General features: G+C 69.8%; 47 protein-coding genes (1 of these 47 running past the window's edge). 23 read left to right on the forward strand and 24 right to left on the reverse strand.

The features are described from left to right. Positions 1–194: 194 nt before the first annotated feature. On the reverse strand, positions 195–818 hold the full coding sequence (locus ACPEH8_RS12140) for a DUF938 domain-containing protein (protein WP_312711851.1): 624 nt from the start codon (positions 816–818) through the stop codon (positions 195–197). A gap of 142 nt (positions 819–960) precedes the next feature. Between ACPEH8_RS12140 and ACPEH8_RS12145 the strand changes: the two genes are divergently transcribed. Genes ACPEH8_RS12145 through ACPEH8_RS12190 form a run of 10 tightly spaced genes read left to right on the forward strand, consistent with a single transcriptional unit; the run spans position 961 to position 13,816 of the window. Next, positions 961–2,589, forward strand: coding sequence for a TldD/PmbA family protein (locus ACPEH8_RS12145; RefSeq protein ID WP_017355472.1), 1,629 nt, complete (start codon positions 961–963; stop codon positions 2,587–2,589). A gap of 57 nt (positions 2,590–2,646) precedes the next feature. Beyond that, a complete protein-coding gene (locus ACPEH8_RS12150) occupies positions 2,647–4,281 on the forward strand; it encodes a TldD/PmbA family protein (RefSeq protein ID WP_262071522.1) in 1,635 nt (544 codons plus the stop codon). Between the two features lie 21 nt (positions 4,282–4,302). Next, the gene (locus ACPEH8_RS12155; RefSeq protein WP_017355470.1) at positions 4,303–5,637 is read left to right on the forward strand and encodes a TldD/PmbA family protein; all 1,335 of its coding nucleotides are present in this window, start codon (positions 4,303–4,305) and stop codon (positions 5,635–5,637) included. Between the two features lie 43 nt (positions 5,638–5,680). Further along, on the forward strand, positions 5,681–6,382 hold the full coding sequence (locus tag ACPEH8_RS12160) for a DUF4159 domain-containing protein (protein ID WP_017355469.1): 702 nt from the start codon (positions 5,681–5,683) through the stop codon (positions 6,380–6,382). 59 nt (positions 6,383–6,441) lie between these two features. After that, positions 6,442–7,425: an AAA family ATPase gene (locus ACPEH8_RS12165; RefSeq protein WP_017355468.1), complete on the forward strand. Its 984-nt coding sequence runs from the start codon at positions 6,442–6,444 to the stop codon at positions 7,423–7,425. Positions 7,426–7,433: 8 nt separating this feature from the next. After that, on the forward strand, positions 7,434–8,330 hold the full coding sequence (locus ACPEH8_RS12170; RefSeq protein WP_136005663.1) for a DUF58 domain-containing protein: 897 nt from the start codon (positions 7,434–7,436) through the stop codon (positions 8,328–8,330). 2 nt (positions 8,331–8,332) lie between these two features. Beyond that, the gene (locus tag ACPEH8_RS12175) at positions 8,333–9,466 is read left to right on the forward strand and encodes a BatA domain-containing protein (RefSeq protein WP_423667014.1); all 1,134 of its coding nucleotides are present in this window, start codon (positions 8,333–8,335) and stop codon (positions 9,464–9,466) included. Further along, entirely contained in the window at positions 9,463–11,631 is a 2,169-nt protein-coding gene (locus ACPEH8_RS12180; protein WP_423666879.1) for a hypothetical protein, read from the forward strand. The genes ACPEH8_RS12175 and ACPEH8_RS12180 overlap by 4 nt, the downstream gene beginning before the upstream one ends. Beyond that, positions 11,628–13,457: a hypothetical protein gene (locus ACPEH8_RS12185; protein ID WP_423666882.1), complete on the forward strand. Its 1,830-nt coding sequence runs from the start codon at positions 11,628–11,630 to the stop codon at positions 13,455–13,457. Before ACPEH8_RS12180 ends, ACPEH8_RS12185 begins: the two co-directional genes overlap by 4 nt. A 56-nt stretch (positions 13,458–13,513) precedes the next feature. After that, a complete protein-coding gene (locus tag ACPEH8_RS12190) occupies positions 13,514–13,816 on the forward strand; it encodes a hypothetical protein (RefSeq protein WP_136005672.1) in 303 nt (100 codons plus the stop codon). A 21-nt stretch (positions 13,817–13,837) separates the two neighbouring features. Here the strand turns inward: ACPEH8_RS12190 and ACPEH8_RS12195 are convergent, their stop codons facing one another. Continuing rightward, complete coding sequence (locus ACPEH8_RS12195) at positions 13,838–14,314, reverse strand: hypothetical protein (protein ID WP_423666885.1); 477 nt, start codon at positions 14,312–14,314, stop codon at positions 13,838–13,840. Positions 14,315–14,436: 122 nt separating this feature from the next. On the opposite strand from ACPEH8_RS12195, the gene ACPEH8_RS12200 reads away from it, so the two are divergent. Genes ACPEH8_RS12200 through ACPEH8_RS12210 form a run of 3 tightly spaced genes read left to right on the forward strand, consistent with a single transcriptional unit; the run spans position 14,437 to position 18,405 of the window. Further along, positions 14,437–16,917: a DEAD/DEAH box helicase gene (locus ACPEH8_RS12200; protein WP_136005676.1), complete on the forward strand. Its 2,481-nt coding sequence runs from the start codon at positions 14,437–14,439 to the stop codon at positions 16,915–16,917. Continuing rightward, positions 16,914–18,002, forward strand: a complete 1,089-nt coding sequence (locus ACPEH8_RS12205; protein ID WP_136005679.1) for a ribonuclease H-like domain-containing protein — start codon at positions 16,914–16,916, stop codon at positions 18,000–18,002. Before ACPEH8_RS12200 ends, ACPEH8_RS12205 begins: the two co-directional genes overlap by 4 nt. A gap of 58 nt (positions 18,003–18,060) precedes the next feature. After that, complete coding sequence (locus ACPEH8_RS12210; RefSeq protein ID WP_136005681.1) at positions 18,061–18,405, forward strand: I78 family peptidase inhibitor; 345 nt, start codon at positions 18,061–18,063, stop codon at positions 18,403–18,405. Between the two features lie 52 nt (positions 18,406–18,457). On the opposite strand, the gene ACPEH8_RS12215 is transcribed toward ACPEH8_RS12210, so the two are convergent. Then, positions 18,458–20,263, reverse strand: a complete 1,806-nt coding sequence (locus tag ACPEH8_RS12215) for a M56 family metallopeptidase (RefSeq protein WP_313274292.1) — start codon at positions 20,261–20,263, stop codon at positions 18,458–18,460. Positions 20,264–20,266: 3 nt separating this feature from the next. After that, positions 20,267–20,653 (reverse strand): BlaI/MecI/CopY family transcriptional regulator, encoded by a 387-nt coding sequence (locus tag ACPEH8_RS12220; RefSeq protein ID WP_136005687.1) that lies wholly within the window; start codon positions 20,651–20,653, stop codon positions 20,267–20,269. A 166-nt stretch (positions 20,654–20,819) separates the two neighbouring features. On the opposite strand from ACPEH8_RS12220, the gene ACPEH8_RS12225 reads away from it, so the two are divergent. Beyond that, positions 20,820–21,971 (forward strand): serine hydrolase domain-containing protein, encoded by a 1,152-nt coding sequence (locus tag ACPEH8_RS12225; RefSeq protein ID WP_153165469.1) that lies wholly within the window; start codon positions 20,820–20,822, stop codon positions 21,969–21,971. On the opposite strand, the gene ACPEH8_RS12230 is transcribed toward ACPEH8_RS12225, so the two are convergent. Further along, positions 21,928–23,073 (reverse strand): SDR family oxidoreductase, encoded by a 1,146-nt coding sequence (locus ACPEH8_RS12230; RefSeq protein WP_423666888.1) that lies wholly within the window; start codon positions 23,071–23,073, stop codon positions 21,928–21,930. The two genes, ACPEH8_RS12225 and ACPEH8_RS12230, sit on opposite strands and share 44 nt — an antisense overlap. A 160-nt stretch (positions 23,074–23,233) precedes the next feature. On the opposite strand from ACPEH8_RS12230, the gene ACPEH8_RS12235 reads away from it, so the two are divergent. Continuing rightward, a complete protein-coding gene (locus tag ACPEH8_RS12235) occupies positions 23,234–23,575 on the forward strand; it encodes a hypothetical protein (RefSeq protein ID WP_017355655.1) in 342 nt (113 codons plus the stop codon). A 10-nt stretch (positions 23,576–23,585) separates the two neighbouring features. Here ACPEH8_RS12235 and ACPEH8_RS12240 read toward each other — a convergent pair whose 3' ends face one another. Next, entirely contained in the window at positions 23,586–24,653 is a 1,068-nt protein-coding gene (locus ACPEH8_RS12240) for a DNA topoisomerase IB (protein WP_017355654.1), read from the reverse strand. Between the two features lie 133 nt (positions 24,654–24,786). Between ACPEH8_RS12240 and ACPEH8_RS12245 the strand changes: the two genes are divergently transcribed. The 3 genes from ACPEH8_RS12245 to ACPEH8_RS12255 all read left to right on the forward strand — a co-directional run bounded on the left by ACPEH8_RS12245 (position 24,787) and on the right by ACPEH8_RS12255 (position 31,333). Further along, the gene (locus tag ACPEH8_RS12245; protein WP_017355653.1) at positions 24,787–25,200 is read left to right on the forward strand and encodes an I78 family peptidase inhibitor; all 414 of its coding nucleotides are present in this window, start codon (positions 24,787–24,789) and stop codon (positions 25,198–25,200) included. A 165-nt stretch (positions 25,201–25,365) separates the two neighbouring features. Further along, complete coding sequence (gltB, locus tag ACPEH8_RS12250; RefSeq protein WP_423666891.1) at positions 25,366–29,820, forward strand: glutamate synthase large subunit; 4,455 nt, start codon at positions 25,366–25,368, stop codon at positions 29,818–29,820. A gap of 67 nt (positions 29,821–29,887) precedes the next feature. Next, on the forward strand, positions 29,888–31,333 hold the full coding sequence (locus tag ACPEH8_RS12255) for an FAD-dependent oxidoreductase (protein WP_423666894.1): 1,446 nt from the start codon (positions 29,888–29,890) through the stop codon (positions 31,331–31,333). 12 nt (positions 31,334–31,345) lie between these two features. On the opposite strand, the gene ACPEH8_RS12260 is transcribed toward ACPEH8_RS12255, so the two are convergent. Continuing rightward, a complete protein-coding gene (locus ACPEH8_RS12260) occupies positions 31,346–31,627 on the reverse strand; it encodes a hypothetical protein (protein ID WP_206147395.1) in 282 nt (93 codons plus the stop codon). 70 nt (positions 31,628–31,697) lie between these two features. Continuing rightward, positions 31,698–33,857, reverse strand: a complete 2,160-nt coding sequence (locus ACPEH8_RS12265) for an ATP-binding protein (protein ID WP_423666897.1) — start codon at positions 33,855–33,857, stop codon at positions 31,698–31,700. Between the two features lie 326 nt (positions 33,858–34,183). Between ACPEH8_RS12265 and ACPEH8_RS12270 the strand changes: the two genes are divergently transcribed. Continuing rightward, positions 34,184–35,056: a methylglyoxal synthase gene (locus ACPEH8_RS12270; RefSeq protein ID WP_136005699.1), complete on the forward strand. Its 873-nt coding sequence runs from the start codon at positions 34,184–34,186 to the stop codon at positions 35,054–35,056. Between the two features lie 10 nt (positions 35,057–35,066). On the opposite strand, the gene ACPEH8_RS12275 is transcribed toward ACPEH8_RS12270, so the two are convergent. From ACPEH8_RS12275 to ttcA, 3 genes are all read right to left on the reverse strand, one after another. Further along, positions 35,067–35,843 (reverse strand): M48 family metallopeptidase, encoded by a 777-nt coding sequence (locus ACPEH8_RS12275; protein ID WP_017355647.1) that lies wholly within the window; start codon positions 35,841–35,843, stop codon positions 35,067–35,069. Positions 35,844–35,936: 93 nt separating this feature from the next. Then, positions 35,937–36,842: a recombination-associated protein RdgC gene (locus ACPEH8_RS12280; RefSeq protein WP_017355646.1), complete on the reverse strand. Its 906-nt coding sequence runs from the start codon at positions 36,840–36,842 to the stop codon at positions 35,937–35,939. Between the two features lie 49 nt (positions 36,843–36,891). Then, positions 36,892–37,797 carry a tRNA 2-thiocytidine(32) synthetase TtcA gene (ttcA, locus tag ACPEH8_RS12285; protein WP_192813862.1) on the reverse strand — a complete coding sequence of 302 codons (906 nt, stop codon included), beginning with the start codon at positions 37,795–37,797 and terminating at the stop codon, positions 36,892–36,894. 91 nt (positions 37,798–37,888) lie between these two features. On the opposite strand from ttcA, the gene ACPEH8_RS12290 reads away from it, so the two are divergent. Then, positions 37,889–38,098, forward strand: coding sequence for a YdcH family protein (locus tag ACPEH8_RS12290; protein ID WP_017355303.1), 210 nt, complete (start codon positions 37,889–37,891; stop codon positions 38,096–38,098). 53 nt (positions 38,099–38,151) lie between these two features. Here ACPEH8_RS12290 and plsB read toward each other — a convergent pair whose 3' ends face one another. The 5 genes from plsB to ACPEH8_RS12315 all read right to left on the reverse strand — a co-directional run bounded on the left by plsB (position 38,152) and on the right by ACPEH8_RS12315 (position 44,684). Beyond that, positions 38,152–40,842 carry a glycerol-3-phosphate 1-O-acyltransferase PlsB gene (gene plsB / locus ACPEH8_RS12295; protein ID WP_017355302.1) on the reverse strand — a complete coding sequence of 897 codons (2,691 nt, stop codon included), beginning with the start codon at positions 40,840–40,842 and terminating at the stop codon, positions 38,152–38,154. After that, the gene (locus ACPEH8_RS12300; RefSeq protein ID WP_229296578.1) at positions 40,842–41,810 is read right to left on the reverse strand and encodes a hypothetical protein; all 969 of its coding nucleotides are present in this window, start codon (positions 41,808–41,810) and stop codon (positions 40,842–40,844) included. Before ACPEH8_RS12300 ends, plsB begins: the two co-directional genes overlap by 1 nt. A gap of 162 nt (positions 41,811–41,972) precedes the next feature. After that, complete coding sequence (locus tag ACPEH8_RS12305; RefSeq protein WP_229296579.1) at positions 41,973–42,797, reverse strand: S1 family peptidase; 825 nt, start codon at positions 42,795–42,797, stop codon at positions 41,973–41,975. A gap of 244 nt (positions 42,798–43,041) precedes the next feature. Further along, positions 43,042–43,761, reverse strand: coding sequence for an orotidine-5'-phosphate decarboxylase (gene pyrF, locus ACPEH8_RS12310; RefSeq protein ID WP_017355299.1), 720 nt, complete (start codon positions 43,759–43,761; stop codon positions 43,042–43,044). Then, a complete protein-coding gene (locus ACPEH8_RS12315; protein ID WP_026070654.1) occupies positions 43,758–44,684 on the reverse strand; it encodes a 5'-nucleotidase, lipoprotein e(P4) family in 927 nt (308 codons plus the stop codon). Before ACPEH8_RS12315 ends, pyrF begins: the two co-directional genes overlap by 4 nt. A 111-nt stretch (positions 44,685–44,795) precedes the next feature. Here ACPEH8_RS12315 and ACPEH8_RS12320 point away from each other — a divergent pair, with 111 nt between their 5' ends. Beyond that, a complete protein-coding gene (locus ACPEH8_RS12320; RefSeq protein ID WP_017355297.1) occupies positions 44,796–45,458 on the forward strand; it encodes a YceH family protein in 663 nt (220 codons plus the stop codon). Between the two features lie 269 nt (positions 45,459–45,727). Here ACPEH8_RS12320 and ACPEH8_RS12325 read toward each other — a convergent pair whose 3' ends face one another. Together ACPEH8_RS12325 and ACPEH8_RS12330 are read right to left on the reverse strand one after the other, a co-directional pair. Beyond that, positions 45,728–46,270 carry a GNAT family N-acetyltransferase gene (locus ACPEH8_RS12325; RefSeq protein ID WP_017355296.1) on the reverse strand — a complete coding sequence of 181 codons (543 nt, stop codon included), beginning with the start codon at positions 46,268–46,270 and terminating at the stop codon, positions 45,728–45,730. A gap of 135 nt (positions 46,271–46,405) precedes the next feature. After that, on the reverse strand, positions 46,406–48,382 hold the full coding sequence (locus ACPEH8_RS12330) for a UvrD-helicase domain-containing protein (RefSeq protein ID WP_017355295.1): 1,977 nt from the start codon (positions 48,380–48,382) through the stop codon (positions 46,406–46,408). Positions 48,383–48,508: 126 nt separating this feature from the next. Between ACPEH8_RS12330 and ACPEH8_RS12335 the strand changes: the two genes are divergently transcribed. Continuing rightward, entirely contained in the window at positions 48,509–49,240 is a 732-nt protein-coding gene (locus ACPEH8_RS12335; protein WP_037590935.1) for a sel1 repeat family protein, read from the forward strand. Positions 49,241–49,280: 40 nt separating this feature from the next. Beyond that, a complete protein-coding gene (locus ACPEH8_RS12340; RefSeq protein ID WP_017355293.1) occupies positions 49,281–49,901 on the forward strand; it encodes a thymidine kinase in 621 nt (206 codons plus the stop codon). Between the two features lie 32 nt (positions 49,902–49,933). Here ACPEH8_RS12340 and ACPEH8_RS12345 read toward each other — a convergent pair whose 3' ends face one another. From ACPEH8_RS12345 to ACPEH8_RS12370, 6 genes are all read right to left on the reverse strand, one after another. Continuing rightward, positions 49,934–51,535, reverse strand: coding sequence for a glucan biosynthesis protein (locus tag ACPEH8_RS12345; protein WP_136005714.1), 1,602 nt, complete (start codon positions 51,533–51,535; stop codon positions 49,934–49,936). Positions 51,536–51,583: 48 nt separating this feature from the next. Then, positions 51,584–54,436, reverse strand: coding sequence for a serine/threonine-protein kinase (locus ACPEH8_RS12350; protein WP_153165473.1), 2,853 nt, complete (start codon positions 54,434–54,436; stop codon positions 51,584–51,586). A 63-nt stretch (positions 54,437–54,499) separates the two neighbouring features. After that, the gene (locus ACPEH8_RS12355; RefSeq protein ID WP_017357607.1) at positions 54,500–55,066 is read right to left on the reverse strand and encodes an ECF-type sigma factor; all 567 of its coding nucleotides are present in this window, start codon (positions 55,064–55,066) and stop codon (positions 54,500–54,502) included. A gap of 80 nt (positions 55,067–55,146) precedes the next feature. Then, the gene (gene mutM, locus ACPEH8_RS12360) at positions 55,147–55,959 is read right to left on the reverse strand and encodes a bifunctional DNA-formamidopyrimidine glycosylase/DNA-(apurinic or apyrimidinic site) lyase (RefSeq protein WP_017357606.1); all 813 of its coding nucleotides are present in this window, start codon (positions 55,957–55,959) and stop codon (positions 55,147–55,149) included. 43 nt (positions 55,960–56,002) lie between these two features. Beyond that, positions 56,003–56,329, reverse strand: a complete 327-nt coding sequence (locus tag ACPEH8_RS12365; protein ID WP_017357605.1) for an EF-hand domain-containing protein — start codon at positions 56,327–56,329, stop codon at positions 56,003–56,005. Positions 56,330–56,371: 42 nt separating this feature from the next. Continuing rightward, positions 56,372–57,181: the 3' portion of a DesA family fatty acid desaturase gene (locus tag ACPEH8_RS12370; RefSeq protein ID WP_136005718.1), read on the reverse strand. The gene runs 393 nt beyond the window's last position; the window shows 810 of its 1,203 coding nt (coding positions 394–1,203); its start codon lies beyond the right edge, outside the window; it ends in the stop codon at positions 56,372–56,374.

Genomic DNA, 57,181 nt, shown 5'->3' on the forward strand with positions numbered 1-57,181 from the left:
GAACGGAAGGCAGCCGGGCAGAGCCCGGCTCTACGGGCGTCGTGCGCGGTGGGTGGCCGCCGACGTAGAGCCGACTTCTAGTCGGCTTCGCGCGCAGCGCGCAGGGTTCGATGCCGGAACGGAAGGCAGCCGGGCAGAGCCCGGCTCTACGGGCGCAGCGCGCGGGTTTCGATGCCGGCGCGCTGCGCGCGCGGTTACGCAAAGCGGTGCCATACCCGCAGGCGGTTGTTGGCCGGCATGGCCACGTCGTCGATCAGCCGCAGGCCCTGGGCGGCGGCCAGTGCGTCCACCGCGTCGGCATCGCGGATGCCCGCCGCGGGGTCGCGCTGCTTCAGCCAGGCATCGAATACCCGGTTGCTGTCGCTGCTGTACTGGCCGCCCTGGTTGAACGGCCCGTAGATGCACAGCAGCGCGTCGTCGGCCATCACCGCCGGCAGTCCGGCGAACAACGCCTCCACGTGCGCCCAGCTCATGATATGCAGGGTGTTGGCGCTGAACACCGCATCGAAGCCCAACGGTGCTTCCGGCAGCGGTGCCAGGCCAGGCACGGGCGACAGCACGGCCTGCAACGGCCACGGGGGCGGAGCATTGGGCAGGGCGGCCTCGGCCAGGCGCTCGGCAATGCCGGGCAGATGGTCCGGGTGGTCGCTGGCCTGCCAGTGCAGGTGCGGCAGCTGCGCGGCGAAGTGCGCCGCATGCTGGCCGGTACCGCTGCCGATCTCCAGGACGCGGTGGCGGTCCTGCAGGTACCGGCGCAGGACTGTCAGGATCGGCTCGCGGTTGCGCTCGCAGGCGTCGGACCAACGCTGTTGGCTCATGGCAGGCTCAAGATGAATTCGGATGACCGCCATCCAACCATGACCGCAGTCACTTGTGCCACTGCCCGCCGCCATCGAAAGTCAAGAACTTGTCCACTGCGACCGGTCTGATGCCGATCGCACCGTCGGGGGATGGATCGCTGTGCAACGCCGTGAGTTTCTTGCGCTGTCTGGAATGGGCCTGGCTGGCCTGGTACTGCCGCACGGTCGGCTGATTGCCGCCGAGCAACTGCTCGAGCCCGGCGACCCCGTCCGCAACAGGGTGCTGGCCGAGGCGGCGCTGGGCGCGGCCAAACGCGCCGGCGCCACCTACTGCGACGTACGTATCGGGCGCTACCTCAACCAGGCGGTGATCACCCGCGAGCGCACCGTCCAGAACGTCACCAACAGCGAATCGGCCGGCATCGGCATCCGGGTGATCGTCAACGGCGCCTGGGGCTTTGCGGCCACCCACCAGCGCACGCCGGCGGCGGTGCTGGCCACGGTTGGGCAGGCCGCCGCCATCGCGCGCGCCAACGCCGGCATCCAGACCCGTCCGGTACAGCTGGCGCCGGTAACCGGTGTTGGCGAGGTCAGCTGGAAGACGCCGATCCGCAGGAACGCAATGGCGGTACCGATCCAGGACAAGGTCGAGATGCTGCTGGCGGTCAATGCCGCCGCCCTCGACGCCGGCGCCGATTTCATCAATTCCACATTGTTCCTGGTCAACGAGCAGAAGTACTTCGCCTCCAGCGACGGCTCGTTCATCGACCAGGACGTGCACCGGATCTGGCTGCCGTTCACCGCCACCGCCATCGACAAGGCCACCGGCAAATTCCGCACCCGCGCGGGACTGTCCTCGCCGATGGGCATGGGCTACGAGTTTCTCGATGGCGACGCCAGCGGCAAGATCGCGCTGCCAGGCGGCGTCACCGCCTACCGCGATTCCTACGATCCGATCGAGGATGCAGTGGCCGCCGCCCGTCAGGCGCGCGAGAAGCTCAAGGCACCGTCGGTCAAGCCAGGCAAGTACGACCTGGTGCTGGACCCGTCCAACCTGTTCCTGACCATCCACGAGAATGTCGGCCACCCGCTGGAACTGGACCGCGTGCTCGGCTACGAAGCCAACTACGCCGGCACCAGCTTCGCCACGCTGGACAAGCGCGAGGCGGGCTTCCGCTGGGGCAGCGACATTGTCAACTTCCATGCCGACAAAACCGCGCCGGGCAGCCTGGGCGCGGTGGGCTACGACGATGAAGGGGTCAAGACCCGGCGCTGGGACCTGGTCAAGGACGGCATCCTGGTCAACTACCAGGCCACGCGCGATGAAGTGCACCTGCTGGGCGAAACCGCCTCGCACGGCTGCAGCTACGCCGATTCCTGGTCCAGCGTGCAGTTCCAGCGCATGGCCAACGTGTCGCTGGCGCCGGGCAGGACGCCGCTCAGCGTGGCCGACATGATCAAGGACGTGGAGAACGGCATCTACATCCACGGCCGCGGCTCGTATTCGATCGACCAGCAGCGCTACAACGCGCAGTTCGGCGGCCAGCTCTACTACCAGATCCGGAACGGCCAGATCGCCGGCATGGTCGAGGATGCGGCCTACCAGATCCGTACGCCGGAGTTCTGGAACGCGTGCAGCGCGATCTGCGATGAACGCGACTTCCGCTTCGGTGGCTCGTTCTTCGACGGCAAGGGCCAGCCGGGCCAGGTCTCGGCGGTCTCGCACGGCTCGTCGACCACCCGCTTCAACGGGGTGAACATCATCAATACCGCGCGCAGCCTGGGATGAGCCCGCCGCGCCCGCCGTTCGTTTCCCTGCCACACCACCCTGACGTGGAGCGCCGCCTTGCAAAGACGTGACTTCCTCGCCCTGACCGGGCTTACCGCAGGCGGCCTGATCGTGCCGTCCTTCTTCGGCAAGGTCATTGCCGCCGAACACCTGCACAGCACGCTGGACCCTGCGCTGAAGAAGCGCCTGGCCGATGCGGCGCTGGCTGCCGCGCGCCAGGCCGGCGCCACCTACTGCGATGTGCGCATCGGCCGCTACCTGCGCCAGTTCGTGATCACCCGCGAGGACAAGGTGCAGAACGTGGTCAACACCGAGTCCACCGGTGTGGGCATCCGCGTGATCGTCAACGGGGCATGGGGCTTTGCCGCCACCAACCAGCTCGGGCCGGGCGACGTGGCGCGCGCCGCACAGCAGGCCGCCGCCATCGCCAAGGCCAACGCGGCAGTGCAGACCGCACCGGTGCAGTTGGCCGCCGCGGCGGGGGTGGGCGAGGTCTCCTGGCGCACGCCGATCCGCAAGAATGCGATGGACGTGCCGATCAAGGAGAAGGTGGAGCTGCTGCTGGACGTCAATGCCGCCGCGATGGGCGCCGGCGCCAGCTTCGTCAACTCGATGCTGTTCCTGGTCAACGAGCAGAAGTACTTCGCCTCCACCGACGGTTCCTACATCGACCAGGACGTGCACCGCATCTGGGCGCCGATGACGATCACCGCCATCGACAAGGCAAGCGGCAAGTTCCGCACCCGCGAAGGCCTGTCCTCGCCGATGGGCATGGGCTACGAGTATCTCGATGGCGCGGCGGCGGGCAAGGTGCCGACCCCCAACGGAGTGGTCAACTACAGCACGTCCTACGACATGCGGGAGGACGCCATCGCCGCGGCCAAGCAGGCCCAGGAGAAGCTCAAGGCGCCGTCGGTGAAGCCGGGCAAGTACGACCTGATCCTGGACCCCTCGCACACCTGGCTCACCATCCACGAATCGATCGGCCATCCGCTCGAGCTGGACCGCGTGCTGGGCTACGAGGCCAACTATGCCGGCACCAGCTTCGCCACCCTGGACAAGCGCGAGCAGCAGTTCCAGTACGGCAGCGACAAGGTGAACATCTTCGCCGACAAGACCCAGCCGGGCAGCCTCGGCGCGGTCGCCTACGACGATGAAGGCGTCAAGACCAAGCGCTGGGACCTGATCAGCAACGGCAGGCTGGTGGACTACCAGACCATCCGCGACCAGGCCCATATTCTCGGCAAGACCGAGTCCGACGGTTGCTGCTATGCCGATTCCTGGTCCAGCGTGCAGTTCCAGCGCATGGCCAATGTCTCGATGGCCCCCGGCAAGACGCCGCTGAGCGTGAGCGACATGATCAAGGACGTCGAGAATGGCATCTACATCATCGGCGACGGTTCGTTCTCGATCGACCAGCAGCGCTACAACGCGCAGTTCGGCGGCCAGCTGTTCTATGAGATCAAGAACGGCAGGATCACCCGCATGCTCGAGGACGTGGCTTACCAGATCCGCACACCGGAGTTCTGGAACGCCTGCAGCGCCGTGGCCGATGAGCGTGACTACCGCCTCGGCGGCTCGTTCTTCGACGGCAAGGGCCAGCCGGGCCAGGTCTCGGCGGTCTCGCACGGCTCGTCCACCGCGCGCTTCAACGGCATCAACGTCATCAACACCGCACGCAGCCTCGGCTGACCGGTCAGGAGCCCAATCGCAATGAGTATCTTCACCGAAGCCCAGGCCAAGGCCATCCTCGACAAGGTCATCGCGCTGTCCAAGGCCGACGAATGCACGGCCGTCCTGGCCGGCTCGATCGATGGCAACATCCGTTTCGCGCTCAACAACGTGTCCACCAGCGGCATCGTCGACAACACCGAACTGGCCGTCACCGTGGCCTTCGGCAAGCGCGTGGGCACCGCCTCGATCAACGAGTTCGACGATGCCGCGCTGGAACGCGTGGTCCGTCGTGCCGAAGACCTGGCGCGTCTGGCACCGGAGAATCCGGAGTTCATGCCCGCCATCGGCAGGCAGACCTACACCGCCAGCCCCACGTTCAGCGCCTCCACCGCCGCCATCGACCCGGCGTTCCGCGCCAAGGTTGCCGCCGATTCGATCGCACCGTGCCGCGGCAACGGGCTGATCGCCGCCGGCTTCCTGGAAGACGGGCAGAGCTTCTACGCCACTGCCAACAGCAACGGCAACTTCGGTTACCAGCGCAGCACCAATTTCGACTACACCTGCACCGTGCGCACCGAAGACGGCCGCGGCTCGGGCTGGGTCGGCCGCAACCTGAAGGACGCCGCCGACTTCAAGGCCGACCAGGACATCCGCATCGCCATGCGCAAGGCCACCGAATCGGCAGAAGCCAAAGCGCTGGAGCCGGGCAAGTACACCGTGATCCTGGAGCCGGCCGCCGCCGCGGGCCTGATCAGCTTCATGATGAACTTCTTCGACGCGCGCGCGGCTGATGAAGGCCGCAGCTTCCTGTCCAGGAAGGGCGGCGGCAACAAGCTGGGCGAGCAGGTCTACGATCCGCGCGTGAACTTCAGCGCCGACCCGTGGAATCCCGAGGCTCCGGTGCTGCCGTGGGATGGCGAAGGCCAGCCGCGCCAGAAGCTGGCCATCGTCGAGAACGGCCGCATCGCCAACCTGAACTACTCGCGGTACTGGGCGCAGAAGCAGGGCAAGACCGCCAACGCGCGGGCGGGCAACCTGCTGATGGCCGGTGGCGACAAGAGCACCGCCGAGCTGGTGCGCGGCACCCAGAAGGGCATTCTGGTGACCCGGACCTGGTACATCCGCATGGTCGATCCGCAGACTGTGCTGCTGACCGGCCTCACCCGCGATGGCACGTTCTACATCGAGAACGGACAGATCAAGTACCCGGTCAAGAACTTCCGCTTCAACGAATCGCCGGTGATCATGCTCAACAACATCGAAGAGCTCGGCAAGCCGGTGCGCGTGGCTGGCGACGAGTCCAGCCTGGTGATGATGATCCCGCCGATGAAGCTGCGCGATTTCACCTTCACCTCGCTGTCCGACGCGGTCTGATGCAGCCCTGTCGTCCCCGAGGGTGGCGGAGCGGCGCGCGGCGATGAACCGCGCGCAGTTTCTTCGGGCACTGCTGGGCGGCGCCGCGCTTGCGGCGCTGCCGTCGTGGGCCGGCGCGCAGGCCGGCCGCTACGATTTCTGGTTCACCCGGCTCAAGTACGACTCCGGCGACTGGGACGTGGATGCGCGCATGCCGTCCAACGTGATCACCTCGCTGATCGACTACACCTCGCTGCGCGTGGACCCGCAGGAGCACGTGATCGCGCTCGCCGACCCCCGCATGCTGCAGGCCCCGTTCTGCTACCTGGCCGGGCACAAGCTGGTCGAGTTCAACGCGGCTGAGCGACAGAACTTCGTGCGCTACGTGCGCAACGGCGGCTTCGTGTTCGTGGATGACTGCAACCACGATATCGACGGCCTGTTCGCCACCTCGTTCGAAGCGCAGATGGCTGCATTGTTCGGCCCCCGCGCGCTGAAGAAGCTGCCCAACACGCATGCGCTGTACCGCAGCTTCTTCCGTTTTCCGGACGGGCCGCCGGCGACCGGTTTCGAGCTCAACGGCTGGGGCGACGACCTGGTCCACGACTACCTCAAGGGCATCGAGATCGACGGCCGGCTGGGCGTGCTCTACAGCAACAAGGACTATGGCTGCGAGTGGGATTACGACTGGCGCAACAAGCGCTTCCTCGCCGAAGACAACACCCGTTTCGCGGTCAACATCGTCATGTACGCCCTCAACAGTTGATCCTCCCGCCAACGGCCCACCCAGCCTCTGCGCCACGCCTCCTTCCTACAGGTTCCGCCATGACCACCGCCGACATCGACACCCTCCTGCCGAAACTGCACCAGCTGCGCGAGGCGCTCGGCCAGGCGGTGGTGGGCCAGCATGCGGTGGTGGAGCAGTTGCTGATCGGCCTGCTGGCCGGCGGCCACTGCCTGCTCGAAGGCGCGCCGGGACTGGGCAAGACACTGCTGGTGCGCTCGCTCGGGCAGGCGCTGGAACTGCAGTTCCGCCGCGTGCAGTTCACCCCCGACCTGATGCCCAGCGACATCCTGGGCACGGAGCTGCTGGAAGAAGACCACGGCACCGGCCACCGTCACTTCCGTTTCCAGAAGGGACCGATCTTCACCCACCTGCTGCTCGCCGACGAGCTCAACCGCACCCCGCCCAAGACCCAGGCCGCGCTGCTGGAAGCGATGCAGGAACGCACGGTCAGCTACGCCGGCACCACCTACATGCTGCCGGCGCCGTTCTTCGTGCTGGCCACGCAGAACCCGATCGAGCAGGCGGGCACGTACCCGCTGCCCGAAGCGCAGCTGGACCGCTTCCTGCTGCATGTCCGGGTGGACTACCCCACCGAGCAGGAAGAACGCGACATCCTGCTGCAGACCACCGGCAGTGCGGCCGGCACGGTGCCGCAGGTGATGCATGCCGAGGACGTGCTGGCGCTGCAGGCTGCCGTCCGCCAGGTGCATGTCAGCGACGATGTGCTGACCTGGATCACCCGCGTGGTGCGGGCCAGCCGGCCCGGTAGCGGTGCGCCGGACGCGGTCAACCACTGGATCAAGTGGGGGGCCGGCCCGCGCGCCGGGCAGTCGCTGGTGCTCGCCGCCAAGGCCCGGGCGCTGCTGCAGGGTCGCTTTGCCGCCACCCGTGAGGATGTGCAGGCGCTGGTGGGGCCGGTGATGCGTCATCGCCTGCTGCTCTCCTTTGCCGCCGAGGCCGAACAGAAAAGCGCCGACGATGTGATCCACGCGCTGCTGCAGGCCGTGCCGTTCCCGGCCTGAGCGCTGCCGTGACGCCGCACGCGCCGATCCTCCTGCCCGCCGATGTGCGCAGCCGTCTGAAGACGCTGCGCCTGCTGCCTCGCCGTGCGCGCGGTACGCACGCGATCGGCCAGCACGCCAGCCGCAGTCGCGGGGCCGGTCTGGAGTTCGCCCAGTATCGGGCCTACGAGCCGGGCGACGCGCTGCGCCAGATCGACTGGAAGCTGTACGCCCGCTCGGACCGTTTTTTCGTGCGCGAATCCGAGCGCGAGAGCCCGGTCACGGTGTGGGTACTGGTGGATGCCAGCGCGTCGGCCACACAGGCCGACCGCGCGCGCCCGGACTGGTCGCGGCTGGACCACGCCTGCGCCACTGCGGCCTGTCTGGTGGAGCTGGCGCTGCAGCAGGGCGACCGGTTCGGCCTGATTGCCGTGGGTGGCGACGGTGTGCGGCTGGTGCCGGCCGGCAGCGGACCGCGCCAGCGCGACCGCGTGCACCTGCTGCTGCGCCAGCTGCATGCACACGGTGGCTGGCCGGCCGCCACGGCGCTGCGCCCGGTGTGGGAACGCGTGCAGGCTGGGGACATGCTGATCGCCCTGGGCGACGGGTTCGATGACGCCGGCGTCGCGCTGCTGGAGCGGCTGGCGGCGGCGCGGCGCGAAGTACTGCATCTCCAGCTGCTCAGCGCCGAAGAGCGTGATTTCCCGTTCACCGACGGCCATCGTTTCCACGACCCGGAAACCGGCGAGGAACTGCTCGGCGACGGCCGTGCGATCCGCGAGGGCTATCTGGCCCGGTTCGCGGCGGCGCAGCGCGCGCTTCACGCGCGCCTTCAGGCGGCGGGCATCGTCACGGCAACGGGGTACCTGGACCAGCCGCTGGATGTGCCCCTGCGCACACTGTTCGCACCGGGCAGTGCTGCATGAGCCTGACTCTGCTGTTCCCGCTCGGGTTGCTGGCGCTGGCCGCGCTGCTGGTGCCGCTGCTGATCCACCTGGCGCGGCGCCATCAGTACGCCCCGCTGTCGTTCGCCGCCCTGCGCTGGCTGCGTGCCAAGGCGCGCCCGCGCCAGCGCATCCGGTTCGATGAATGGCCGCTGCTGCTGGTGCGCCTGCTGCTGCTGGCTGTCCTTGCACTGCTGCTGGCCCGTCCGCTGCTGCACGGTACCGCCGCCGACACCCACGCGGTCACCGCGGTCGCGCCCGGCCTGGAGGGTGCCGCGCTGCGCGGCACGGACACGGCCGGCGACTGGCGCTGGCTGGCGCCGGGCTTCCCACCGCTGCACGCCGCCGCCCCGGCCGCGCCTCAACCGCTGGCCAGCCTGCTGCGTGAACTGGACCAGCTGCTGCCGGCCGGCACGCCGCTCACCGTCTACGTGCCCGATCCGCTGCCCGGCCTGGATGCGCAACGCCCGCGTCTGTCGCGCAGCGTACGTTGGCAGCCAGTGCCGGCACCGCCCCCCCGCGCAGACGACGCACGGCCACGCCTGCCCACGCTGCAGCCCGGCGGCCACCCGGCCGACGCGGGCAGCGTACCGGTGCTGGAGGCCCTGCAACGCGCGTGGAACGGGCAGGCGCTCGCGGCACCGCTCGCAGCGGACAGCGCGCCCGACGTGGGTCAGATCGGGGTATGGCTGTCGCCCGCCGCGCTGCCGGAGCGCTGGCAGGCGTGGGTGCGGCAGGGCGGCACGGTACTGCTCGCCACGCCGGGCGCCGCACCCGGGGAAGGCTGGTCGACCGCCCTGCGCGATGCCGAGGGCAGACCGCTGCTCCAGCAGCGCGCGGTCGAGCGGGGCAGGCTGCTGCGCTTCACGGGGGCGATGTCGCCCAGCGCATTGCCCGCGTTGCGCGAGGCCGATCTGCCACGTCGCCTGCTCTCCGTGCTCGCGCCCCCGGCGGCGCCGCAGCTCGCCGTGGCCGCGACGCAGGTACCGCTGACCGGCGCGCCCGCGCCGCGTGCGACCCCGCGCGATCCCGTCCCGTGGCTGCTGGCGTTGATCGTGCTGCTGTTCGCGCTGGAACGCGCCCTGGCCACCGCGCCGCGCCGCGAGGCCGGCGCATGAGCGCGCGCGTGCAGCAGGCCTGGCACCGTGCCCGCCGGCGCCGGTGGTGGAGCAGCGCGCTGATCGGCCTGCCGCTCGCCGTGGCCGCCACCGCGCTCGCCCTGCGCGTGGCCGGCTTCAACCCGGCCACGGTGGTGCTGCTGCTGGCCCTGCTGGCAACAACAGGCATCGCCACCTGGCGCGCGCGGCGGCTGGACCGTCGCTGGCTGGTCCGGCAGCTCGACCGGCATCCCGTCGCGCAGGACAGTGCCGACCTGCTGTTCGCTGCGCCCGACACCCTCAACCCCCTGCAGCAGCGCCAGCGCCAGCATGTCGCCACGGCGCTGCAGTCCGCCCCGCCGGACCTGCGTCCGCGCTGGCCCGCGCGCGCGCTGTGGCCGGCCTGGATCGGCGCGCTGCTGGTGATCGCCCTGGCGTTGGGGTGGCCGCGCAGCCGTGACACCGCCGTTGCACCGGACCCTGGGCCGGTTGCGAACAGTACCCAGGCGCCGCCGCCGCAGCTGCAGTCCACCCGACTGCAGATCCGCGCACCGGCCTACACCGGTCAGCCCGTGCGCGTGCAGGCCGTGCTGGATGCGAAGGTCGCCCAGGGCAGCCAGCTGCAGTGGGCGTTGCGCTTCTCCGCACCGCCGACAAGCGCGGCACTCCAGTTCCACGACGGCCAGCGCCTGCCGCTGCAGCGCCACGGCGACACATGGACCACGCAATCCACTGCTTCACGGCCGCGGCTGTACCGCGTGGTCACCACGCCGGCACTGCACGATAACCGGCTGTACCGCCTCGACGTAGTGCCCGACCGTGCGCCGGGCGTGCGCGTGATCGCCCCGGACCGCAGTCTGGTGCTCGGCGCACCCGGCCAACGCCAGTGGGCCCTGCAGTTCGAGGCGAGCGACGACTACGGCGTCGCCGCCACTGCCGAGCTCAAGGTGACCCTCGCCCAGGGCAGTGGCGAGAACATCACTTTCCGCGAGCAGCGCATCCCCCTGACCGGCAGCGGGCCCGCCACCCAGCGCCGCTTCGCGCGCACGCTCGATCTGGCCGCACTCGGCGCGGCGCCGGGCAATGATGTGATCGCGCAGCTGCAGGTGCGCGACAACCGCGCGCCCATCGCCCAGACCGGCCAAAGCACCAGCGTGATCCTGCGCCTGCCCAGCACCGAGCAGATACAGACCGCCGACCTGGAAGGCATGGTCAAGAAGACCCTGCCAGCCTATTTCCGCAGCCAGCGCCAGATCATCATCGATGCCGAAGCGCTGATCCGGTTGCGCGGGCAGTTGCCGCCCGGGGAGTTCGTCCGGCGCGCCGATGCGATCGGCGTGGACCAGCGCATCCTGCGCCTGCGCTATGGCCAGTTCCTGGGGGAGGAAAGCGAAGGCGCAGCGAAGCCGCCGCCGACCAGCGATGCCCTGCCGACCAGCGACGCTCCTGCGACGCAGGACCAGGAGCACGATCACGACACGGCCGACGCGGCCGGCCACGCGCAGGCCGGCCACGACGACCACGACCACAGCGGCGCGACGGCGGGCGGCCCGCCGGTGTTCGGCAGCGCCACCGATGTGCTGTCCGAGTACGGCCACACCCACGACCACGCCGAAGCCGCCACGCTGCTCGATCCGCAGACCCGCGCCACGCTGAAGGCCGCACTCGACCAGATGTGGTCCTCCGAGGGCGAGCTGCGCCAGGGCCGTCCCGACGCGGCGCTGCCGTACGCCTACAAGGCGCTGGCCTTCATCAAACAGGTGCAGCAGGCCGAGCGCATCTACCTGGCGCGGGTCGGGCCGGAACTGCCGCCGATCGATGAGAGCCGCCGCCTCGGCGGCGACCGCACCGACCTCGGCAACCGCACCCTGCCGTTGCAGGCCGTGCCCGCCCCCGATCCGGCCATCGTCGCGGTCTGGCAGCAGCTGGCCGACACCGACGGCGCACCGGACCTGGACGCGGTGAGCGGCTGGCTGCGCGCCAATGAGACGCGCCTGTCCGATCCGCTCAGCCTGGCGGCGGCCATTGAAGCGCTGCGCATGGCACCGGAATGCAGCGAGTGCCGGACTACGCTGCGCGCCCAACTGTGGCGGGCGCTGCTGCGGCCGCCGCCGCAGGTCTCGCGACGCACCGCGCCGGATCGGATGGGCCAGACCTGGCTGGATGCCCTGGAGAACGTCCGATGAGCGATGCCCGCTGGATTGCCGTCGCACTGGCCGTCATCGTGCTGCTCGGCAGCGCACGCCTGCTCTGGCACCAGCGGCAGGGTCCACGTCGCAGCGCAGGGCGACTGCTGTGCCTGCTCGTGCTGCAGGCAGCCAGTGGCGTGCTGCTGTTCCGGTGCCTGGTGCCTCCGCAGACCAGCGCACCCGCCGGCCAGCTGACCGTGCTCACCGCCGCCGCCGACACCGTGCGCTGGACGCGCTCCCCCGGCGACACCGTGATCGCCCTGCCCGAGGCACCGGCCCATGCCGACAGCCGCCCCGCGCCCGATCTCGCCACCGCGCTGCGACAGCATCCGGGTACGCGGTCGCTGCGCGTGATCGGCGATGGCCTGTCCGCACGTGACCGCGATACGCCGCTGCCGGCACAGGTGAGCGCGCGTGCCTCCCCACCGCCGGTCGGATGGGTGGCGCTGCAGCCGCCTTCCGCTGCCGCCCCTGGCGCGGTGTTTGTCCTGCGCGCACGTGCGCAGGGCGTGGCCACGGCAAGCGCCGAGCTGCTGGACCCGGCCGGCAGGGTGGTCGATCGCGCCCGCATCGGCGACGACGGCCGCGTGCAGCTGCAGGGCGTGGCCCGCGCCAGCGGCCGCAGCGAGTTCCGTCTGCGCCTGCTCGACGCCGATCAGCACGCGGTGGACAGCATCGTCGTCCCGCTGCAGACCATCGCCCAGCCGGTGCCACGTGTGGTGATCGTCGCCGGCGCGCCGGGGCCGGAACTCAAGTACCTGCGCCGTTGGGCCACCGACACCGGCCTGGCGGTCCAGACGCAGGCCAGCGCGGGAGGCGGGGTCCTGCTCGGCGACGGCCCGGTCGCGCTCAGCGCCGCGCGCCTGGCCGCCACCGATGTCCTGATCCTCGACGAACGCAGCCTGGCCGCCCTCGATGGCGCGCAGCGCGGCGCTGTGCAGCAGGCACTGCGCAACGGACTGGGGGTGCTGGTGCGCACCTCTGGGCCGCTTCCCGACGGCGCCCGCCAGACCCTGCGCAACTGGGGCTTGGCCGTCACCGGCAGCAGCCAGACCCTGCCGTTGACCCTGCCGGCCGATCCCGACCCGGCACTGCTGCAGGCGCGGCGCGGGCCGCCACGCCCGTCAGGTCAACCTACCGTCCATGCCGACGAGGCCGACGCCGCATCACGCAGTGCCGCTGCTCCTGTACTGGAACAGTTCACCCTGCGCACAGCCGATGCCAGCGCGCTGCTGCACGACGCGAAGGGCGCGGCCATCGGTGGCTGGCGCGGCATCGGCCAGGGCCGGCTGGCGCTGCTGCCGGTTACCGACACCTATCGGCTGGTGCTGGCCGGCCGCGATGACCGGCATGCCGAGCTGTGGAGCGGCATGCTGACCACGCTGGCACGCGCGCTGCCGGCCACCGCCACGGTCCGTCCCGGCAGCGCCACGCCCTGGGCCGGCGAGCGCCTCGCGCTGTGCAATCTGCAGGGACCCACGCAGGTCCGTGCGCCGGACGGCAGCGACACCGCCCTGGTCATCGATCCATCCAGCGGCACCGATGCCTGCGCCGGCTACTGGCCGCAGCAGCCGGGGTGGCACCAGTTGCGCCACGGCGATACAACGCAGGCCGTGTACGTTTTCGACCCAGCTGGCGCGCAGGCGCTGTACCGCCAGCAACTGCGCGAGGCCAACGCCGTGCGCGTGGGCCGCGCCGACCGCGCCACAGCCACCACCCACGCGGTGCCAGGCCCGCGCTGGCCGTGGCTGCTGGCGTTCGTGCTGGTGAGTGGCCTGCTCTGGTGGCTGGAGAGACGGCGCCCGCGGGCAGCGACGGCCTGATCGACGTGCGCGCTGTCGCACATGCCTATACTGCGTCTCCACAGGGAGGATCATGCATGTCGCGAGTTGCAACGATGATGGCCATGACGCTGGCAGCCGGTGCAGCGGTGTTGAACGCCGGCACGGCCGGGGCAGCGGTGATCGGCCCCAGCAACATGACCGCCAGCCGCTACCCCGAACCGCGCTGCCAGCCGCCGCGCAGGGCCACGGGCAACAGCCCGTCCGAGCTGAGCCGCTACCAGAGCGACGTCAAGGAACATTTCCGCTGCGTGGAAAAGTACGTGGAAGCGGCGCAGAACGACATCCGGCGCATCCAGGAATCGATGGACGACGCCGTCAGGGGCGCCAGGCGCTACTGAGCACCCGGCCTGCGGCGGCGGTCACCCGCCCGGTGGCGCGCCGCAGCCGTCCTGCGCGCACAGCAGCAGCGCACGGCGCTGCTGCGCCTCGTCAAGCGCCGGCGACGGCCGTGCGGTGGCCGCCTGGATCGGGTCCGGGGCGCGGGTCAGGGTGTGCAGCCCCTGCGCGGTTTTGCCGATGACGTAATTGATTCCCATCATCACGTAGCCGCCGCTCATGCCCACCTGCTCCAGCGACGGCGCCTCGCGCCAGGCGCGGTTGAAGGTGTTGGGCTCGATCTGGACCGGACTCCGGTACCCGTACAGGTCCAGCGGCACGTCCTCATCGGGTTTGAGCGCACGCACTTCGCCCAGTGTGGTCACGTCCCCGCGCGCCGCGGGCGGCGGCGTGCCCGTCTCCGGCGGCGGAGCGGAAGGGTGCTGGGCCTGTGCCAGGCCGGCCAGCATCATGCCGGCGACTGCGGTGATGCGATGTCCCCCCTTTGCCACACTCACCATCCTGGTCCGTTGCGTGCGTCGGCAGATGATACGCAGGCGACCTTCAGATTTCGTTGCGCGCGTGTCTCAATCGATGAGACACGGCTGTGGTTTCATGGCGTCCTTTGCAGACCGTTGTACTCATGGCTTACGAACTCGCCAAGCGCACCGAGGACGCCGAGCGCCGCCTCGCCACCACCGATGGCCTGCCCTCGCGCAACGGCGCGCTGCTGACCGCGCGGCTGCAGCGCCGCTATGCCGACCGCATCACCGGCAGCTTCACCCTGCCCGGCCGCGAAGGCTGCTATGCGCCGCTTCCCGCCGATGTGCCGGCCGCCCTGGCTGCCGCATTGAAGGCGCGTGGCATCGAACAGCTCTACAGCCACCAGGCCGAGGCCTGGGCGGCCACCCAGCGCGGCGAGCACGTGGCCATCGTCACCCCCACCGCCAGCGGCAAATCGCTGTGCTACACCCTGCCGGTGGTCAGCGCGGCCATGCAGGGCAAGGCCAAGGCGCTGTACCTGTTCCCCACCAAAGCGCTGGCCCAGGACCAGGTGGCCGAACTGCTGGAGCTCAACCGCGCCGGTGACCTGGGGGTCAAGGCCTTCACCTTCGATGGTGATACCCCCGGCGACGCACGCCAGGCGATCCGCCTGCACGGCGACATCGTGGTGTCCAACCCGGACATGCTGCACCAGGCGATCCTGCCCCATCACACCAAGTGGGCGCAGTTCTTCGAGAACCTGCGGTATGTGGTGATCGATGAAGTGCACACCTACCGGGGCGTGTTCGGCAGCCACGTCACCAACGTGCTGCGCCGGCTCAAGCGTATCTGCGCCTTCTACGGGGTGGAGCCGCAGTTCATCCTGTGCTCGGCCACCATCGGCAACCCGCAGGCGCATGCCGAAGCGCTGATCGAAGCACCGGTCACCGCCATCACCGAATCCGGCGCGCCCAGCGGGCCCAAGCACGTGCTGCTGTGGAACCCGCCCGTGGTCAATGCCGACCTCGGCCTGCGCGCCTCGGCGCGCTCGCAGAGCAACCGCATCGCGCGCATCGCGATCAAGTCCGGGCTGAAGACGCTGATCTTCGCGCAGAGCCGGCTGATGGTCGAAGTGCTGACCAAATACCTCAAGGACATCTTCGACCACGATCCGCGCAAGCCGGCGCGCATCCGCGCGTATCGCGGCGGCTACCTGCCCACCGAGCGCCGGGAGACCGAACGCGCCATGCGCGCCGGCACCATCGACGGCATCGTCAGCACCTCGGCGCTGGAGCTGGGCGTGGATATCGGCAGCCTGGACGTGGTGATCCTCAATGGCTATCCGGGCAGCGTCGCGGCCACCTGGCAGCGCTTTGGCCGCGCCGGCCGCCGCCAGCAGCCCGCCCTGGGGGTGATGGTGGCCAGCTCGCAGCCGCTGGACCAGTACGTGGTGCGGCACCCGGACTTCTTCGCCGATGCCTCGCCCGAACATGCGCGCATTGCCCCGGACCAGCCGCTGATCCTGTTCGACCACATCCGCTGCGCCGCCTTCGAACTGCCGTTCCTGGCCGGCGACCCGTTCGGCCCGATCGACCCGCTGGTGTTCCTTGAAGCACTGGCCGAAACAGAGGTCGTGCATCGCGAGGGCGATCGGTGGGAGTGGATCGCCGACAGCTACCCGGCCAACGCGGTGAGCCTGCGCTCGGTGGCCGATGGCAACTTCGTGGTGGTCGACCGCAGCGACGGCAAGCAGCAGATCATCGCCGAGGTGGACTATTCCGCCGCCGCGCTCACCCTGTATGAAGGCGCCATCCACATGGTGCAGTCCACGCCGTACCAGGTGGAGCGGCTGGACTGGGAGGGCCGCAAGGCCTACGTCACCCGCACCCACGTGGACTACTACACCGACAGCATCGACTTCACCAAGCTCAAGGTGCTGGACCGGTTCGACGGCTGCCAGGCCGGGCGCGGCGACTCGCATCACGGTGAAGTTCACGTGGTGCGCCGCGTGGCCGGCTACAAGAAGATCCGTTACTACACCCACGAGAACATCGGCTACGGCCCGGTCAACCTGCCCGACCAGGAACTGCACACCACCGCAGTGTGGTGGCAGCTGCCGCAGGCGCTGCTGCTGACCGCCTTCGACAGCAAGCAGGAGGCGCTGGACGGCTTCCTGGGTGCGGCGTATGCGCTGCATATCGTCGCCACCGTGGCGGTGATGGCCGATGCCCGCGACCTGCAGAAGGCAGTCGGCAATGGCGACGGTGCATGGTTTGCGGTGGCCGACCAGAGCGGCCGCGGCCAGCTGCGCGGTGCCGAGTTCGATGCCAGCGCGATCGAGCTGCAGCAGCAGTTCGTGCCTACCGTCTACCTGTACGACAACTTCCCCGGTGGCGTCGGCTTGAGTGAGCCGCTGTGGCTGCGCCAGGCCGAACTGCTGCAGCGCGCCCGAGAACTGGTGCAGCGCTGCGACTGCAAAGCCGGGTGCCCGGCCTGCGTGGGACCGGTGCTGGCCGGCCAGGAAGACGATGCCACCACACCCAGGGCGCTGGCACTGCACGTGCTGGACCTGTTCGACGCGCATGCGCTGCCCAGCGCCGCCGAGCGCGAGCGCGCCGCCGCCGAGGTGGTGCCGCAGTGAGCCTGAGCCTGGACAAGCTGCGCCTGTTGCGGCGGCAGGCCGGGGACGCCACCCCGGCGCCGGCGGCGTCGGCAGGTCCCGACCGTGGACCGGTCCCCCGCGACGCGCCGTCTGGCGCGCTCCCGTCCGCTGCCAATGATGCGCAGGCGCGCCCCTCTGCACCGGCCTCGGTGTTCGCCTGGGTCGAACAGGAGATCCGTCACAAGCCCACCGGTGACGCGGCCCCGGTCCCGGTAGTGGCAGCCCCCGCGCCCGCCCTGCGCACGCCCGAGGTTGGCAGCCTGCATCGCCTGCTCGGCCTGCGCGCACGCGGCGCTGCGCCGGCCGCCCTGCCCCGCGCCAACGCGCAGGACCGCCACGTCCCCGGTGAGGAGATCGCGCCGGGCCTGTTCCTGATTGAATCGTTCCTGCCGCAGCCCGTGCCGACCCAGCCGCTCTCGCTGGCGTTTGCCAGGCGCGAGGGCGAGCAGGTCCAGCCGCAGGACCTGCTGTTCTTCGATACCGAAACCACCGGCCTGGCCGGCGGCACCGGCACCCGCGCCTTCATGATCGGCGCGGCCGACTGGTACGCCCATCCCGACCAGGGCGACGGCCTGCGCATCCGCCAGCTGGTGATCACCACCCTCGGCGCGGAAACGGCGATGCTGCGTACGTTTGCCGGGTGGCTGCGGCCGGGCCTGGTGTTCTGCAGCTACAACGGCCGCTGCTACGACGCGCCGCTGTTGAAGACGCGTTTCCGGCTGGCCCGTCACGGTGACCCGATCAGCGCGCACGACCATGTGGATCTGCTGTTCCCCACCCGCCGCCGCTACCGTGGCACCTGGGAGAACTGCCGGCTGGCCACCATCGAGCGCCAGCTGCTGCAGATCGTGCGCGAGGACGACCTGCCCGGTTCGGAGGCCCCGGCCGCATGGCTGAACTACCTGCGCGGGGGCAGCGCGCTGAACCTGCGCCGGGTGGCCGACCACAACCACCAGGATGTGGTGACGCTGTCGATGCTGATGTTGCGGCTGGTGGCCGAGGAACAGCAGGAGCGCGAAACGCTGGCCCTGCAGGCCGTTGAACCCCCGCAGCGGCCGCGTTGACGCCGCGTAACGGCCCGCCCACGGACACTGCCGGTACCTACCGTGGGAGGAGTACCGCATGCGTTGGAATCTGATGTTCGCCGTGGCGTGCGCGTTGCCGCTGGCAGCCTGCAGCCATCCGGCCAGAACCGCCTCCGGCCCGTCGGCGGCGGCCGACGCCCCACCGGCCGCCACCGAACCTGCCGTGGCCGGCAGCGCGGCACGCTGCGATCCGGAGAAGGTGGCCAGCCTGGTCGGAAAGACCGCCACCGAAGCGGTGGTGCAGCAGGCCGTGAAGGCCAGCGGCGCGCGGCATGCGCGTGTGCTCAAGCCGGGGATGGCGATGACGATGGACTTCCGCGAGGATCGCCTCAGCCTGGAAGTTGACGCGCAGAACAGGATCGTGCGCGCCAACTGCGGGTGACCCCGTCGTGCTGCCTGCGCGCGGCGCAGGCAGCACATGGAACACGCCGGCCTCAGTCGCGCAGGCGCTCGGCCTTGCCACTGGACAGGGCCTGATCGATCGCCGCACGCACGTCGCGCGAGGCGCGGGCCGACGCCACGCTCTGCTGCCGGGCCAGACGCGCCTGCTCGCGGCCCATCTCGGCCTGCTCACGCGCGACCCGCGCGATCTGCTCGGTATCCACCGCCTTGCGTGCGGCGATGCGGGCCTGCCGCGCCGCCTGCGCCGCCTCGGACGCCGCCGACGCGCCGGACTGGCGAGCGGCCAGGTTGGCCACCGCGGCCACATCCACCGACGCCATCGCATCGGCGGTGACCTGCATCGATACGTCGGCCAGGTGCTGGCCCAGCTCGGACTGGAGAGTGCCCAATGCGGCCTGCGCACTGCCCAGTGCCGCGACGTCGGCCTGGCTGCGGGCCAGCTGCCGGAGCACGGCCGGATCGCGGATCAGATAACGCTCCTGGCCCCGTCGTACCCACAGGGCCGGCTCGTCGCCGTGGGCATCATGCTTGGCCTGCTTGAGATCGGCCAGCGAGGCGTCCACAAAGTTGCTGTCCCCGCCCATCAGCACGAAGGCCTGTGCGGGTTGCCGGGAGAGGTCGAGCTTGCCGTGGGTGACCAACGCCATGCCATCGCCCAGCGCCTTGGGCGGTTCCGGCGCGCGCGGTGCCGCGGGGGGAGCCGGTGCGATCGGCGCCGCCACCGGCTGCGGTGCGACCTGCGGAGCCGGTGCCGCGAGCGGCGCAGCGGCAGGCAGCGGCGTCGGCGTCGGCGGCACGCGCGGCGCGGCCGGTGCCGGCGGTGCGGGCGGCGGCGGGGTCACCGCCGCCACCAGGCGCATCGGCGCAACGCCGACCAGCACCACCATCGCGGTGATCGCCAACGCGGCCACGCGCGGGAAGCGACGGGTCTGCTGCAGGGTCAGCAGCCGTCGCTTGAGGCTGCGGAAGTTCGGCGACGCGCTGGCCACGCCCACCGCCGGTCGCGGTGCCACGCCCAGCTGCACCAGCAGCCGACCATAGTCGTGGCGACAATGGCCCTGCCCGGCCACCACGGCACCGTCGCAGGCCTCTTCGCGGGCCACGGCATATTCGCGCGCGGCCAGGTGTACCAGCGGATGGAAGAAGAACAGGTGCTGGGCCAGGGCGGGCAGCAGCCCCCACCACAGGTCGCGGCGCTGCAGGTGCACCAGTTCATGGGTCAGCGCCATGTCCAGATCATCGGCGCTCATCGCCTGCAGTTCGCGTGCCGGCAGCAGCAGTACCGGACGCCACGGCCCGATCAGCTGCGGCGAGCGGATCTGCGCGGACACCTTCAGGGTCGGCGCGCGGCGCAGACCGTGTGCTTCAGCGGCCAGATGCAGCGCCTGCTGCAGGGTCGCGTCGGTGCAGTCGGCCGCACCACGCACCAGCGCGCGGCTGTGCCGGTAGCCACGCAGGCTGTGCACCAGCATCACCAGCACGCCGGCCACCCATGCGGCCAGCAGCAGCGCCGGCCACGACCACAACGCCTGCGGAGCCGCCATCGCCACCGCGCCGGTCATGTCGGGCGCGCTCGCCAGTGCGGTCTCCACGGCCGGCAGCGCAACCAGCTGCGTGGCGGGCGCTGCGGGCGCCGGCAGCACCGCCAGCTCCAGCGGGCTGCTCCAGACCAGGCCCAGCACCGCCTGCGCGGCCACCAGCCACCACAGCCGGCAGCGCGTGGCGGTGGGCAGCGCCGGCAGCAGCCGGCACACGCCCCATACCAGGGCCACCAGCAGCACGCTCTGCAGGCTGGTCCAGCCCAGCCGCGTCAGCAGTTCGATCATCAGGGTGTCCATGTCTCAGCTCTCCCGCTTGCGTGACTGCAACTGCGCGACCAAGGCTTCCAGCTCGGCCAGTTCCTGGTCGCTCACCTCGGCCTTGTGCGACATGAAGGCCACGAACGGCGACACCGAGCCCTGCAACGTCTTTTCCACGAAGCTGGCCACCGCGCCCTGGACCACACTGTCCTGGCCACTGGTGGCGGCATAGCGATACACGCCCTGGACCTGCCTGCGCTGCAGGTAGGCCTTGCCGCGCAGACGCTCCATCATGGTCAGCACGGTCGAGCGGGCCAGGCCACGCTCCTCTCCGAACCCCGCCGCCACCTCACCCACGGTGGCACCGCCCTGTTCCGCTACGTACTGCAACAGGGCCAGCTCCTGGTCCCCGATGGTTTTGCCGCGCATGGCACACTCCGATGACTACACGTGTCGCCACGGTGCCAGTGACTACAGATGTCGTCAAGTGCCGGAGGACGTCCGCCGACGAACGGTTGTCGTCAAGGTCGCCTTAAACCCTCTGCACGCGACCGGCATCCAAGCCGTCGAGCCGCTGATGGCCAAAGGACACCACATGCCTGCCCGACGACACCGCTTCCTGCTCATCTTCGCCGCACTGATCCTGCCCGGCCTGCCGCCGTTGCACGCGGCCACCACCGCCACCGCGTGGGAGGAGGCCAACGCGCGGACCCGCCGGTTCGTGCAGGAGACCATGCAGGTCCAGCGCATTCCCGGCCTGCAGATCGCGGTGGTCAAAGATGGCCGTGTGGTGCTGTCCGAAGCCCTCGGCCTGGCCAATGTCGAGAATGGCGTGGCGACTACACCGACCACGCGGTTTCCGTTGAACTCGGCCACCAAATCCTTCACCGGCGTGGCGATGGCGCAACTGGCCGACGCCGGGCGTGTGGACCTGGAGGCACCGCTGTCGCGGTATCTGGACGATCTGCCCGACGGGTGGCGCAGCGTGCGCGTCCGCCAGTTGCTGGCACACACCTCTGGATTGCCCGATATCCTCGACGCGCGTGGCCTGCTGGGCGGCGGCTCGGAACAGGACGCCTGGAAGGCGGTGGCCGCGTTGCCGGTGGAGGCGCCGGCCGGCCAGCGCTTCATGTACAACCAGACCAACTACGTGCTGCTGGCGCGCATCATCGCCGGGCAATCCGGCATGCCGTACGCGCAGTACCTGCAGCAGGGCCAGTTCGCGGCCGCGGGCATGCCCCGCACCACGTTCGGCGACAGCTACGACCTGGTGGCCGGCGCGGCCACGATGTACAGCTACGCACCGCGCGGCACCGATCCACCGGATGCGGCGCCGCGCCTGTCGCACTGGTTCTACGACATGCCTCCGAGCCTGTGGGCCGGGGGCGGCATCCTGACCACCGCCGATGACGTGGCGCAATGGATGGTGGCGTTGTCGCAGCATCGGCTGCTCCCCCGCCACAGCGTTGCGCGCATGTGGCGCGCCGAGCGCCTCAACGATGGCACCGACGGGAGTTGGGCCGCCGGCTGGCCGGTGCTGGGCACGGTGCCGGACCTGCAGGTCGGCGGCGTGGGCGGTGCCCGCGCCGCCTTCATCGTCTATCCCGAGCGGCAATTGGCGGTGATCGTGCTGACCAACCTGGTCGGCGCCAACCCGCAGCGCTTCATCCCGACCATCGCCGGCTTCTACGCGTCGCCGCAGGTCAGCCGCGCGGCCCGCCCATTACCGGCAGGATCACGCCGCTGATGTAGCTGGCAGTGACCGGCGAGGCCAGGAACACGTAGGCCGGCGACAGTTCTTCCGGCTGCGCCGGACGGCCCATGTCGCTGTCCCTGCCGAAATCGGCCACGTCCTGGGCCGCTTTGTCGGCCGGGTTCAACGGCGTCCACACCGGCCCCGGCGCCACCGCATTGACCCGGATTCCACGTGGCAGCAGCTGGCTGGCCAGCGCCTTGGTGAACGCGTGGATGGCGCCCTTGGTCGCCGAGTAGTCGACCAGCGCCTTGCTGCCGAACAGCCCGGTTTCCGAGCCGGTATTGATGATGCAGTCGCCTTCCTCCAGATGCGGCAGCACCGCGCGCGCCATCTGGATGTAGCCGGCGATGTTGGTCTGCAGGGTTTCCTGCAGATGCGCATCTTCCAGGTCTTCCAGGCGCTCGCAATGCAGCTGGAACGCCGCGTTGTTGACCAGAATGTCGATGCCCCCGAACGCCTTGACCACCTGCCTGACGGCCTTGGCGCAGAACGCGGGATCGCGGACGTCGCCGGCAATCACCACGCAGCGGCCGCCTTCGGCTTCCACGTGCTGGCGGGTGACCTTCGCGTCGGCCGCTTCATCCAGATGCAGTACGGCGACGTCGGCGCCTTCGCGCGCGAACAGCACCGCCACGGCGCGGCCGATACCGGAATCGGCGCCGGTGATGATCGCGCGCTTGCCCTGCAGCTTGCCGCTGCCACGGTAGTCCGGCGCCAGGAACCGCGGCGCCAGGTCCAGTTCGTGTTCGTTGCCCGGCTTGGCCAGGTGCTGGGCGGGCATTGCCTCGGGCTGCCTGCGGGTCCCGGCCTGGGTGGCGTCGCCGGCAGCCTTTTTTCTGCCGGTCTTCTTCGCTGGTGTGCCGGCCACCTGTTGCTTCGCCGCCTGCTTGGCCACACGCGCGTCCTTGGCCTTCTCCTGGTCCTGCAGGCGCCGCTGGCGTGCGGCGACGCGTGCCGCACGCGGGTCCTTGGCGGCCGCCTTGCGGGTGGCCGTCTTGACCACGGGCGTGCGCTCGGCCGCCGGCTTGGCGGTCTTGCCGGTGGTGGTCTTGCGCGGGGCGGAAGGGCGGGTTCGGGTCGTGCGGGTGGCCATCTGCGGCTCCTTTGCCAAAGCGTTCGAGTGCAGAGGCAGTGTGGCCAACCGCGCGGCCAGGCAGGGTGAGCGCGATGTGGTCGCACCGTGCATGCGTTCATCCGCTGCATACGTCGGCGAAGGCACGCTGCAGTCCGGCATCGCCCTTCCTGGAGTTCCCATGTATCGCACCCTCTTCGCGGTGGCCGCCGTGGCCACCCTTTCCGCCTGCAGCAGCGCGCCGATGGCGCAGGTGCAGCCCATCGACGGCGTGATCTCCGGCCAGTGCCACGTGGACAAGGTGCGCGGCGCGGTGGGCTTGGCCGCATCGGCCGCCACAGTTGAACGCGCCCGCGTGGACAGCGACAGCCTGCAGGTCACAGTCATCCGCGGCCAGCGCACCGGGAGCGGCCCCACCGCCAGCGGCGCGGCCGATCCCACACCCGGTGCACAGAGCGGCGGCGACCGGCTGACCATCGAGACCGGCCGTACCAACAACATCACCGCGCTCTACTGCGGCTGAGCACGCGCCCTCAGCGTTTCGGCGGTCCTGCGCGGTCTCTTCGCCGCGCGGCCTTGAGGAACCGCAGCGTCGCCTGCTCCCACTGGCGGTCGCCGCGCAGCCCGGCCAGGCGGTTCAACTGGCCGGCGCGCCACCCGTCGAATACGCACGGATCGATATAGGCCTTGCGGCACACCGCCGGCGTGTTGCCCAGCAGCGCCGCCACCGCGCCCACCACCTGGTTCTGCAGCGCCGCCAACGCCCGTTCGCTGGACGGCTCCGGCAGCGCGGTGGCTGCCAGCTGGCGCAGCGCGGCCACGGTGCCGCCCCAGGTACGGAAGTCCTTGGCACTGAAGTCCTCGCCCATCGCATCGTGCAGGTAGTCGTTGACCTGCCCCGAATCGACCGGCTGCACACTGCCGTCGTCGTCGCGGTACTGGAACAGTGCCTGCCCCGGCAGCTGCTGGCAGCGCCGGATCAGCTGCACCAGCCGGCGGTCGTCCACGTCCACTTCGTGGGCCTGGCCGGATTTGCCGCGAAAGCGCATCTGCGCCCGCCCGCCCCTGACCAGGGCCAGGTGGTGATTGCGCAGCGTGGTCAGGCCGTAGGAACGGTTGTCGCGGGCGTAGGCGGCATTGCCGATGCGCACCAGAGTATCGGCCAGCAGAGCGACCACGATCGCCAGCACCTTGTCGCGCGGAAATCCGGGCAGCGCCAGATCGCGGCGCAGGCGGCGGCGCAGCGCAGGCAGGGCCATGCCGAAGGCGATCACCCGGTCGAACTTGCCATCGCCGCGTACCCGCGACCAGTCGGCGTGGTACCGGTACTGCTTGCGTCCGCGTGCATCGCGCCCGGTGGCCTGCAAATGGCCATTGGCCTGCGCGCAGATCCACACCGCGGTATAGGCCGGCGGGATCGCCAGCGCGCGGATCCGGGCCAGTGTGGCGGCATCACGGACCGCCGCCCCGTCCGCATCGCGGTAGCTGAACCCTTTTCCCGCCCGGCGCCGGGCGATCCCCGGCTGGTCGTCGCTGACGTGGCGCAGACCCGCTTGGCGGGCGGCGGTTTTCTCAGGAGTAGCGGCGACTCGGGTCGGCATGGCAGGCCTCGTGGACGGGGCGGTCAGTGTCGCCGCTGGCGGTGCGGCAGCGCGTCAATAACGCAACCCCAACACCTGTCCCCCGTCCAGGCGATATGCTCCATCGTTTCCCGGTTGGATGTCTGGAGTGCCGATGTCGTCCTTGTCGTTCCGCCGCCTGCGGCGCTGTGTGGGTCCGAAGATTCTGTCGACTGCCCTGTTCCCCGCCGTCCTCGTGCTGAGCGCGTGCCAAGCGCCGCCGATGGACGAGCAGGAGGCGGTGGGCATGCATGCGCAGCAGGCTGCCGAAGCCGCCGCCGCACCCGCCGATGCCACCGGCAAGGCACTGGAAGCGCCGCCGGTCGGTAACTGCGACGCCACCCAGGTGCAGAGCCTGGTCGGCCAGCCGTTCACCGATGCGGTGGGCAGCCAGGCCCAGCAGGACGCCGGTGCCAAACAGCTGCGCGTGCTCAAGCCCAGCGACCTGAGCACGATGGAATTCATGGGCGAGCGTCTGAACATCGAACTGGACGAAAAAGGCGTGATCAGCGGCCTGCGCTGCGGCTGAACACGCGGCGTTGGAGGCTGGAAAAGCAGGGGTTTGGTTGCGCCTGCAACCGTGTATTGCGGCGTTGCAACAACTATGCTCTAGTCGAGTCATCCGGTGCCTTCGCTTGCGCTCAACGGATTGAGCGGGGACGACTGTCGCCGCTCACCCGACTTCGAGGCAGAGATGGCCCCCCGCAACCGCCAAGGGCTTTACGACCCGCAAGATGAGCGCGATGCCTGTGGTTTCGGCATGGTTGCCCAGCTCGACGACCAGCCGTCACGGCTGCTGGTCGACACCGCCATTGCCGCACTCTCGCGCATGACCCATCGCGGCGGTGTCGCCGCCGACGGTATCACCGGCGACGGCTGCGGCCTGTTGCTGCGCCGCCCGGACACCTTCCTCAACGCGCTCGCCGCCGAGGCGGGGCTCAGCCTCGGCCCACGCTTCGCCGCCGGCGTGGTGTTCCTGCCGCACGACGAAGCCGCCGCACAGACCTGCCGCGGGATATTGGAAGAACAGTTGCGCGCGGCCGGATGCACCCCGGTCGGCTGGCGTGTGGTGCCCACCGATGCCAGCGTCTGCGGCCAGCTGGCGCGCGACACGCTGCCGCGCATCGAACAGGTGTTCGTCGATGCCGGTACCGGACAGGACGAGGCCGCCTTCACCCTGGCGCTGTTCCTGGCCCGCCGCCGCAGCGAACAGCAGCTGCGCGACCACGCCGACTACTACGTCACCACGCTCAGCCCGAACGCGATCAGCTACAAGGGCATGGTGCTGCCGGACAAGCTCAGCCGCTTCTACCCGGACCTGCAGCGCAACGACCTGGCCTCCAGCGCGGTCGTGTTCCACCAGCGCTTCTCCACCAACACGCTGCCGCGCTGGCCGCTGGCGCACCCGTTCCGGATGCTCGCCCACAACGGCGAGATCAATACCATTGAAGGCAACCGGCGCTGGGCGCAGGCGCGCAGCAAGGTGTGGAAGACCCCGCGCTTCGACATCGGCCAGTTCGACCCGGTGATCTCCATGCATGGGTCGGACTCGCAGAGCCTGGACAACATGCTGGAGCTGATGGTCAGCGCCGGCATGGAACTGATCCAGGCGCTGCGCATCCTGGTGCCGCCGGCGACCCAGTCGCTGGAGTTCAAGGACCCCGACCTGGCCGCGTTCTACGAGTTCTATGGCCTCAACAGCGAGCCGTGGGACGGCCCGGCCGGCATCGTGGCCTGCGACGGCCGCTATGCGGCGTGCACGCTGGACCGCAACGGCCTGCGTCCGGCCCGCTGGATGCTCACCTCCGACCGCCACTTCCTGGTGGCGTCCGAAGCGGGCGTGTGGGAAGTGCCGGCCGAACGCGTGGTGCGCAAGGGCAAGCTTGGCCCGGGCGAGATGATGGCCATCGACCTCAAGCGCGGCGACCTGCTCGATTCGGACGCCATCGACCGCATCAACCGTGGCCGCGCGCCGTACAAGCAGTGGCTGCAGCAGGGCGTGACCTACCTGCAGACCGAGTTGATCGATCCGTCGCTGGTCGAGGAGCCGTTCGACGAGCGCACGCTGCGCAGCTACCACAAACTGTTCCAGCTCAGCACCGAAGAGGTCGAGCAGATCCTGCGGCCACTGGCCGAAACCGAGCAGGAAGCCACCGGCTCGATGGGCGATGACACCCCGATGGCGGTGCTCAGCCAGCACAGCCGTCCGCTCTACGACTATTTCCGCCAGGCGTTCGCGCAGGTCACCAACCCGCCGATCGACCCGCTGCGCGAAGACTGCGTCATGTCGCTGTCCACCCAGCTCGGCAAGGAGACCAACATCTTCCATGCCGGCGCGGAGACGGTGAACCACGTCATCCTCAACTCGCCGGTGCTCAGCCAGCGCAAGCTGCGCCAGCTGATGAAGATGGAGCAGTACGTCGAGAAGAACCGCCTGATCGATCTCTCCTACAGCCTGGACGAAGGCCTGAAGGCCGGCATCGAGCGCATCTGCGCCGAGGCCGAAGCCGCCGCGCGCGATGGCATCGTGATGCTGCTGCTGAGCGACCGCTACCCGGTGGCCGACCGGCCGATGGTGCATGCCCTGCTGGCGACGAGTGCGGTGCACCACCACCTGTCCAATGCCGGGCTGCGCTGCGACGTCAACCTGATCCTGGAAACCGGCACCGCACGCGATGCGCACCACATGGCCTGCCTGCTCGGGTTCGGCGCCACCGCGGTGTACCCGTACCTGGCCTACCAGACCCTGTTCGATCTGGGCCGGCGTGGCATCCTGCAGCTCAGCAAGGGCGGCGAGCAGTCGCAGATCGGCCGCCGCTACCGCAAGGGCATCTACAAGGGCCTGTCCAAGATCATCTCGAAGATGGGCATCTGTACGGTGGCCAGCTACCGCGGCGCGCAGTTGTTCGAGATCGTCGGCCTCGACGACGACGTGGTTGACCTGTGCTTCCCGGATACCGCTTCGCGCGTGGCCGGCGTCGGCTTCGACCGCCTGGACCAGGAAGCGCGCGAACTCACCGTGCGCGCGTGGAACGACCTGCTGCGCCCGGACGTGGGCGGCGTGCTCAAGTACGTGCACGGCGGCGAGTACCACATGTACAACCCCGACGTGGTCATGACCCTGCAGCGCGCGGCGCGCAGCGGCGACGCCGCCGACTGGCAACGCTACTGCGAGGCCGTGCACGGCCGCCCGGTCTCCGCGCTGCGCGACCTGCTGCAGCTCAAGGCCGCGCCCACCCCGACGCCGCTGGAGGAAGTGGCTCCGGCCGAAGACCTGTTCCGCCGCTTCGATACCGCCGCCATCAGCCTGGGCGCGCTGTCGCCGGAGGCGCATGAAGCATTGGCGATCGCCATGAACCGGCTCGGCGGTCGCAGCAATTCCGGCGAAGGCGGCGAAGACCCGGTGCGCTACGGCACCGACAAGCGCAGCAAGATCAAGCAGGTCGCGTCGGGCCGCTTCGGCGTCACCGCCGAATACCTGGTCAATGCCGAAGTGCTGCAGATCAAGGTCGCCCAGGGCGCCAAGCCCGGCGAAGGCGGCCAGCTGCCCGGTCACAAGGTCAACGAGCTGATCGCGCGGCTGCGTTACGCCAGGCCGGGCATCGGGCTGATCTCGCCGCCGCCGCACCACGACATCTACTCCATCGAAGACCTGGCCCAGCTGATCTACGACCTCAAGCAGGTCAACCCGCAGGCGCTGGTCTCGGTGAAGCTGGTCAGCCACGCCGGCGTCGGCACGATCGCCGCCGGCGTGGTCAAGGCCGGCGCCGACCTGATCACCGTGTCCGGCCATGACGGCGGCACGGGGGCCAGCCCCGTCAGCTCGATCCGCTACGCCGGTGTGCCGTGGGAACTGGGCGTGGCCGAATCGCACCAGGCGCTGGTCGCCAACGACCTGCGCGGGCGCACTCTGCTGCAGACCGACGGTGGGCTGAAGACGGGCCTGGACGTGATCAAGGCCGCGCTGCTTGGCGCGGACAGCTTCGGCTTCGGCACCGCGCCGATGATCGTACTGGGCTGCAAATACCTGCGCATCTGCCACCTCAACAACTGCGCCACCGGCGTGGCGACCCAGGACGAACGCCTGCGCGCGCAGTACTTCACCGGCCTGCCCGAGCGCGTGGAGAACTTCTTCCGGCTGCTGGCCGAGGAAGTGCGCGGCTGGCTGTCCTACCTGGGCGTGCGCTCGCTGGATGAGATCGTGGGCCGCACCGACCTGCTGCAGCAACTGGCGGTCGCGCCGCGCCCGGGCGTCAAGGTCGACCTGTCGCGCCTGCTCAACCCGGCGCACTACGCCGGCAGCCATTGCGCCGCCCAGCGCCTGTACGAGTCACCGGACAGCCTGGCCACGCAGATGGATGGGCTGCTGGCGCCTGCGATCGCCGGCAAGCTCGGTGGCGAGCACCGCTTCCTGATCCACAACACGGACCGTTCGATCGGCACCCGCCTGTCGGGCGCGATCGCCCGCGCGCACGGCAACCAGGGCATGAGCGATGCGCCGCTGACGCTGCGCTTCCGCGGCACCGCCGGGCAGAGCTTCGGCGCGTTCAACGTGGGCGGCCTGCAGCTGGAAGTGGAAGGCGAAGCCAACGATTACGTCGGCAAGGGCATGGCCGGCGGCCGGCTGGTGGTGCGCCCGCCGCGTGGCGCACGCTTCGAGGCACGCAACACCGCCATCATCGGCAACACCTGCCTGTACGGCGCCACCGGCGGCGAACTGTTCGCGGCCGGTCGCGCCGGCGAACGCTTCGGCGTGCGCAATTCCGGTGCGCTGGCGGTGATCGAAGGCGCCGGCGACCACTGCTGCGAGTACATGACCGACGGCATCGTGCTGGTGCTGGGCAAGGTCGGGCTCAACTTCGGTGCCGGTTTCACCGGCGGCCTGGCCTACGTGCTGGATATCGACCGCGACTTCGTGGACCGCTACAACCACGAGCTGATCGACATCCACCGCATCTCCGCCGAGGGCTTCGAGAACCATCGCCAGCACCTGCATACGCTGATCAGCCGCCACCGCGAGCTTACCGGCAGCATCTGGGCGCAGCAGATCCTCGACGAATTCCGCGATTACGTCGGCAAGTTCTGGCTGGTCAAACCCAAGGCGGCCAGCATCGAATCGCTGACCGACTCGCTGCGCCGCGCCGCGTGATGCGTCGCGTGGTGCCCCGTAGTGCCGGGCTCTGCCCGGCAATCTCGACCAAACATCCGAGCACGCCATGAGCCGCAAGCACGCCTTCCAGTTCCTCGACCTGCCCCGGACCATGCCGCAGCGCATTCCGGTGGAACTGCGCACCTCCGGCGACTGGGGTGAGCTGTACGGCAAATTTGGCAAAGAGGACGCCCAGTTCCAGGCCGGCCGCTGCCTGGACTGCGGCAACCCGTACTGCAGCTGGAAGTGTCCGGTCCACAACGCCATCCCGCAGTGGCTGCAGCTGGTGCAGGAAAACCGCATCCATGAAGCGGCCACGCTGTGCCATTCCACCAACCCGCTGCCGGAAGTGTGCGGCCGGGTGTGTCCGCAGGACCGCCTGTGCGAAGGCAGCTGCACGCTGGAGGAGTTCGGCGCGGTGACCATCGGCGCGGTGGAGAAGTACATCGTCGACACGGCCCTGGCCACCGGCTGGCGCCCGGACCTGAGCGCGGTGGAGGCCACCGGCAGGCGCGTGGCGGTGATCGGTGCCGGCCCGGCCGGCCTGGCCTGTGCCGACAAGCTGGCCCATGCCGGCGTGCAGGCCGTGGTGTACGACCGCTATGAACAGATCGGCGGGCTGCTGCAGTTCGGCATCCCCAGTTTCAAGCTGGACAAGGCGGTGATCAGCCGCCGCCGCAACGTACTGGAAGGCATGGGCGTGCAGTTCCGGCTGGGCGTGGAGATCGGCCGCGACATCAGTGTGGACCAGCTGCTGGCTGAGTATGACGCGGTGTTCATCGGCACCGGTGCCTACCGCTACACCGATGGTGGCCTGCTCGGGCAGGACCTCAAGGGCGTGCTGCCGGCGCTGCCGTTCCTGGTACAGAACAGCCGCATTGTCGGTGGCAGCGACGCGCATGGCCGGCCCATTGCCGGCTGGGAGGACCAGATCGCCCTGCCGGACCTGGAGGGCAAGCGGGTGGTGGTGCTCGGCGGTGGCGACACCGGGATGGACTGCGTCCGCAGCGCGGTGCGCCTGGGCGCGGCCAAGGTGACCTGTGCCTACCGTCGCGACGAGGCCAACATGCCCGGCTCGGCGCGCGAAGTCGCCAACGCGCGCGAGGAAGGCGTGCGCTTCCTGTTCAACCGCCAGCCGTTGTCGATCGAAGCCGGTGCCGACGACGAGGTGATCGGGGTGATGGTGGTGGAAACCCAGCTCGGCGAGCCCGACGCGCAGGGCCGCCGCAACGCGGTGCCGATCGACGGCAGCGAATCCCTGCTGGAAGCGGACGTGGTGATCATCGCCTTCGGCTTCTCGCCCAGCACGCCGGCCTGGCTGGCCGCGCACGGGGTGGAAGCGGGCCAGAACGGCCGCATCGTGGCCGGTGGTGCCGGCCGGTTGCCGTTCCAGACCGCCCACCCGCGCCTGTTCGCCGGTGGCGATGCGGTGCGCGGTGCCGATCTGGTGGTGACCGCCGTGGCCGAGGGCCGCGACGCGGCCTCCAGCATCGTCCAGCTCGTTACCGCCTGACGCATCGTGGGATCAGGCGGCGCGGGCGGCCTGCGGGTCGATGCCCGCGCGTTCGATCTCCAGCGCCATCAGCAGCTGGATGTTGTCCAGCTGGGCGCGGATACGCGCATTGCTGACCGCGTCGTCGTGGCTGCCCCCCATGTGCGCCTCCAGCATGCGGGCCAATCCGGCCAGCAGCAGCTCCGCGTCGGACGCGGGCGCCTGCCGCAGCACGCCCGCCAGGGTGCGCAGGCGGGTGGTGCGGTCGCCCACTGCGCGCGGCACCGGGATGGCAGCGGAAGGGATCGGGGTCATGGCAGGTACTCCAGGGCGGGGGATCACCGCGCCACTGTCGGTCAGGGCCGAATCCGACACCATGCAACTATTACGAAAACTCCACCCCCCGCAGCCCGGCCAGGTAGCGCTCCACCCCGGCGCTGAACCGGTCCAGCCCGGCGCGGCTGTCCACCAGCGGAGCCTCTTCCAGCGCCCGCATCAGCCCGCGCGCCTGCTTGCCCAGCCGGCGAGCGCCGACCACACCCAGCCCCCCTGCCATGCGATGCAGGCACGCGTTGACGGCCTGGGCGTCGCCGCCGGCCGTGGCCCGGATCAACCCGGACAGGTCGGCCTGGGTGGTGGTCTGCATCAGCGTCAGCACCTCACGCGCGGTAGCGACCGACCCCAGTTGCCGTCCCAGCGCCTGCACGCACGGCACCGGGTCGACCGCGGCGGCCATGTCCCCGGTCGTCGTCAACAACGCCGCCAGGTGTTCGCGCAGGGCCTCCAGGGTGATCGGCTTGGTCAGCATCCGGTCCATGCCGGCCTGCTGGCACCGCTGCTGCGTCTGCGCCTGTACGCTGGCGGTGAGGCCCACGATCGGCACCGGCACCGCGCCGGACGCACGCTCGGTGCGCCGGATCGCACTGGCCAGCGCATATCCGTCCATCACCGGCATCTGGCAATCGGTGATCACCAGGTCGAATGCGCGGCCCTGCATCAGGCGCAGCGCTTCTTCGCCCTGCGCGGCCATCGTGTGGCCCAGGCCCAGCTGACGCAGCCGCCAGGCCATCAGCGCCTGGTGGATGGGATCGTCCTCGGCCACCAGCACCTGCAGGCCGGGCGCGAACACCGGCTGCGCCGCGTCGGCGTCGCGGGCGGCTACAGCGCCTGGAGCGATCGCGATCGGCAGCGTGAGTTCCAGTTCCATCCGCGTGCCCTGCCCGGGTGAGCTGTGCATGCGCAGATCGCCGTCCATCAGCCCGGCCAGCCCACGGCAGATGCTCAGTCCCAGCCCGCTGCCGCCATAGCGGCGCCCGATCGAGGCCTCGGCCTGGGTGAACGGACTGAACAGCACCGCCTGCTGGTCGGCCGATACGCCGATGCCCGTATCGATCACCGCCAGGCACAGGCGCTGCCGGTCCCCCTCATCCGCGCGCACGTCCAGTTCGATCCGCACTCCCCCGTGCGCGGTGAACTTCAGCGCATTGCTCAGCAGGTTGAACAGGATCTGGCGCAGGCGCACGCCGTCGCCGCAATGGCCGGCCGCCACCCGCGGGTCGATCCGGGAGCGCAGCCACAGCCCCTTGTTGGCCGCCATCGGCGACAGCAGGCGCTGCACATTGCCGATGATGCCGGGCAGCGTGATCGGCATGGCTTCCAGTGGCAGGGCACCGGCGTCGATGCGCGAGTAGTCCAGCACGTCGTCGAGGATCTGCCGCAGCAGGCTGGCGGCGTCGTGCACGGTGGCCAGCAGCGCGCATTGTTCCTCGTCCAATCCGGTGTCTTCAAGCACCTCGAGCATGCCCAGCATGCCGCTCATCGGGGTGCGTATCTCGTGGCTCATGGTGGCCAGGAAGTTCGCTTTGGCCGCGGCGGCGGCCTCGGCGTCGCGGCGCGCGGCGGCCAGCGCGGTGGCCTGCTCGTGCGAGGCGGTGACATCGATCCAGTAACCGCTCCATTTGACGCTGTCGTCGTCGGCGGCCATCGGCTGGCCGCGCGACCGCACCCAGCGCCAGCCCTGCGGCCCGCAGGCCCGGAATTCGACATCGATCACCGTCAGATGCGTGGCAGACACCTCCACGCTGCGCCGCAGATGCGCCTGGTCGTCCGGGTGGACCGTGGCGAACAGGCGCGACTCGTCGGCCATCGCCACCTCGGCCGACAGCCCGAACAGCGAGTACATGTCCCCGGTGATGTAGGGAAACGACAGCACACCGTCGCGCCCGCGATGGGCCTGGTACACCACCGCCGGCAGCGTGGCGCACACTTCCTGCAGGCGCCGCTCGGCGCGGTGGCGCTCGCCGGCCTCGCGGTGCAGCCGCCAGTAGCCATAGGCGTGCATCAACAGCAGGACCAGCACCATCAGCAGCAGCGGAATGGCCCAGCGCAGCAGGGAGCCGGACGCGGCGATCGGGTCCACCGTCACCTGTGCACCGGCCACCAGCCCGCCGGGCAGCGGCAGCCAGGCCACCTGCCCGCGCAGCGCCCGCTGACCGTCCTCCGGCGCGGACGCCGCCTGTCCAGGCCGTTGTTCCGTGGTGATCATTGGTTCTGCCCCCCTGCATCATGGTCGCCAACGGCAATGCGGCCCGGGCAGCGTCGAATGGCGGGCCGTCCTGCAAGGTGCGCCCACCCTCACCGCCACCGGAACATCGCCCCGCGCGGCCTGTCGACGTCATTGACGACAGACGCTGCGCTGCACCCGACTCACCCTAGCGATTGCACCCGCTGCAGCAATGAAACTTGTTGCAAACCCCTGTGTGCGTGACGCCACGCACGTGATGCGCTGCGGCGCCGTCGCATTCAAGCGGGCGCACCCCTGACATGCGATCGCATTACACTGCGGCCTCCTCCTTCTGCTGGATGCCCACCATGCGCATCGGCCTGGCCGCCAACCGCCTGCACCATCACGACAAGCACGCCGCGCTGTTCCGCTGGCTGCGCGCCAGCGACCGCGGCCTGCGCGAACTGGGGGTGGAACTGCATGCGGTCGGGCGTACCTACGATGCGATCCAGCGACTGGGATTCCTGCAGGATTTCGCGCCGCTGCGGCGTTATCCGAACGGGCGCGAGGGCGGTCTGATGAAACTGGTGGCCGAAGTGGTCGGGATGGGGACACCGGAACGCACGCTGGACGGGGCGATCTACCTGATGGACCCGGTCGATCCCTCCTCGATCTTTCCCGAAGCCACCGCGCTCAAACGCCAGTGTGTGATCCACGGCAAGCCTTTCATCTCCACCGTGGCCACCGCACGTGACTGGATCGAGATCGAGCGCGTGCATGCCGGGCTCGCCGCGGACCGGGGCGCCGATGATCTGCACGCCTTCGAACACCAGACCCTGGCGCTGATCGCGCACGACGCGATGAAACCGGCTATGCTGGCCTTCGCCGCTGAGCATTTCGAGGTGCTGTCGCGGTTCCGTACCCGGATCGGCACCGGCACCACCGGCCAGCGCCTCAACGCGCTGGCCTGGAGCCGGGGCTGGCCGCAGGACCAGGCGTGGGTGGAGCGCTACCAGAGCGGCCCGATGGGCGGCGACGCGCAGATTGCCGACCGCGTGCTGGAAGGCCACTGCCAGCGGGCGATCTTCTTCGAGGACCCGCACGTCGCACGCCAGCACGAAGCCGACATCCAGCTGCTTGAGCGCGCGGTAACCACAGTGACCGACCAGGCCGTGTGCATCACCGCACCGCGCGTGGCCGAACGCTGGGCGCAGGCGGCGGCGTTGCGCGCCCGCGCGTGAACGGCCGGCATTACAGCAATTGACGGAGCATTGCCTTGAGCCGGCGGCCTTCGCGCTGGAAGTAGTCGCGCTCGTCCTGCCAGGCCGGGAACCGCTTTTCCACCTCTGCCCAGAACGCCGGTGAATGGTTGGGCTGGATCAGGTGGCACAGCTCGTGGACCAGCACGTATTCGAACGCCGAGGGACGCCCCAGTACCAGCGCCAGGTCCAGCGCCATGCTGCCGTCCGGTGCCAGCGAACCCCATTGCGACGACATCACCTTGAGCCGCAACCGTGCCGGCGCGCGCGGCAGACCGGGCAGGTATCGGGGCAGCCACTGGCCCACGTCGGCACGGGTCTGGGCTTCGTAGAACTCGCGCAGGCTGCGTCGCAGGGTGGCCTCGTTGCCGCGCGCGGGCCAATGCATCACCAGGCCCGCCGCGTCGCGCTCGAGATGGGCGAAGCGGCCGCTCGCCCAGCGCAGCGCGACCAGTTCGCCACGCAGAGGCAGCTGGCCGGGCTCACCGATCACCAGCGGGGGCGGCAGGTTGTGCGCCTGGTAGCTGCGCAGCTGCGTGGACAGCCAGTCGCGGTGCTGCTCCAGGAAGCGCTCGCCCATCACCAGGCTGGCGCGCGGCGGCAGGGTCAGGCGTACGCCGCGCTCGTCCACGCTGAGTTTGATGCGACGCGCCCGCGGATCGCGCACGCGCAGTACATCGATCTCCGCATCTTCCAGGCGCAGTCGTACCGTGTCGCGCTGCAGGGTGGGGGCAGCCGGCGAGATCAGGCGGCGGAGGAGTCCGGACATGGCAACAGCATAGCGCTGCCCGCGCGCCGCAGATGACTGCGGGGTAGCGGGGGCGGAGCGGGGACGCTGCCCCGCTCCGGTCCGCACCTGGCGTCAATCCGCCTTGCTGAGCTTGAACGCCTCTTCCAGCAGCAGGAACAGGCGACGGACTTCGCCGCTCTGCAGGGCAAACCGCGCGTCCAGTTCGGCACGGCGGCCGTCGTCGTCGGCGTGCTCGAGCTGGTCCAGCGCACCGTCCAGGAACTTCAGCTTGCGCACGATCAGGTCATCGCCCAGCACGAAGGACAGATTGTCCTCGAACACCAGGGCCAGCTTGGTGACCTGCTTGCCGGCGTCCAGGTGCTTGTCGATCTCGTCGCAGCGCAGTTCCTGGTGCTGGCACTTGACCACGGCGCCGCCCTCGGCCGGGTCCTTCATCTCGCATTCTTCGCCCAGGCTCAGGCCGGTCGGCAGCGCCTCGCCGGCGATCCAGCCGGTCAGGATCGAGCGTGGCGCCACTTCGGCGTTCAGCGGCATCGCCGGGAAGCTGCCAAGCAGGCCGCGGATGTCGGACATCACGTTCTCGCCGGTCTTGCGGCTGGAACTGTCCACGGCCACATAGCCGTGCGCCAGGTCGATCAGCGCATCGGTACGCGAGCTCTTGATGAAGGCGCGCGGCATCAGTTCATGCAGCAGGTCGTCCTTCATGCGCTTGCGCTCGCGGCCACCGGGCTTGCGGCCTTCCTTCTCCTCGATTTCCTCGAGCTTGCGCGCCAGCAGATCGTTGACCACCGCGCCAGGCAGGATCTTGTCTTCACCGCCCACGGTCAGCCACAGGGCATCGCCGATGCGATGGGAGAACACGGCCTTTTCTTCGCGGCCGAATGGCGAGATGAAACCGCGCGAGGTCATTTCAAGCGGACCCACCGGCTTGAGCAGGGCCTGCGGCAGCAGGGTGTCGACCTCGGAAAAATCGGTGGTGGTCGGGAAGCGGAACAGCGTCAGGTTGCGAAAGAACATGGAAGTCCGGAATGAGAGCGTGGAAGGAACGCAAGGCGCGGTGCACCGGCTAGGCCGGCGGCGGTACCTCGCCGGCGTCATCGGGGGTGGGCCACCCGCCCGGGGCGGCCCGCGGGGCGTCCTGCGTGCGCCCCAGCGACAGGAAATCGAACAGGGCCGGATCAGCCAGCTGCGACGGATGGATGTTGCCCAGCGCGCGCGCGATCTGGTCGATCCGGCCCGGGTGCGCCTGCTCCCAGCCCTGCAGCATCTGCGCGACCTGGCGGCGTTGCAGGGTATCTTGGCTGCCGCACAGCGTGCACGGGATGATCGGGAACGCGCGTGCCTGCGCGTAGCGGGCAATGTCCTGTTCACTGACGTAGGCCAGCGGACGGATCACCACATGCGCGCCATCGTCGCTGCGCAGTTTGGGCGGCATCGCCGACAGCTTGGCGTGGTGGAACAGGTTCAGGAAAAACGTGGCCACGCTGTCGTCGCGATGGTGGCCCAGGGCAATCTTGGTGAAGCCATGCTCGGCCGCATGGCGGTACAGGGCACCTCGCCGCAGCCGCGAACACAGCGAGCACATCGTGCGCCCTTCCGGGATGACCCGGGTCACCACCGAGTAGGTGTCCTGCTCGATGATCTGGAACGGCACGCCGATCGAGCGCAGGTAGCCGGGCAGCACGTCGGTGGGAAAACCGGGCTGCTTCTGGTCCAGGTTGACGGCCACCAGCTCGAAATCCACCGGCGCCTTTTTCTGCAGCTGCAGCAGCAGGTCCAGCAGGGTGTAGCTGTCCTTCCCGCCGGACAGGCAGACCATCACCCGGTCGCCGGCCTCGATCATGCCGAAGTCGCCGATGGCCTGGCCGACCTGGCGGCGCAGCCGCCGCGCCAGCCTGTCCTGGTCCGCCTCGGCCGCACGCGGATCGCGGGCGCGCAGGACGGGATCGGGCAAGGGCAGGACGGCGCTCATGACGGTCATTCTACCGGCTCGCCGCCGCCCCCATCGCCACCGGGAGGTGACTGCGTTCACTCCCGTGCATCATCGTGGATGTGTATGCTCAATGGCCGTGGATACCCTGACGCCCACCGAGATCAGTACCCGTCTTGCCATGCTCCGGCAGGAGCACCGTGCGCTCGACGAACAGATCCTGCACATGGCCGCCAATGGCGAAGACGAGCTGGACGCCAAGCGCCTGAAGCGGCGCAAGCTGCAGCTCAAGGACTGCATCGCCAGACTGGAAAACATGCTGATTCCCGACGAACCGGCATAACACCCGCACCCGGCGAGCCGACCGTTGGTCGGCTGCCCTTCCTGCCGGCTGCCTCAGTCCTGTGCCACCGGCTCATCCGGCTTGGCCGCCTCCGGGCTGACCCGCTCGATGGTGTGGCGCAGCTCGCGGCCGAGGATGAACTTGGCGTCTTTGGCCCAGGCATCCAGGCGGTCGTCGAACAGCAGCTTGCTGTTCTCGTCCGGCCATACCAGCCGCAGCTCGCGCAGCTTCTGGATGAAGCCGCGGAACAGCGTGCGGTCGAAGAACTCCGGCGCGGCCGGCGCATACAGCAGGCTCAGGCGCTGCGCGGCCTGCTGGCACAGGCTTTCCAGCTCGGCCGCGCCGAGCGTGCCCGGGCCATTCTTCACCAGCACCGAGATGGCGATGTAATAGCGCTCGAACGCCTGCTGCAGCGAGTGGCCGATGGCACGCAGACGGAAGACTTCGTCGGTCTGTCCGGTGTTGCGCGCCAGGATGCCGCCGTCGTCGTCATTGACGTTCTGCAGCAGGCCCTCGCGCACGAACACGTTGATGGTCTGCTCGATGCGCTGGGCGAACTCGTCCTCGCTCCACGGCAGGAACAGCTCGGCCTGCAGGAACGGGTACACCGTGCGGCCCAGCTGCACCAGGCCGGTACGGCTCATGCGACGGTTGTTCTGGAAGCAGCACGCCACCCACGACGAGGCCGTGAACAGGTGCAGCACGTTGTTGCGGAAGTAGCTGAGCAGCACTGCCGTATCGCCGCTGACGCTGAGCACATCACCGAGCGGGTGCTTGATGCGGGTCAGGACGTTGATTTCCTCGGCATGGGCGATGATCCGCTCCGGCGAGTGCGGGGTCACCGTCACGCGATCGGAGTACGGCATCTCCACCAGCAGGGTTTTGCACAGCTCGATCTGCGCGATCAGGTCGGCCTCGCCCATCGCATGCTTGGGCGTGGACAGCAGCGCCAGCGCCAGCAGGTTGATCGGATTGACGTCGGCGGCGCCGTTGATATGCACCTGGATGCGTTCGGCCAGGTGGTCGACCGTGCCCGACAGCCACGACGGCTTCTCGTCTTCGCCGACCGGCTGCCCATTCCACTCCGGCGCCTGCTGGGCCAGCACGTCGTTGAGCGCGATCGGCTCGCCGAAGTTCACCACGACCTGGCCGTAGTTCTGCTTGAGCACCTTGGGAATGGACCACAGCAGCTGCCAGATCGATTCCTTTTCCTTGGGCCGCCCGGACAGCTCATCCAGGTAGCTGCCGCCTTCCATCAGCTTTTCGTAGCCGATGTAGACCGGCTGGAACAGCACCGGCTTGCGCGGCTGGCGCAGGAACGCGCGCAGCGTCATCGAGATCATGCCGCCCTTGGGCTGCAGCAGGCGGCCGGTTCGCGAGCGGCCACCCTCGACGAAGTACTCGATCGAGTAGCCACCCGCCACCAGCTGCGCCACGTACTCGCTGAGCACCGCCGAGTACAGCGCGTTGCCGCGGATGGAGCGGCGGATGAAGAACGCGCCTCCCTTGCGCAGCAGCGTGCCCACCACCGGCAGGTTCAGGTTGATGCCGGCCACGATGTGCGGCGGCACAATGCCACGGTCATACAGCAGGTAGGACAGCAGCAGGTAGTCCATGTGGCTGCGGTGGCTGGGCACGTAGACCACTTCGTGCCCGGGCGCGGCCGCCTTGAACTTGTCCAGGTGATGGACCAGCACGCCGGCATAGATGCGGTTCCAGACGTGGCTGAGCATGAAGCTCGCCGAGCGCACCACCGGGCTGGAATAGTCCGCGGCGATTTCCCAGGCGTAGGCATGCGCCTTCTTCCAGGCATCGGCCGGCTTGGAGTTGTCGCGCTTGGCCTGCGAGGCGATCGCCTCGCGCACGGTGTCGGCATCGAGCACCTTGTCCACCAGCAGGCGGCGGGTGGACAGATCCGGACCGATCACCGATTCACGGATACGGCGGAAGTGCGTGCGCAGCACCCGCTGCAGCTTGCGCACGGTGCGCTCGGGGTCCAGCCCCTCGTCCACGGTGGTGCGCAGGGAAATCGGCGGCGCGAAGCGCACGATGGTGCTGCGGCCGTTGAGCAGCACGGCCAGCAGGCGACGGAACCGGCCCACCAGTGCCCAGTTTTCCGAGAACAGCACGGCGAACCAGCCGCTCTGCTTGTCCGGCGCACGTCCGACGAAGATCGACACCGGCACCAGGTGCACGTCCAGCTCATCGCGTGCGCGATGGGCCTGCAGCACCTTGGCCAGCGAATCCGAATGGGTCTTGGCGCCGCGCTGCTCGGGAATCAGCGAGTTGCTGCTGCTGCGGCGGGACAGCGCCAGGTAGGCACGCCGGCGCCCGGTCGGGTCGCCGGCGATGGGCACCAGCGGCGAGGGCAGGCCGGCTTCACGGCAGGCCTTGTCCAGGATCAGCGCGTTGGACAGCCCGTAGTCTTCCAGCACATAGACCACCGGGCGGCCGTCGTTGTACTGGCCGGGATGTTCCGGTTCGATCTTCAGCGACAGCCACGGCTCGACCAGCCGGCCCAGCAGGCGCGCCCACCACGGGCGGCGGCCCACCGGGGCACGGGTTCCGGGCACGATGGCGGACGGCGCGGTTGCCGCCGGGTCGGCCGCAGCCGGCGCCTCACCGGGCTCGGCCGGAATGCCGGCAACGGGCGCGGTGTCGGGCGACGCGGACGGTGCGTCCGGCGTCTTGGGCGGCTCTTCGCCGGGGAAAGGCAGGGGATTCTGGTTCGGCATCGGCTTCATTATGGCTTAGCCGGTGCGGAAGCATCGTCCTTGACCGCAGCGGCCGCCTCTGCTTCAGCCGCCTTGGCGGCGTCATGTTCAGCTTGTGCGGCCTCGGCGGCCCGCAGCAGCGCGTCGGTGTCTTCGAGCGTCCGCGTCACGTACCAGTGGCCCTCGCGACGGGTCATGCGCACCTGTGCGTCGATCTGTTCGCCCGCCAGCGGGTACTGGATCCGCACCACGGCGGTATCGCCCTGCTGGGACACCAGTTCGCCGCGCAGTTCGGTCAGCGCCGTGTCCAGCGACAGGCCGTAACTGGCCAGCGCGGTTTTGAAGGCCTTGGCGAACGGTCCCAGCCGGCGCAGCGAACCTTCCATGCCCGCGGCCTGCAGTTGTTCCTCGGTGGACAGCGCGGCGGTCCGCGCCGTGGCCGTCAGCAGGGTGATGGTGGTGCGGGCGCGCTGTTTGTCGGTCAGCGGGGCGGCGGCCGCCCAGCGGCTGAGCGCGTCGACCACCTGGGTGTAGTGGGCGCGCTCGGTTTCGCTGTAGTCGCTCTGGTTGCGCAGGTACTGCACACCGAACAGTCCCATCGAATGCGCCGCCTGGCGCACCCCCGTGGCCTGGCCGGCAATCTGCGCGTCGAAGGCGCGCTGCAGGCGCTGCGGCGCGTCCGGCCGTGACAGCGCGGCCATCATCGGCAGGAACTGACCATCCAGCGGCAGTTCGGTCAGCGGCCAGCGGCTGCGTCCCTGGGCCCAGGCCGCCTGCAGGCGGTCGTACTGGGCCGGCGGCACCGACGCCTGCGCGTAGCCGACAAGGTCATTGTCGGCGACGAGGCGGGCAAGCTGGCGCAGGGCCGCCACCGGTTCGGCGGCTGGCGCATCCGGATCGATCTGATCGCGCTTGCACGCACTGAGCAGCACCAGGCCGCAGAACGACAGCGCCAGTACCCACTCTCGACAACGCCCTGGCATCAACGGCATGGACATGAATTCGGACTCCCCGGACCGGTCCGCATCTTGCGGCCTGCGGCCCTGCAGCGGCAAGCCGGGCCCTTGCGGCGCCACCATAGGAGGCCGCAGGTCATTGAAAAACAAGGAAAACGAACGGACACCGGCCGGGACCGGCGCGGTGCCCGTGCCCGACAGGGTCTAGTCGTGGGTCCAGGTCGCCCGGATGAAGTCGGCCATGTGCCCGTCCGACAGCCGTGCATATACGCCTGGATAGCCGGCCTGCGCGCAACCCACGCCCCAACTGACGGTCCCGAGAACCGTCCACCGGCCCTCGCGCTGCACCAGCAGCGGACCGCCCGAGTCGCCCTGACAGCTGTCGATGCCTTCCTCGCCAGCGCAGAGCACCTTGCCCGCCTGCAGGTTGGGATAGGCGTTGCGGCACTCACGGAACGGGACATAAGGCGTCTGCACGGTCTGCAGGACGGTCGGCGCGCCCGCCGGTCCTTCCAGGCCGGTGTCGCCCCAGCCGATCACGGTAAAGCGGCGACCACGGCGCAGGTAGCCGGTGTCACCGCCGAGCAGCGGCACCGCGAACTGGCCCTTGGCGATCGGGCGGCGCAGTTGGATCAGCGCGATGTCGTTGACCAGGGCTCTGCTGTCGTAGGCCGGGTGAACGTGGATGGCCTTGATGTTGGACACCCGCCGGCGCCCGGTGGTGTCCAGCGTGGTCTTGCCGGCCAGCACCGCGTAGTCACGCGGCAGCGCATCTTCCACGCAGTGCGCGGCGGTCAGCACCCAGGACGGCGAGATCAGGGTGGCGCCACACCAGTGACGCGCGTGGTCGGACTCGCCCCGGGCAAGCTGCTGCAGGCTGACCATGAAGGGGTACTGCCCGGGCTCGGCATCGATGCCGCCGATGATCCTGGGGCTGTGTCCGTCCAGCGGCGGGGTGGCCAGCGCCGGGGCGGACACCGTGGCCATGACGACGAGAGCGGCCACGGCCGCGCGGTAACGCATGTGCATGCTGCAACTCCTTTGCAGTGATGAAGAAGCGGATGACACGGCCGGGAGGGCACGTGCCGGGATCGATTCGACGGCAAAGGCGGGAGACAGACTGGGCGACGCTTCTCACTTCGCTGTGGCCAGCGACCCGGCAGCGATTGATGGATTCACTTCTGCAACCGTGCGCAACACGACAACGAGACGCGGTTCCGGCACCAAAGAACGCGTCGGTGCCGGCACACGGAGCGCCGGCACTGTGCGGGGATCAGCGCAGGACCGAGGCGATTTCGGCCTGGATCGCCAGCGCGGCGGCGCGCGGGTCGGTCGCCTGGCGGATCGGCCGGCCCACCACGATGGCATCGGCGCCATCGGCGAACGCCTGGGCAACGCCTACAGTGCGCTTCTGGTCATCGCCCACCGGGCCACCCGGGCGGATGCCGGGGCAGACAATGGAGAAACCCGGCCCGGTAGCCGCGCGGATCGGTGCGGCTTCCTGGCCGGAGGCGATGACGCCGTCGATGCCGGCCGCCCGGGCGGCCAGCGCGCGCTCGACCACCACGTCCACCGGCGCCCGGTCGATGCCCATGCCACGCAGATCGTCCTGGCCCATCGAGGTCAGCACGGTCACCGCCAGCAGGCGCATGTCGCTGCCGTTGGCGGCGGCGCAGGCCTCCATCATCGCCGGGTGCCAGCCGTGGATGGTGGCGTAGCTCACCGGCCACTGCGACAGCCGCTTGATCACCGCGGCGGCGGTGGCGGGGATATCGAAGAACTTCAGGTCGACGAAGACGCGCTTGTCGCGCGTGGCGAGCGCATCAAGCACCTGGAAGTATTCGCCGGACGCCAGCAGTTCCATGCCGATCTTGTAGAACGACACGCTGTCGCCCAGCCGGTCCACCCACGCCAGCGCCTCATCGCGTCCCGGCACGTCCAGCGCGACGATCAGGCGTTCATCATCGCGCAGCGGCAGCGGTGCCCGGCTCACGGCGCGTAGTCCAGCGCAGCGCGCTTGGCATCGTGGCGGGCCTGGCGCGACTGGCTGTAATCGTTGTTGAACTGCGCCGGCTCGAAGCCGCCGTAGGTCGGGTTGGGCAGCATCCACCAGCGCTCGCCGAACCAGTCGTGGTACTGCTGCAGCAGTGCGTCGCGGCCATCGTTGGTGTTGGCGGTGACTTCGACGAAATCGCCCAGCTGGTCGCCGAACTGCATCAGCACGCGGTACTTCTGGCCGGCCAGGCGGCGGCGGCAGTTCTTTTCGCTGCCGGCCTGCTCGCAGCCTTCCACCACGGTGCCCAGGCCGAGGAAGACGCTGTCATCGGCCACCGGCAGGCCTTCGGCGCGCAGGTTGGCGAGGGTGGCGTCCTTGAGGTGAACCGCGCGGTTGGAGATGTACAGCAGGGTCACGCCGCGGGCGTTGGCGGCCTTGGCGAAATCGACCACGCCGGGGATCGCCTTGGCCTTCTTTTCGGCCACCCACTGGTCCCAGGTCATCTCGTCGTATTCCTTGCCGTCACGCACCAGGCGCGCCTGGTAGGGCGAGTTGTCCAGCACGGTCTCGTCCACGTCCAGCACCACCGCCGGCTTCAGGCCCTTGGCTTCGTTGCCGCGCTCTTCGGGCACCAGCGCATCCCAGTGGGCTTCCTTCAGCGCGGCATCCAGGCGGTCGGCGGCGGCGCGGTAGGTCTGCTCGGTGATCGCACGGTATTCCTGCGAACGCTGCATCCACAGCACCGCATTGAGATTGTCGTTGGCGGCCACGGCGGCATCGCCGCTAGCAGCCGGTGCATCGGCAGACGCGGCGACGGTCGGGGGTGCGGCATCAGCCGGGGCTTCGGTGCGCTTGCAGGCGGTCAGCGCCATCACGGCGCAGGCAAGCACGGACAGGGGAACAGCAGCAATACGACGCATCGGGGTCACCAGCAACAGAGTCGTGCCAGTTTACCGGCTTGGCCGGCGGCGTTCATGCCGGCGGCGGCGCTCGGCTATGCTGCACCCCCTTGAAACACCGTGGAGCCCCCCGTGACCGATGACGTCCAGACCCCTGCCCTGCCCGTGCTGAGCGCGGCCCAGGCCCGCACCCTGGGCTGCCTGATCGAGAAGGAGGCCACCACCCCGGACGCCTACCCGCTGACGGTCAATGCCGCCCAGTTGGCGGCCAACCAGAAGACCGCGCGGGAGCCGGTGATGGCCCTGTCGGCCGGGGATGTGCACCACGCGCTGCGCCAGCTGGAGACGCTGGGGCTGGCCCGCCAGCAGTTCTCCTCGCGTGCCGAGCGCTATGAACACCGTGCCGGCAGTGCGCTGGACCTGACCCGCCAGCAGCTGGCGGTCCTGGGCCTGTTGCTGCTGCGCGGTCCGCAGACGGTGAACGAGCTGCTGACCCGCAGCGAGCGCCTGTTCCAGTTCCAGGACGCCGACGAGCTGCGGCACCATGTGGAGCGCATGATCCAGCGCGGCCTGGCGGTCCAGCTGCCGCGCGCCAGCGGACAGCGCGAAGACCGCTACATGCACCTGCTGGCCGGCCCGGTGGACGTGGAGGCGTTGGCGGAGGCGTACAAGGCGGCGCCGACCAGTGGTGGCGGTGGCAGCGCCGCGCTGGATGCGCGCGTGCAGCAGCTGGAGGCCACTGTGGCCGAGCTGCAGGAGCAGCTGGCGGACCTGCGCGCGCAGTTGGGCGGCTGAAGAGCAGCCGGGCAGAGCCCGGCTCTACGGGGTGTCGGACAGCGCGGTCGGGGGTGTCGGACAGCGCGGTCGGGGGTGTCGGACAGCGCGGTCGGCGTGTCGGACAGCGCGGTCGGGGTGTCGGACAGCGCGGTCGGGGTGTCGGACAGCGCGGTCGGAGTGTCTGGCAGCGCGGTCGCGGTGTCGGGCAGCGCGGTCGGAGTGTCTGGCAGCGCGGTCGCGGTGTCGGGCAGCCCGCCCGACCCTGCCTCCGTGCCGGGCTCAGGGAGTCATGACGCCACCACCGCCGGGGCCCCTGGCGTGGCGAACAGCAGCACCACGTTGCCACCGTGCGGCGGCGGCAACAGCAGGTCGCCGCGATCTTCCATGCCCAGCTTGCGCAGCAGGGCGGCCGACCGCAGGTTGTCCGGCGACACGATGCCGTACAGATCGGCGTGGTGCAGCACATCGCGCGCGTAGTGCATCACCCCGCGCGCGGCCTCCAGCGCGTAGCCGTGGCCTTCGTACGGCGAGAGCAGTGCGTAGCCGATATCCGGCGCGGGCAGTCCGTCGCGGCGTACCAGCCCGGCATTGCCCAACCATGCGCCGTCGCTGCGACGGATGATGGCGTACATGCCAAAGCCGTTGAGGGCATAGCTGCCCAGCACGCGCTCGGCGGTGTAGTCACGCGCCTGCGCCAGGGTACGCACGCCGCGGTCGGCGATGTTGCGGATGAACCCCGGTTCGTTGAGCAGGGCCAGCATGTCGGCCGCATCATGGTCGGGGTCGATCAGGCGCAGGTGCAGGCGGTCGGTCTGGATCACGGCGGACATGCGGGTCACTGCGGAGGAAGATGCCCCGATTGTGCAATGCGCGCCCCGAACACGGTAGCGCCGGCCCCTGGTCGGCTGCTGTTCGCCCCGGCCGGCGGCAGCCGACCAAGGGTCGGCGCTGCGCGACGCGCGTGGTCAGTCGAACAAGGCCTGGATCGCCGCCAGTCCTGCACTGGCGCGCTCTTTCTTGCGTTCGGCATCGGCGACCGGATCGGCACCGTCGCGCTGCATCTCCTCGGCCGGGATCTCCTCGAAGAACCGGCTGGGCTTGAGCCGCACGTGCTCGCCGAACTTGCGCGTGAGCTTGCTGTAGCTCATCCACAGCTGCACCTTGGCGCGGGTGATGCCCACGTAGAGCAGGCGGCGCTCTTCCTGCAGGTTGCCCTCGTCGAGACTGACCTGGTGCGGCAGCACGCCGTCCTCGCAGCCAACGATGAAGACGTACGGAAATTCCAGGCCCTTGGACGCATGCAGGGTCATCATCCGCACCTGGTTGCCGCCATCGTCCTTGTCGTTGCGCGACAACAGCGCCAGCTGCGCGGCCAGGTCGGCGGTGGAAGCACCGCGCGGGCCGCCTTCGAACCACTGCGCCAGCTCTTCCAGGTTGGCCAGACGGCGCTGGTACACCGATTCTTCCTTGCAGGCGCTGCGCAGCTCGGAGACCAGCCCCGACTCCTTCACCAGCCGCCGCACCAGGTCGCCGGAACTGAGCTGCGGCATCTGCGCGCGCAGGTCGCGCAGGATGTCGGTGAAGCGGCTCAGGCCGTTGGCCGCGCGCGGCGGCAACTGCGACAGCGCGCCGATCGCCTCGGCCGCATGCGCCATCGGCAGGTCCTTCTCCGACGCCAGTTCGGCCAGCTTGGCCAGCGTGCCGGCACCCACTTCGCGCTTGGGCGACTGCACCGCGCGCATGAACGCCGTATCGTCGTCGGGGTTCACCAGCAGGCGCAGCCAGGACAGCGTGTCCTTGACCTCCTGGCGCTCCAGGAACGCGGTGCCGCCGGTGATGTGGTACGGCGCGCGCACCAGTTGCAGCGCCTTTTCCAGTGGCCGCGACTGGAAGTTGCCGCGGAACAGGATGCAGAAATCACTCCAGGGAATCTGCTTGGAGGTGGCCAGGTAGGATATCTCCGCCGCCACCTTCTCCGCTTCGTGCTCGCTGTTGCGGCACTCCCACACGCGGATGCGTTCGCCGTCGGCCTGGTCGCTCCACAGCTTCTTGAGGTGCTCGTGCGGGTTGTTGGCGATCAGCGCATTGGCCGCGCGCAGCACGCGGTTGGAGCAGCGGTAGTTCTGCTCCAGCTTGATGATCTCCAGCGCCGGGTAGTCGCGCGCCATCTGCTGCAGGTTTTCCGGATTGGCACCACGCCACGCGTAGATCGACTGGTCATCGTCGCCCACGCAGGTGAAGTTGCCCTTGCTGCCGGCCAGCTGCTTGAGCAGCCGGTACTGCGCATCGTTGGTGTCCTGGCATTCGTCCACCAGCAGGTAGCCGATGCGTTCGCGCCACGCCAGGGCGATCTCCGGGTTCTCTTCCAGCACCTGCACCGGCAGGCGGATCAGGTCGTCGAAGTCGACCGCGTTGAACGCGGAGAGGCGCAGCTGGTATCGCTCGTAGACGCTGGCCGCTTCCTTCTCGCGGTTGCTGCGCGCGGCCGCCATCGCCTGCTCCGGCGAAAGGCCGGCGTTCTTGGCGCGCGAGATCAGGTTCTTCACGTCTTCGATGTCATCCGGCTTGGCGCCGTACATCAGGTCCTTGACCTGCGAGGTGGCATCGTCGGCGTCGAAGATCGAGAAGCCGCGCTTGAGCCCGACCGAGGCATGCTCGATCTGCAGGAATTTCAGCCCCAGCGCGTGGAACGTGCAGATCGTCACCTCGTCGGCGTCTTCGCTGCGCAGGCGCTTGGCCACGCGTTCGCGCATTTCCTTGGCCGACTTGTTGGTGAAGGTGATGGCCGCGATGCGCCGCGCCGGATAGCGCTTGCTGGCGATCAGCTGGCCGATCTTCTCCACGATCACGCGCGTCTTGCCGCTGCCTGCGCCCGCGAGCACCAGCAGAGGACCTTCGCAGTGCAGGACTGCCGCGCGTTGGGGAGGATTGAGACCGTGCATGCCGACTCCGGGGGAGGGGCATTGTAGCGGGCCGCGCCGGTGCGGCGGCGGCCGGGGAGGATTGACCTGCGCGCGCGCCCTGCGCTATTGAGGGGGGGGATCATGTGAAGCAGGACACGGGGCGTCATGAGGGGATGCATTGCAGGGGGCCGGGCCGTGCTGCTGGGCGCGGTACTGTGCGGGCTGGTGGGTGCCGCCGCCGCTGCGGAGGCCGACGCGCCTGTCTTCGACCCGTGGGCCGCCGACGTGCTGGGCTCGGAGACGTTCCTGGCCTCGCACCCGGACATGCGCTATCGCAAACTGGGCAACGAAGCGATGCAGGGCGGGCGGCCCGAGCAGGCGCGGAGCTATTACCGGCGGGGTGCGCGCTACGCGGACAAGCTGTCGCAGGCGGCCCTGGCCGAGCTGCTGTGGAACGGCGTGGGCGGGCCGGCCGACCGCGCGGCCGCCTATGCCTGGATGGACCTGGCCGCCGAGCGCGGCGACCGCTTCCTGCTGGTGCATCGCGAACGCTACTGGGCCGCGCTGGACCCGGCCGAGCGCGACCGGGCGCTGGTGGAAGGCCAGGCGCTGTACGACACCTACGGCGACGCCGTGGCCAAGCCACGCCAGGAGCGCGAGATGCGCCGCGGCCGCAATGAGGTGACGGGCAGCCGGCTGGGCTGGATCGGCGCGCTGAAGATGACCGTGCGCGGCGAGGACGGGCAGCAGCAGGCCATGCCGGTGGACCGCTTCCTGCAGGACCGCTACTGGGAGCCGGCGCAGTACTGGCACTGGCAGGCCCAGGCGATGGAGCAGATGCAGCGCGCCGGCACGGTGGAGGTGGGGCCGGCCACCGGTGTGCCACCGGCCGAGTGACGCCGGCGGCGGCACCGGCCATCTGCGGATAAAATGCGGCATGGCCAAGCTCTACTTCTACTATTCGGCGATGAACGCCGGCAAGACCACCACCCTGCTGCAGTCGGCGCACAACTACCGCGAGCGCGGCATGCGCGTGGCCATCCTGACCCCGCGCCTGGACGACCGCGCCGGGCGCGGCGTGGTGGCCTCGCGGATCGGGCTGAAGGCCGATGGTGTGGCCTTCGACCGCGATACCGACCTGCAGCGCCTGATCGCCGCGGACATCGCCGCAGGAGGACCGCTGGGCTGCGTGCTGGTCGATGAGGCCCAGTTCCTCACCCGCAGCCAGGTCTGGCAGTTGAGCGAAGTGGTCGATGAGCTGCGCATTCCGGTGCTGTGCTACGGCCTGCGCACCGACTTCCGCGGCGAACTGTTCGAGGGCAGCCAGTACCTGCTGGCCTGGGCCGACGAGATGCAGGAGATCAAGACCATCTGCCACAGCGGCAAGAAGGCGACGATGACCGTGCGCGTGGACGAACACGGCCATGCCGTGCAGGACGGCCCGCAGGTGGAAATCGGCGGCAACGAACGCTACGTGTCGGTCAGCCGCGCCGAGTTCAAGAAGATCACCCGCGGCGAAGGCCGCATCGATCCGATGCAGGCCCCGCTCCCGCTGTGACGGTGGGGAGCCGGGCAGAGCCCGGCTCTACGTCAATAGAGCGTGCGTTCCGGTGCGCCCACCGGCGGCGGGCTGTACTGGTACAGCCAGGTTTCGGTCAGCGTACGGCCGCCGCTGCGCAGGTACAGGCGGATGTCGATCTGCTGGGTGCTGTCGTCCGGCGGCACCACGTCGAACATCGCACGGTAGCCCTTGATCTCGCGCAGCGGGCGCGCCGAGACGATCTCGGTGCGGCCACGGCTGACCTGCACCACCGCTTCCACCTCGGCCTTGTCGATCAGCGCAGCCAGCTCGCCACCTGCGAAGTCCACGGCGAAGCGCCAGGAGAAGTACTCGCGCTTCTTGCCGATCACGCCGCCCAGGCCGGTGCGGCTGTCCACGCAGTGCGCCATCGGCGGTCGTGCCGGCGGCTGCGCGCCCCAGTACAGCCGATAGCCCAGCAGCAGTTCCTGCCCTGGCTGCGGCTTGGCGTCGGGGTTCCAGAACGCCACGATGTTGTCGAAGGTTTCATCCACGGTGGGGATTTCCACCAGCTGCACCGAGCCCTTGCCCCATTGGCCCTTCGGCTCCACCCACAGGCACGGGCGCTTCTCGTAGAACACGCCGTCGTCCTGGTAATGGTCGAAGTTGCGGTCGCGCTGGAGCAGGCCGAAGCCGCGCGGATTGTTGTCCACGAACATGTTGAAGCGCAGCTGCGCCGGGTTGCACAGCGGGCGCCAGATCCACTCGCCGGCGCCGGTCCACATCGACAGGCCATCGGTGTCGTGGATTTCCGGCCGCCAGTCCCAGGCCATGCGGCGGTCGTTCTCGCCCACCTGGTACATGCTGGTGCACGGGGCGATGCCCAGCCGCTCGATCGCCTTGCGCGGATACAGCGCGCAGTCGATGTCCATCAGCAGCACATCGCCGTTGGTGATGGCGAAGCGGTAGGCGCCGGCAACGCTCGGCGAATCCAGCAGCGCATACACCACCAGGGTGTTGGAGTCGGCGGCCGGCTGCTCCAGGTAATAGGCGATGAAGTCCGGGAATTCCTCCGGACGGCCCATGCCGGTGTCGATCGCCAGGCCGCGCGCCGACTGGCCGTACTGGCCTTCCCTGCCCACCGCGCGGAAGTAGCTGGCACCGAGGAACGCGGCGAAGTCGCGGTCGGTGTCCTGGCGGGTGTTGAGGCGGAACCCGGCAAAGCCGAGGTCGGGCGGCAGGTGGCTGCCCTTCAGGCCGCTCTTGCCGTAGTCGAACGCGGCCGGGTCGTAGGCCAGTTCCTGGGCGGTGCCATCCACCACGTCGTACATGCGCACCGGGGAGTGGAAGTACAGCCCGAGGTGGAAGAACTTGGCCTGGTACCTGCCGGGCTGGTCGGCCCAAAGGGCGTGGTCCTGGCGGTAGCGGATGGACTGGTACTGGTCCCAGTCCAGCGCTTCCAGCGGACCCGGCAGGGTGCGCTTGTGGCTCTGGTAGGCCGCCTGGGACAGCGCGCGCGCCTGGCCCTTGAGGGAGGCGAAGTCGAACGGCTGCGGCTTGCCGAGGCGGCGCAGGCCGACCTGGTTGCCCTGCGCGGCGCAGGCCGGCAGCGCGGGCAGGCCGGCGGCAGCCAGGGCCAGGGAAGCGGTGCGGATGAAGTCGCGTCGTTGCATGCAGGCAGCGATGGCAGGAAAGGGCCGGCCATCATAGGCAGGCGAACGTTAATTCGCCGAGGTGGACGCGGCGGAGCGTTCAGCCACGGCCAACGAGGGGCAGGCCTGCTGCGCCTGCGCCAGCTCGTGCGCCATCGCACCGCCCTGCGGCTGTTGCCGGCGTACATCGGCCTGCAGCGCGGCCAGCGCCTGGCGGCCGCGCTGCGGCGCCTCGCCGCAGGACAGCAGCGCCAGCGATGCGCGTGCCCGCCAGCGCCGCTGCCGGGTATCGGGCTCCTCGCCCGGGAGCTGCGCAAGCGTTTCCAGCACGCGTCGCGCTTCCACGTCCTGCCCCATGCGCATCAGATTCCGCGCCCAGGCCAACTGCAGCTCCTGCTGCTGCGCCACTGCGACCGTGCCGGCCGGAGCAATGCGCCGCATCAGGCTGATCAGCCGCTCACCGGCCTGACGCGGGTCGCCCTGCGCGCCGATGATGCCGGCCATCGCCTGGTCGGCCTGCAGCACCAGGGGGTCCAGCTCGCCGCGCTGCGCGGCCTGCCACTGCCGCCCTTCATGCAGGGCCGCCAGCGCCTCCCGCCAGCGGCCGCTGGCGGCCAGCGCCGTGCCCTGGTCGTAGAGCCCCTGCGGCAGCAGGCGCACGCAGTCCGGCTGGCGCCAGATGGCCACGGCGTGAGCGAAGTCGACCTCGGCTGCGGCGCTGTCGCCGCGCTCCAGCGCCAGTTGCCCCATCGCGTGCCAGGTCAGGCCGGTATCGCGGTGCTGCTCGCCCAACGCCTGTCGGGTCAGCCGGTGGACCTGCTGCAGCGTCGCTTCGGCCTGGTCCAGGTCGCCGCGCTGCATTGCCACTACCGCGCGCAGGCGTCGGATCGACAGGGTTTCCGGATGATCCGGTCCGTACAGGTTGACCGCGGCCGCCCAAGCCAGGTGCAGGGTCCGCTCGGCGCCGTCCAGGTCGCCCTGCGCGGCCAGGGTTTCGCCGAGGTGACGGCGCAGGGTGATCAGCTGCGGGTGGCGCCCGCCGACGCGGGTCTGCAGCAGCTGCAGGGCCTGGCGGTAACCTGACAACGCGGCCTGCGCATGGCCTTCGTCGCTGTCCAGCGCCGCCAGGTCGGACAGACTGTCGGCGGTGGCCACCACATCGCGCAGCACATCGCGGCGCAGCGCCAGTGCCGTGGTGAAGGCGGCACGCGCCGGGGCGCGGTAGCCGAGCAGCTGCTGGCAGCGCCCGAGCTGGGCGTGGTATTCGGCCACCAGCGTCGGCATCTGCAGGCGCTGCTGGCTGGCCAGCGCCTGCATCGGCAACAGGTGGGCCACGCAATCGCGCGAGCGGCCGAGCATGCGCAGCGCGCGTCCGCGCTGGGTAACCGCCTCCAGCTGCAGCGCCGGCGGCACCTCCTTGACCTGCTCCAGCAGAGCACGCTGGCGATCCAGCGTCTGCAGGGCCAGCTGATAGTCGCCCAGGCCGATCCGCAGGCGGCCGATCACGCCCTCCAGGTCGGCCAGCGACAGCGGCTGGTCGGCCAGCTCCACTTCGCCGCGCTGCTGCCCGGTGGCCAGCAGCTGGCGCACATCGAAGCTGCCGTGGCGCACGCCGGCAGCGCGGTCGAACAGTCCCACGGTGAAATCCTGCATGGCCTGCGCGCGGGCGATCTCGCGGCGCGCCTGCTGCATCTGCCAGAGCGCCAGCACCGCCAGCGCGATCAAGGCGAGCACGCTGACCGTGCCCAGCCCGACGCCCCAGCGGTGGCGGCCGATGTACTTGCGCAGCCGGTACAGCGTGCCCTGCGGGCGGGCGTGGATCGGGCGACCCTCCAGAAACCGGCGCAGGTCCTGCGCCAACGCCTCGACCGAGGCATAGCGCTGGCCCGGCTCCTTCTGCAGCGCCTTGAGCAGCACCGTGTCCAGATCGCCCCGCACCCGCCGTGCCAGCCGCCGCAGCGCCGACCCGGCCGCGCCGCCCTCGCCGGCCCGGCGCAGCAGCAGGCTGGACGCGCGCGGCGCACTGACCTCCATGATCGACCGCTCCCACTCGGCGTCGCTGTGCCGGCGCAGGCGATACGGCTTCTGCCCGGTGACCACCTCAAACAGCACGACGCCCAGCGAGTACACATCGGTCAGCGTAGTCACCGGCGCGCCGCGTACCTGCTCGGGCGCGGCGTAGTGCAGGGTGAACGCGCGCGCCTCGGTGGGCGGGTGCACCGGGGGCTCGCCCTCGTCGGCATCGAGCAGCTTGGCGATGCCGAAATCCAGCAGCTTCACCTCGCCCTCGGCGGTGACCAGAATATTGGAGGGCTTGAGATCGCGGTGCACGATCAGGTTGGCGTGCGCGTGGCTGACCACCGCGCACACCTGCAGCATCAGCTGCAGGCGGCGTTCCAGCGGCAACTGCAGGCGCTGGCAGTAGTCGGTGATCGGCTCGCCTTCGACATACGCCAGCGCCAGGTAGGGCTGTCCCTGCAGGTCCATGCCGGCGTCCAGCAGCTCGGCCAGGTGCGGGTGCTGCAGGCGGGCCAGGATGTCGCGTTCGCGGCTGAAACGCTGGCGCAGCCCGGGGTCGGCATAGCCGCTGCGCAGCAGCTTCAGCGCCACCTGGCGCTGGTACAGCCCGTCGGCGCGTTCGGCCAGCCACACCTCGCCCATGCCGCCCTGCCCGAGCGGGCGCAGCAGCCGGTAGGGCCCGACGAGGGTGCCGACACGGCTGTCCTCCGGCGCGGCGGTCCACAGCGGCTGGGCCATGAACTCCTCGCTCTCGCGCTCGTGCACCAGCAGCCGCGCCAGGTCATCGGCCAGGCTTGGATCCTCGGCGCGAAGCTGCGCCAGCCGCTGCGCACGCTGTGCGTCGGTCAGGTCCAGCAACGGATCCAGCAGCGACGACAGCCGCCGCCAGCGCGAAGCCTCCATCGATCCCCTCCCGCCTGCTGACTGCCTACCCGCGCCGCCACGCGGGGCCCGGATGCCGCTGTGCTAGTCCTCGCGGACCGAGGCCAGCAGGAACATCCGTGCCTTCTGCCAGTCGCGCCGGATGCTGCGTTCGGACCGCTGGCAGAGCTCGGCGATTTCCTGCTCGGACAGGCCGGCGAAGTAGCGCAGCTCCACCACCCGCGCAAGGTGCCCATCCACCGCCTGCAGGCGCGCCAGCGCCACGTCCAGCGCCAGCAGGTCCTCGTCCAGGCGCACGCCGCTGCTGCTGTTTTCGGGAATCTCGGCAACGCGCTTGAGATCGCCGCCGCGCTTGCGCGCGAGCCGGTTGCGGGCGTAATCCACCACCACGCTGCGCATCGCCGAGGCAGCATAGGCGAAGAAGTGCGCGCGATCCTCGAAACGGGCGGCGCCGCGCGCGCCCAGCAGCTTGAGGTAGGACTCATGCACCAGCGAGGTGGCGTCCAGGGTGCGGTTCTGCTGCCCGGCCAGCTGCCGCCGCGCCATGCTGTGCAGCTCCTGGTACAGCAGGGTCAGGACCCGGTCCAGCGCGGCGCGGTCGCCCGCGCGGGCCGAGTCGAGCCATACGGTGATATCCGCGCTTTCGTTCATCGCACACCCCCGCCGGTGACGTTGGCCGGACTATAGCGCCCCGGGAGAGACGGCCGCGAGACGATGCGGCGATGGCCGGCTCAGCGTTGGCAGTGCCCGCACCAGACGCTGGCGCGCTGGCCGATGGTGGCGTGGCGCAGCGGCCGCCCGCACTGGCGGCAGGGTTGGCCGTCACGGCCGTAGACCAGCAGCTCCTGCTCGAAGTAGCCCGGGGCGCCGTCGGGGTTGATGAAGTCGCGCAGGGTGGTGCCGCCGCGGGTGATCGCGTGGCCGAGGATCTGCTTCACCGCCGTGGCCAGGCGCTGGTACCGCTCGCGGGAGATGCGCCCGGCCTCGCGCAGCGGGTTGATGCCGGCCATGAACAGGCTCTCGGCGGCGTAGATGTTGCCCACCCCCACCACGATGCCCTGGTCCATCAGGAAGGTCTTCACCGAGGCGCTGCGGCCACGGCTGCGCTGGAACAGGTAGTCGCCGTTGAATTCGTCGTCCAGCGGCTCCGGGCCCAGCCCGGCCAGCAGTTCATGGGTCTCACCGGCCGGCTGCCAGAGCAGGCTGCCGAACCGGCGCGGGTCGTTGAAGCGCAGCAGGCGGCCGTTGTCCAGGCTGATGTCCACGTGGTCGTGGGCCCGCACCGGGGTATCGCCGGGCAGCACGCGCAGGCTGCCGGACATGCCCAGGTGCAGCAGCGCGCTGCCGATGGCCGTGTCCAGCAGCAGGTACTTGGCGCGGCGGCGGACGCCGTCGATGGCCTGGCCCGGCAGCAGCGCGGCGATCTCCGCCGGGATCGGCCAGCGCAGGTCCGGCCGGCGCAGGATCACGCCGTGCACGCGGCGGCCTTCCAGGTGCGGCGCCAGGCCGCGACGGGTGGTTTCGACTTCGGGAAGCTCGGGCATGCGCAGATTCTAGCGAGCCCCCGCCCGCTGCGGACGGGCTGGTTCAGCGCGGCGGCGCGGCCAGTTCCTTGGCGCTCAGGTACCCGTCGCCGTTGGCGTCCTGCCTGTGGAAGCGCTCGATCAAGGTCTGGCGCTGCTGTTCGCGGGTGATCGGGCTGCCCTTGCCGCCCGGCAGCTCATCGCGGGTCAGCACGCCATCGCCGTTGCGGTCCATGCGGTCGAACGCATACAGCATCCACTGCACGTACTCTTCCACGCCGACCTTGCCGTCGCCATCGCTGTCCATGCGCTGCAGGTAGCTGCCGGTGTCGGACACCTGGGCCTGGGCGGCCGCGCTGGCGAGCAGCAGCAGCCACGAAAAACGCCGCACGGGGCGGCGTTTTTCGGCTGACGGGTGAACACGGTGCACGGTTCAGTGCGCCGTCAGTGCGTAGCCCTTCAGGCGCGCGGCATAGTTCTGCAGCGCGGCGATGCCACTGGCCTCGGCCTCGTGGCACCAGGCCTGCAGCAGCTTCAGACGCTCGGCCGCGTCGTTGCCACGCGCTTCCAGCAGGGCCGCCAGACGGGCGCGGTGCTCGACCAGCACGCGGATGCGCGGACGCTGATCGACCCAGGTGCTGAGCTGGGCACGGCAATCGGGCTTGAGCCAGCGACCGTCGTTGACCAGCCCACGGCGCATGCGGCGCGGCAGCAGCTTGCGCAGCTTGGCGCCGGCCATCGCGGCCTCCTCGCGCAGCGCCGGCACGAATACGTTGCGCTGGTAGTCGGTCATCGCCTGGAAGCGGTGCGACAGCAGCGCCTTGAGGGTTTCCGCATCCGGCACGGCGATGTTCGGACGTACGTCCATGCTCGGCGCCACACGCAGCACCTTGGCCAGGCGCAGCGCCTGCAGACCGCGGATGGCGGCCCAGCCGATGTCGAACTCCCAACGGCGCATCGAGAAGCGGGCCGAGCTGGGGAAGGCGTGGTGGTTGTTGTGCAGCTCTTCACCGCCGATCCAGAACGCCCACGGCGTCAGGTTGGTGGAGGTGTCGGCCGACTCGAAGTTGCGGTAGCCCCACCAGTGGCCCAGGCCATTGACCACACCGGCGGCCCAGAACGGGATCCAGGCCATCTGGATCGCCCACAGCGCCACGCCGGGCAGGCCGAACAGCACGCTGTTGATGACCAGCAGCGCGACCGGCCCCAGGTTGGCGTGCGGGGTGTACAGGTGGCGCTCGAT

The sequence above is a fragment of the Stenotrophomonas sp. NPDC077461 genome (assembly GCF_049545475.1).
Taxonomy (GTDB): domain Bacteria; phylum Pseudomonadota; class Gammaproteobacteria; order Xanthomonadales; family Xanthomonadaceae; genus Stenotrophomonas; species Stenotrophomonas nematodicola.

What these genes read in the sequence shown, in the direction of transcription:
- ACPEH8_RS12140 (WP_312711851.1), bottom strand. Translation starts at nt 818, where the DNA reads ATGAGCCAACAGCGTTGGTCCGACGCCTGCGAGCGCAACCGCGAGCCG.
- ACPEH8_RS12155 (WP_017355470.1), top strand. Translation starts at nt 4,303, where the DNA reads ATGAGTATCTTCACCGAAGCCCAGGCCAAGGCCATCCTCGACAAGGTC.
- ACPEH8_RS12160 (WP_017355469.1), top strand. Translation starts at nt 5,681, where the DNA reads ATGAACCGCGCGCAGTTTCTTCGGGCACTGCTGGGCGGCGCCGCGCTT.
- ACPEH8_RS12165 (WP_017355468.1), top strand. Translation starts at nt 6,442, where the DNA reads ATGACCACCGCCGACATCGACACCCTCCTGCCGAAACTGCACCAGCTG.
- ACPEH8_RS12180 (WP_423666879.1), top strand. Translation starts at nt 9,463, where the DNA reads ATGAGCGCGCGCGTGCAGCAGGCCTGGCACCGTGCCCGCCGGCGCCGG.
- ACPEH8_RS12185 (WP_423666882.1), top strand. Translation starts at nt 11,628, where the DNA reads ATGAGCGATGCCCGCTGGATTGCCGTCGCACTGGCCGTCATCGTGCTG.
- ACPEH8_RS12190 (WP_136005672.1), top strand. Translation starts at nt 13,514, where the DNA reads ATGTCGCGAGTTGCAACGATGATGGCCATGACGCTGGCAGCCGGTGCA.
- ACPEH8_RS12195 (WP_423666885.1), bottom strand. Translation starts at nt 14,314, where the DNA reads ATGGTGAGTGTGGCAAAGGGGGGACATCGCATCACCGCAGTCGCCGGC.
- ACPEH8_RS12200 (WP_136005676.1), top strand. Translation starts at nt 14,437, where the DNA reads ATGGCTTACGAACTCGCCAAGCGCACCGAGGACGCCGAGCGCCGCCTC.
- ACPEH8_RS12210 (WP_136005681.1), top strand. Translation starts at nt 18,061, where the DNA reads ATGCGTTGGAATCTGATGTTCGCCGTGGCGTGCGCGTTGCCGCTGGCA.
- ACPEH8_RS12215 (WP_313274292.1), bottom strand. Translation starts at nt 20,263, where the DNA reads ATGGACACCCTGATGATCGAACTGCTGACGCGGCTGGGCTGGACCAGC.
- ACPEH8_RS12220 (WP_136005687.1), bottom strand. Translation starts at nt 20,653, where the DNA reads ATGCGCGGCAAAACCATCGGGGACCAGGAGCTGGCCCTGTTGCAGTAC.
- ACPEH8_RS12225 (WP_153165469.1), top strand. Translation starts at nt 20,820, where the DNA reads ATGCCTGCCCGACGACACCGCTTCCTGCTCATCTTCGCCGCACTGATC.
- ACPEH8_RS12230 (WP_423666888.1), bottom strand. Translation starts at nt 23,073, where the DNA reads ATGGCCACCCGCACGACCCGAACCCGCCCTTCCGCCCCGCGCAAGACC.
- ACPEH8_RS12235 (WP_017355655.1), top strand. Translation starts at nt 23,234, where the DNA reads ATGTATCGCACCCTCTTCGCGGTGGCCGCCGTGGCCACCCTTTCCGCC.
- ACPEH8_RS12240 (WP_017355654.1), bottom strand. Translation starts at nt 24,653, where the DNA reads ATGCCGACCCGAGTCGCCGCTACTCCTGAGAAAACCGCCGCCCGCCAA.
- ACPEH8_RS12245 (WP_017355653.1), top strand. Translation starts at nt 24,787, where the DNA reads ATGTCGTCCTTGTCGTTCCGCCGCCTGCGGCGCTGTGTGGGTCCGAAG.
- gltB (WP_423666891.1), top strand. Translation starts at nt 25,366, where the DNA reads ATGGCCCCCCGCAACCGCCAAGGGCTTTACGACCCGCAAGATGAGCGC.
- ACPEH8_RS12255 (WP_423666894.1), top strand. Translation starts at nt 29,888, where the DNA reads ATGAGCCGCAAGCACGCCTTCCAGTTCCTCGACCTGCCCCGGACCATG.
- ACPEH8_RS12260 (WP_206147395.1), bottom strand. Translation starts at nt 31,627, where the DNA reads ATGACCCCGATCCCTTCCGCTGCCATCCCGGTGCCGCGCGCAGTGGGC.
- ACPEH8_RS12265 (WP_423666897.1), bottom strand. Translation starts at nt 33,857, where the DNA reads ATGATCACCACGGAACAACGGCCTGGACAGGCGGCGTCCGCGCCGGAG.
- ACPEH8_RS12270 (WP_136005699.1), top strand. Translation starts at nt 34,184, where the DNA reads ATGCGCATCGGCCTGGCCGCCAACCGCCTGCACCATCACGACAAGCAC.
- ACPEH8_RS12275 (WP_017355647.1), bottom strand. Translation starts at nt 35,843, where the DNA reads ATGTCCGGACTCCTCCGCCGCCTGATCTCGCCGGCTGCCCCCACCCTG.
- ACPEH8_RS12280 (WP_017355646.1), bottom strand. Translation starts at nt 36,842, where the DNA reads ATGTTCTTTCGCAACCTGACGCTGTTCCGCTTCCCGACCACCACCGAT.
- ttcA (WP_192813862.1), bottom strand. Translation starts at nt 37,797, where the DNA reads ATGAGCGCCGTCCTGCCCTTGCCCGATCCCGTCCTGCGCGCCCGCGAT.
- ACPEH8_RS12290 (WP_017355303.1), top strand. Translation starts at nt 37,889, where the DNA reads ATGGCCGTGGATACCCTGACGCCCACCGAGATCAGTACCCGTCTTGCC.
- plsB (WP_017355302.1), bottom strand. Translation starts at nt 40,842, where the DNA reads ATGAAGCCGATGCCGAACCAGAATCCCCTGCCTTTCCCCGGCGAAGAG.
- ACPEH8_RS12300 (WP_229296578.1), bottom strand. Translation starts at nt 41,810, where the DNA reads ATGTCCATGCCGTTGATGCCAGGGCGTTGTCGAGAGTGGGTACTGGCG.
- ACPEH8_RS12305 (WP_229296579.1), bottom strand. Translation starts at nt 42,797, where the DNA reads ATGCACATGCGTTACCGCGCGGCCGTGGCCGCTCTCGTCGTCATGGCC.
- ACPEH8_RS12315 (WP_026070654.1), bottom strand. Translation starts at nt 44,684, where the DNA reads ATGCGTCGTATTGCTGCTGTTCCCCTGTCCGTGCTTGCCTGCGCCGTG.
- ACPEH8_RS12325 (WP_017355296.1), bottom strand. Translation starts at nt 46,270, where the DNA reads ATGTCCGCCGTGATCCAGACCGACCGCCTGCACCTGCGCCTGATCGAC.
- ACPEH8_RS12330 (WP_017355295.1), bottom strand. Translation starts at nt 48,382, where the DNA reads ATGCACGGTCTCAATCCTCCCCAACGCGCGGCAGTCCTGCACTGCGAA.
- ACPEH8_RS12335 (WP_037590935.1), top strand. Translation starts at nt 48,509, where the DNA reads ATGAGGGGATGCATTGCAGGGGGCCGGGCCGTGCTGCTGGGCGCGGTA.
- ACPEH8_RS12340 (WP_017355293.1), top strand. Translation starts at nt 49,281, where the DNA reads ATGGCCAAGCTCTACTTCTACTATTCGGCGATGAACGCCGGCAAGACC.
- ACPEH8_RS12345 (WP_136005714.1), bottom strand. Translation starts at nt 51,535, where the DNA reads ATGCAACGACGCGACTTCATCCGCACCGCTTCCCTGGCCCTGGCTGCC.
- ACPEH8_RS12350 (WP_153165473.1), bottom strand. Translation starts at nt 54,436, where the DNA reads ATGGAGGCTTCGCGCTGGCGGCGGCTGTCGTCGCTGCTGGATCCGTTG.
- ACPEH8_RS12355 (WP_017357607.1), bottom strand. Translation starts at nt 55,066, where the DNA reads ATGAACGAAAGCGCGGATATCACCGTATGGCTCGACTCGGCCCGCGCG.
- mutM (WP_017357606.1), bottom strand. Translation starts at nt 55,959, where the DNA reads ATGCCCGAGCTTCCCGAAGTCGAAACCACCCGTCGCGGCCTGGCGCCG.